The sequence below is a fragment of the Loktanella sp. SALINAS62 genome (genome assembly GCF_018263905.1).
GTDB lineage: Bacteria > Pseudomonadota > Alphaproteobacteria > Rhodobacterales > Rhodobacteraceae > Loktanella.
Genome location: NZ_JAAFZU010000001.1, coordinates 451,848 through 496,206 on the forward strand (window position 1 = coordinate 451,848; position 44,359 = coordinate 496,206).

The following is a 44,359-nucleotide window of genomic DNA, read 5'->3' on the forward strand; positions in this document are numbered from 1 at the left end:
CGTTCATCTCGTGCCGTTTTGTCAGCGCTGATTCCAGTTCGGTGATTGATCCGACATGGACACTGACCGCGCCCATCGATTCCGCGTGCTTGGCAAAATCGATGGCGCTGGGCGTGTCGTGGATCGTGTGGTCCAGCAGGTTGTTGAACTCTGCCCCGCCGGTGCCCATTTGCAGCCGGTTGATGCAGGCAAAGCCCCGATTGTCGGTCACCACGACGGTAAAGGCGATGCCCATCATCGCCGCCGTCGCCATTTCCGAATTGGCCATCATATAGGTGCCGTCACCGGTAAAGCAGACCACATCGCGGTCGGGCTGGGCCATCTTGATTCCCATCGCGCCCGCGATCTCGTATCCCATGCAGCTGAACCCGTATTCCATGTGATAGGACATCGGGCGCGTGGCCTTCCACAGCTTGTGCAGCTCGCCCGGCATGGTGCCGGCGGCGCACATCACTACGGTGTCGTCGGTCGCCGCCCGTTGCACGGCGCCGATCACCTGCATGTCGGTGGGCAGGCTGTTTCCATCGTCAGGTGCGGCGGTCAATGGATCGACCTGCGCGAACCAATCGGATTTTATGCCATCAGGCAACGCGGGGGCACGGTGGTCGCCCAGTTTCTTTGACAGCTCTTCCAGCCCCACGCGTGCATCGGCGAGCAGCGGCATTGCGCCGTGTTTCATCGCGTCATAGGCCGCGACATTCAGGCAGGCGATGCGGCGGTCAGGATGCGCGAACAGCCCCCATGACCCGGTCGTGAAATCCTGAAACCGCGTGCCGACGCCCAGCACCAGATCGGCCTGTGCACAGGTGTCGTTGGCGGGGGTGCCACCGGTGACGCCGATGGGGCCAAGGTTCAGCGGATGATCCCACGGCAGCGCCGATTTGCCTGCCTGTGTTTCGGTCACGGGAATGTTGTGCGCTTCGGCAAAGGCCCGCAGTGCGTCGGTTGCTGCGGAATAATGCACACCGCCGCCCGCGACGATGACCGGACGCTTGGCTGCACGGATCGCGTCAGCCATGTCAGACAGTTCATCCAGATCGGGGCGGATGCGGCGCTGCCGCCAGATCGTTTCGGCAAAAAAGCTTTCGGGCCAGTCGAACGCTTCGGCCTGCACGTCCTGACAGAACGACAGGCACACAGGCCCACAGTCCGCCGGGTCCGTCATCGTGCGGAAAGCGCGCGGCAGGGCCGTCAGCAACTGTTCAGGCCGCGTGATCCGGTCGAAATAACGCGTCACCGGTTTGAACGCGTCGTTCACTGTCACGGTGCCATCGTTGAAATCCTCGACCTGTTGCAGCACCGGATCGGGGCCACGGTTGGCGAACACGTCACCCGGCACCAGCAGCAGCGGCAGGCGGTTCACATGCGCAAGTGCCGCCGCCGTCACCATATTCGTGGCCCCCGGCCCGATGGATGACGTCACCATCATCGCGCGCTTGCGGCCAGATTGCTTGGCATAGGCGATGGCCGCATGCGCCATCGTCTGTTCATTGTGCCCGCGCCATGTGGGAAAATCATGCTTGGCGCCGTGCAGCGCCTCGCCCAGTCCGGCCACGTTGCCGTGCCCGAAAATCGCCCATGTGCCTGCGATAAAACGCTCACCGGTATCGGTCTTTTGCGCCGCGATATAGCGGACCATGGCCTGTGCTGCGGTCAGTCGGATCGTGTTGCTCATGCTGCGTCCTTTCGCGCGGTCTGCCGCGCCTTGTCCCATGTGTCGCACAGCCATGCGAACCGTTCGGCCATCTGGTCCACGGCCTGGGCGTCGGTCATATCGCCCGCCATCCATGCCCGTGCGGCATCGCCAAAGATCGTGCGCCCCACCGCGAACCCCTTGACCAGCGGCTGCCGTGCGGCCAGCGCAAAGCTTGCGGCAAGCTCTGTCTCTGGCGCGTCAAGGCCCAGAACGACGATCCCGCGCGTGCGCGGATCGTTGCGGGTGATGGCATCCACCGCATTGGCCCACGCGGCGTCCGTCTTGAACGGTTCCAGCTTCCACCAGTCGGGGTAGATACCTGCGTCATAGAACGTCTGGATCAAGGTGGCAGAGGTCATGTCGTCCACCGGCCCGACCTTTGACGGGATGATTTCCAGCAAAAATTCCAGACCCTGCCGCCGGGCGGCCGTGAACAGGCGTTTGACCCGTGCCGTTTGCATCCCGGCCGTCTTGTCGTCGTCGTCGGGGTGACAGAACACCAGCAGCTTGACCACGTTCTCGGACGCCCATTCGCGCAACTGGCCCAGATCGTCGCCCAGTTCGGGTTCAAATTCTATCGGGCGCGATCCCGGCAATTCTGTCGGACGCCCGATCCACAGGCCCGTGCCCGTGGCGCGGTGCAGCGCGCTGCGCCCGATCCGGTTGTCGCACAGAATACCGTAACCCGGCCGCCCGTTCTGTACCCGCAGCGCGGCATCCAGACAGAGGTTCTTAAATGCGGCACCTTTGGCCGGGGTGTAGCCGTCCATGTCTTCAATCTGGCTGCGGTGGTCAAAGGCAAAGGTCTTGACCGACGACCAGTCACCCGGACGCGTCGTCGCCCAATGCACCTGCTCCAGTTCCGCGTCGTGGCGCAGATCCGGGCGCGTCAGTCCGCGATCAAAGAAGAATTGCAGCTCTTCCCAACTGGGATAGGCGGGCGTGCAGCCATGGCGGCTGACGGCAAAGGCGCCGCAGGCATTGGCGTATTTCAATGCGGTTGGCCAATCCGCCCCGTCCAGCCAGCCCTTTAGCAGGCCGGACATGAAACCGTCGCCTGCCCCCAGCACGTTGAAAACCTCGATCGGGAAACCCGGTCCGGCCTGCCCGTCGTCCAGACTGTCGGGGATCGCGCCGGTGAACGCCACAGCCCCTGCCGCACCGCGTTTGCACACCAGCGTCGCACTGCTGACCGCGCGGACCGCGCGCAGGGCGGCGATGGTATCGGTGGTGCCGCCCGCGATATGGAATTCTTCTTCGGTGCCGACGATCAGATCGAACAGATGCAGCGTGCCTTGCAACTTGGCCGTGACGGCAGCGCTTTCGACAAAGCGGCTTTCGCCGTCGCCATGCCCCGCCACGCCCCACAGGTTCGGGCGGTAATCGATGTCGAGTGCTGTCTGCATGCCCGCGTCACGGGCGATGTCCAGCGCCTTGCGCGTCGCGGCTTCGACGCGCGGATTGCTTAGATGGGTGCCCGTCGCCACCACCGCGCGGGCGGACCGGATGAAACCTTCGTCGATGTCGGCATCGGTCAGGGCCATATCCGCACAATCGGCACGGTAAAAGATCAGTGGAAAACTGTCTTCGTCCCTGATCCCCAGCAGCACCAGCGCCGTCAGGCGTTCGGGATCGACCTTTACGCCGTCGGTGCTGACACCCTCGCGCGAGAGTTGTTCAAGGATGAATCGCCCCATGTGTTCATCACCGACACCGGTGATGACCGCCGACCGCAGCCCCAATCGCGCCGTCCCGCAGGCGATGTTGGTGGGGCTGCCGCCGATGTATTTATCGAACGACCGCATGTCCTCTAGCCGTCCGCCGACCTGCGCGCCGTAAAGGTCGACGGAACTGCGGCCAATGGTGATCAGGTCAAGCGATTTGGTCATGGATCAACCCGTGATTTCCGACAGTTTGACAACGCGGCCTTCGGCCACCGACTGCAGCGCCGCATCCGCCAGTGCAAGCGCCATCAGGCCATCGTGCCCGGTGGTCACCGTCGCGGTGCCGTTGGTCACCGCATCGACAAAAGACGCAATTTCGGCGGCATAGGCAGCAGTGTAGCGCGACATGAAAAAGTTCAGCAGCGGCGGTCTGGTATAGCCATCGGCGTTGGCGATTTCGATGTTGGCTTCGCGGTGGTTTTCGGCACGGACCGACCCTTTGGAACCGTGCACTTCGATCCTTTGATCGTAGCCATAGGTCGCGCGCCGGGTGTTGTTGATCGTGCATTGGCGGCCCGATGCGGTGGTCATAATCACGTTCAGGCTGTCGTAATCGCCCAGCTTTGCAATTTCGGGATCGGTCAGGACGGATGCGGCGGCCTGCACGCTATCGACCTCTTCACCCAGCAACCAACGGGCCACGTCGAAATCGTGGATCGTCATGTCGCGGAATATCCCGCCAGAACGTTTGATATAGTCGGCAGGCGGCGCACCGGGATCGCGGCTGATCAGCGTGACCATTTCCACATCACCGATCTTGCCGTCGTCGATGGCCTGCTTGAGCGCTTGGAAATCAGGATCAAAGCGGCGTTGAAAGCCGACCATCAGGGTGCCGTTTTCCGCCGCGACGGTTTTCAGGCAATCCTTGACCCGCGCCACTGACAGATCGACCGGCTTTTCACAAAACACCGCCTTGCCCGCGCGGACGAATTGTTCAATCAGGTCGGCGTGCGTGTCGGTGGGCGTGCAGATGACGACCGCGTCAACATCGTCGGATGCCGCAATTTCATCAATCGTGCGGATGTCGCAGCCATAGGCGTCGCGCACCGATACTGCCGCCGCGTTCACGGGGTCGGCGATCGCGGTCAGGGTCGCGCCGTCCACCGATGCAATGGCGCGGGCGTGGACCTGACCGATCCGTCCGGCCCCCAGCACCCCAAATCTTACCGTCATGTCGTTCTCCTGCTGTGTGTCATTCCGGGTATGCCCCGGCGACGTGTTGATCGAAATCCACCACCGATCCGGTCATCACACCGGACGAGGGGCTAAGCATGTAGCTGGCCAGTTCCGCGACATGGACGGGTTTGACCAGCATCCCGAACGGCTGCTTGGCCTCGGCCTTGGCCAGCCAGTCATCGCCGCCATCGTGATAGCGGCGCTGGATCATGTCCTCTCCGGGGGTGTCCATCCAGCCGCAGGCGATGCCATTGACCTGAATGCGATGCTGTCGCAAGGCCTGTGCCGCGTTGCGGGTGACATTGGCCAATGCGGCCTTTGATGCCGAATAGGGCGCCAGAAATGACTGCCCGCCGTGAATCACCATGGACAGTATATTGACGACCCGCGCCGGATGCCCTGCGTCAATTGCCAGTTGTGCCGTGCGCTGTATCGCAAAGAAAGGCGAACGCGCATTGGCGGTCATGATCTGATCCCAGCGATCCGGTGTGGTATCAAGGATCGACCCACGGTCGGTCATGGCGGCGGCGTTCACCAGCGCGTCCAGCCGCCCCATCGTGGTCGCGGCATCGTCCACCAATGCCATGACCGCGCCCGTGTCCGCCAGATCGACGGCGCGAAACGTCGCCCCGATCTCTGCGGCTGCCGCCTTGCCCTTGGCGATGTCACGGCCTGCGATAATGACGTTCGTGCAACCGTCCGCAATCAGTCTTTCGGCAATGGCGTGGCCAAGACCCTGCGTCCCGCCGATGACGAGCGCGTGTGTGTCATGATGATCTGCCATGGTTCAGGCCGCGTCCTCGAACCCGGCCTGCGTCCGGGCGCCTGTGATATAGGACACGACGTCTTCTCCTGTGATTTTTTCAGCCTTGATGTCGAGATCGGCACAGATGCGCCCGCGCCGGAACACCACGACCCGGTCCACCAGATCAAAGACCTGCCGCATGTTGTGGCTGACCAGGATCAACGGTTCGCCCGCTTCTTTCAGGGTGCGGATGATGTTTTCCACCTGTGCGGTTTCCTGCACACCCAGCGCAGCGGTCGGTTCGTCCATGATCGTCAGTTTGGAATGGAACGTCGCGGTGCGCGCAATGGCGACGCATTGCCGTTGACCGCCCGACATGTTGCGGATCGAATTCTTGATATTTGGAATTTTCACCGCCGTGCGTTCCAGACCTTCGAGCGTGGCCTGACGCATCGCTTTGTAATCCAGCACTCGGAACGGGCCCAGAAAATTCCATTTCGTAATTTCGCGCCCCAGAAACAGGTTGTCGGGCACATCCAGATCGTCGGCCAGCGCCAGCGTCTGGAACACCGTTTCGATCCCCGCTTCGCGGGCGTCCAGCGGGCCGTCGAACCGCACCGGTTTTCCGTCGAACAGGATTTCGCCACGGGTGCGGCTTTCGACACCGGTGATCTGGCGCACAAAGGTGGATTTGCCCGCCCCGTTGTCACCCATGATGGCGATATGTTCGCCCGGCCGCAGCTTGAAATTCGCACCTTCAAGCGCGTGAACGCCGCCATAGTGTTTTGTCAGGTCGCGCGTTTCCAGAATGTAGTCGTTCATTTTTGGCACTCCCCTAGCGCAAGCTCGACTGGCGTTGGCGATACTGGTCCAGCACCACGGCACCGATGATAATCGCACCCATCGCCATCAACTGATAAAAGGCATCCAGCTTGATGAATGTGAAACCGGACTGGATCACACCGAAAACCATCGCACCCAGCACCGTACCCAGGATCGATCCGCGCCCACCCCGCAGGCTGACGCCACCGATGACCGCCATGGCGATGGCGTATAGTTCATAAAATTGCCCCATCCCCGCCTGTGCCGTCAGGTTTTTGGAGCTGAGCACAATGGCGGCAAAGGCGGCCAGCATCGACGCGATCATATAGACCATGACCTTATGACGCTTGACGTTGATGCCGGACATGCGGGCCGCGTCTTCGTTCGATCCGATGGCATAGGTGTGTTTGCCATAAACCGTGAATTTCATGATCAACGCCAGCACGATCGCCAAGAGCGCGAACCACACGACGGGCATCATGCCTGACCCGATGGCCGCGAATTGATCGGACGGAAAGGACACAGGCTGACCCTTTGTCCACCACTGTGAAATGCCGCGACAGATCAGGAACATGCCCAGCGTCGCGATAAACGGCGGGATACCGGTGAATGCGATCAGACTGCCGTTTATGGCGCCGATGAATGCGCCGAACGCCAGGCCCACAAGGATCGGCGCGATAATGGGCAAATCGAATGCCCAGTCACCAAATACCGCCTTTGGGTTCAGTTGTCCGTTTACCAATTCGGTTTGCGCAAAGGACATCACGATCATCGCGGCAGCGCCCACAAGCGGCCCAGACGACAGGTCGATCCCGCCAGAAATAATGACCTGAGTGACACCCAGCGAAATGATCCCGATGATTGCGACCTGCAAAATCACGATCCTGATCCGGGCCATGTTCAAAATCGTTCCATCCCGCGTGGATTCGAAATCCAGCAACATGCTTTGGTTGTCCATGTACGGCAGGATCTGCCCCAGCGCTTCGAACCCCAGGATCAGTAGAACCAGTGCGATGAATACGTTTGCCTCATTCGGCCAGGTTCGTTTCGACGTGTCGTAACTTAGCCCGCCGATACCGTGCGATGTCTGATCTGCCATAATCCCCTCCGCGGCCCCGCCCGGCCCGATTGTCGTTCACGATCCGGGGCGATGCGCGCGGCACGCCGCCCCGGACGAATTGCAAGCCGTCAGACTTAGTTTTGGGTCATGTAGTTTGCCATGTTGTCAGGCGTGACCAGTTCGAACGGGATATAGACCTTCTGATCGACCGGTTCGCCTTTCGACAGGGCGATCGCGGCATCCAGTGCGCCCGTGCCCTGCCCGCCGGCGTTCTGGAACACAGTCACATCCAGATCGCCAGCCTGCATCGCGGCTAGTGCGTCCTGCGTGGCATCGACACCACCGACGACGACGGCGTCCATGCTGATGCCAGCGGATTTCATCGCCTGAATGGCACCCAATGCCATTTCATCGTTGTTGGCGATGACGGCATGGAATTCTTCACCCGACGCCAGCCAGTTCGTCATCAGGGAATTCGCCTGCTCACGCGACCAGTTGGCCGTCTGCTGATCGACCACTTCGATAAAGCTGCACATGTCGATGCCAAGGATGTCCTCGACGTCCTTTGTCCGCTGAACGGCGGCCTGGTTGGACAGCTCACCCATCAGCACATAGGCTTTTGCACCGTTGCCCAGACCTTGGGCGCGCAACATCTTGCAGACTTCGAATGTTTCCAACGTGCCGGATTCGATTTCGTTGGATGCGACGAAAGCCTGATTGTCGGGCAGCGTATCGACGTTGATCGGCTCGCGGTTCACGAACACCAGCGGCACACCGGCGTCAGATGCCGCATCGGTCATCGCCTGCGTGGCAGAGGTATCGACCGGGTTCACGATGATCGCGTCAACACCGGACGCCACAAAGTTATTGATCTGGTCAAGCTGACGCGCGACGTCGTTCTGCGCGTCTTCGATTTGGACATCTACGCCGTCCCGCTGACCGGCGGTTTCTTCAATGCCATTCCGCAGAACCGTCAAAAAGTTATCGTCGAACAGCGCCATGGAAACGCCGATGTTTTGTGCCATTGCGGTCGTCGACATCAGCGATGTCAGGCCCGCGGCGATAATGATCTTTTTCATTGTGTTCCTCCCGTTAGTGGTGCCCGGCCACACCGTTCTCCCGCCGGGGCCCCCGTTAGGGGACCATCACCCCTGCACCTCAGGCCGCTTTGGCCCGCAGTTGCGCGGAAATGAATTCGAATGAGCGTTTGATCTCTGCATACGGCTCTCGCATCGCGTGGGTCGCCGGAGAGAAGCATTCATAAGACACCGGCCCATCGTAGCCTGCGTTCAGCAATGCACGGATCTGGTCGATATTGCCCAAGCGGTCGTGTTCATCGACCAGCACCCGGTGTTCGTCTTCCATCTGATCGATGCCCAGATCGGGATCAACCACGCCTGAAATGTGGATGATGCCTGTGTATTCAGGAAACATCGGGCCGCCACCCGCCAGCGTGTGGTGGAACGTGTCATGCACCAGCTTGAAATGCGATTGCCCGTCGATCGCGGTGATGGTGTCGACCAGATCGGATTTGGACCGCAGCGACGACCGTTTGAACCCCAGCGGTTCAACCAATGCGGTCAGTCCCGCGTCTTGCAACATCGGCAGGATCGCCTTGAGCGCGACGCGCAGGTTCGCCTGACGTTCGCCATTGCCCAGCCCGGTCCCATCGTTGCGCGGGATCAGGCTGATGGTTTCCGCACCTGCAGCGACAGCCGTGTCGATCAGTTGCCGCACAGCGGCTTCGCGGTCCGCGTCCCAGCTGTTGAACGGATAAACCTGGCTTAGCCCGACCAGCCGTAACCCCTTGTCTGCTGCTATTCGCCCTGCGTCGGCGGCGTCCAGTCCGTCGAACAATGGGCGTGCGATGTCATTGCGCGCCTCGACCCCGACGCATCCCAGTCGTGCGGCCAGATCAAGCAGGTCAACAAAGGACAGGTGCGGCACCGTCATATGGTTCAACGCGGTCTGCATGGCTTCCTCCCCAGAAAACCGGACCACCCGCGATGGGTGGGTCATCTATTTCTGGGCAAACCTTGCGCCTGTGGATCAGATTCGGTCAATACAAAGGCTATCATTTCACGTCATTCATGACGCGTTATGACTGCCAGAAACGACGCATTTACGTCATAGTATTTCAGGGATCACGAGCCTTGGGTCCAGAAAATGCTGCGTGGATGCGCCCTGCGCCCCGCTGGCACGGGATTCGACCATCAGATCGACCAGCGTGCGACAGACATCGGCCAAGGGTGTAGAAATCACCATCGTCGCATAACCGTCGATCAGCGCGCTCCGGCTTTCGGCGGTCAGTTCGTTCACCACCAAGGCCACTTGCGGCGTGGCGTGGACCTCTCTTAATGCAGCAATCGCGCCTTCCATACCGCCGCCCGCCACATAGATGCCGCGCAGGTCGGGGTGGCGGTCGATCAGGTCCAGCGTCGCCTCATAGGTGACTTGCCGGGTTTCAAGGTTGACGAAGGTGTCCAGCACTGTGAATCCGCGGTCAGCCTCTCGCACCAGTGACCGAAAACCCACTTCGCGCAGATCGTGACCATGCCAGCGGTTGCCCCCGACAAAGATGGCAAGCGGACCGGGGGTGTGCACGGTTTTGGTGATGGTCCACGCCGCGACACGCCCGATTTTCAGGTTATTCAACCCTACATAGCCTTTGCGGATGCCTTGGGCGAAATCGTTCAATACCGAAACAACCATCACACCGCGATCTTTCAACCCCTGCACCACGGGGTCCAGACGTTTGTCGTTGACGGCGGTGCAGGCGATGGCGTCACAGGTGCGTCCCAGATCGGTCAGCAGCGCCGCAAATTCGTCAGGCGACTGCGACGACGAAAACCGCACATCGGCGCTGATCCGGAAATCGGTGCGTGCCCCGACCTCGACCGCGATCTGCTGGGCGAAATTACGGTAAAATTCCTGCGACTTTTTCAATAGCACAAAGCCAAGACGCAGTTCCGGCACGCTGCGGTTCAGCTTGTCCTGAATAAGCCCCTTGCCGTGATAGCCCAACCGATGCGCGGCGTCCGCGATCTTTTGCATGGTGTCGTCGCGCACCACGGTCCTGCCATTCAGCGCACGGTCCACCGTCGTGGGGCTGACACCCGCCGCACGGGCGACATCCTTGATCGTCGGTCTGTTCGCCATGCCGCGCACCCCATGATGCTTTCACGTCATCCTAGGCATCATTTCCCGTCATGGAAACCGTGCAATCGCATCAGTCAGTCAAAACCGATGGTTTTCAGGTAATCGCGGTTCGCACGCGCATCAGCGACGGGCGATCCCGCCAGCGTCGGGTCGCAGTCCTGTTCGACGGTGCACCAGCCTGTGTATCCGGTGTCACGCAGCAGATCGCGCACGGCTTTGAAATCGACCTCTCCGTCCGACAGGTTGCAAAAGATGCCCTGACCGCAGGCGTCATAGAACCCGGTGCGGTTTTCGATCACACGCGTTTTCACGACAGGGTCGGTCGATTTGAAATGAACATAGCTGATGCGGTCACGGTAGCGCGCCATGAATGCAACCGGATCAAACCCGGCGTATGTGCAATGGCCCGTATCAAGGCACAATTTCAGGGTATCGGGATCGGTTTCCAGCAGGATGCGTTCGACCTCTGCCTGGAAATCGACAAAGCCACCGGCATGGGGATGTAGCGACGGGATCAGGCCGAAATCGTCCCGTGCCATCCGCGCAACCGTCATGATCCGGTCGCGGAACGCCTGCCATTCGGCTGCATCCATCTGTTCCGCCTCATCGGCGCGCCCGGCTGTCGGGGCACGGCGGGCAGAGATGGAATCGATGATCACCAGATGTGCGGCGCCATGCGCCTGCAACGCGCGACAGGTCCGCAGCGCGCCGTCCATCACGTCATCCCACGCGGCAGGATCGTGGAACGGGCGAAACACGACCCCACCAATCAATGACAATCCGTTTTCGTCCAACGCCGCAGCCAGCGTGGCGGGATCTTCGGGCATGTAGCCGACCGGCCCCAGTTCGATGCCGGTATATCCGGCGGCGGCACAGTCCCGCAGTACGTGGCGCCAATCGGGATTGCGGGGATCGTTTGCAAATTCCACCCCCCAGGAACAGGGCGCGTTGCCGATGCGGATGGTCATGGTCTGTCCTTATACCTGTGTCACGTCGGTCCAGCGTCGGTCGCGCGCGGATGCGAATACGGCGTCGACCACTTCGGCCACGGCAAGCCCGTCGCGAAACGTGGGCCAAACTGGATTGCCTGTGTGGATCGCGGTCAGGAAATCCTTGGCTTCGATGATGATCTGGTCCTGATAACCGGTGCCATGCCCCGGCCCCTGACAAAACGGTTCATAGTCCGGATGCGCAGGACCCGTCAGAATCTTGCGGAAACCGCGCTCTGCCTCTGGCCCCTCGGCACGGTAAAGCCACAGGGCGTTCTGGTCTTCCTGATCGAAGCGGATCGCGCCTGCCGTGCCGTGAATTTCATACGCATAGCCCATCTTGCGTCCTGTCGCCGTGCGGCTGGAATAGATGTGGCCCAGCACGCCATTGGCAAAACGGCACATGATCTGCGCGTGATCGTCGTTCGTCACCTGCCCACCGGGGCGGTCGACGTGCAGCGTTTCGATTTCTGCCATGACGCTGGTGATCGGTCCCATCAGCGCAAGGGCTGCATTGATCGGATGCGGTGCCAGATCACCCATATTTCCGTTGCCCGTCCCGTCGCAGCGCCAGTTAAACGGTGTCCGAGGATCGGCCAGAAAATCCTCTGTATGTTCGCCGCGAAACCATGTGACGCGTCCAATCGCGCCATCGGCCAGCAACTGCCGTGCGAACTGGCTGGCGGGCGTGCGGATATAGTTGAAACCGACCATATTGGCGACGCCTGCCGCTTCTGCGTCAGCCACCATGGCGCGGGACTGGTCCAGCGTATCGGCCAGCGGCTTTTCACAAAACACAGGCTTGCCCAGCGCAAAGGCCGCAGCCGCGATGTCGCGGTGCGTGTCGGGGGGAGAGGCGATGATGATGGCGTCGACCCGCGGATCATCGACCAATGCACGCCAATCGCCCGTCCCACGGGCAAAGCCATAGGCCTGCCGGTAGCGTTCGGCGCTGGCGTCGGATGTGGCCGCAATCATTTCCAGCCGGGGACGCAGGGCCGTCTGAAACACCGCACCGACCGCCGACATGGCGACCGCGTGTGCCTTGCCCATATAGCCACCGCCGACGATTCCAATGCCAAATTCCGTCATGCGCCACCCCTCCCGCGTGCAATCCTGCGCCCAGCATTAGCTTGGCGTCGACCCTCGCACAACCAACGCCGCTAAACGACAAGGCTGTGACGTCCCTCTGGTGCGGCGTATTGGTCGATTTCCATGGCGATCAGGCGCACCAAATGGCGGGCATCCACCGCAACCTGCAGATCACCGCCGGGCGTCCGCAGCACCGCATCCGGCCAGTTGATGGCCATCCGATGTGTCATGGCACGCACGGCAGCAGGGTTGCTGAACATGTCCGGATTAATGGCAAAATCACACAGCAGGCGCTCAATCACCGCGCCGTGCAACCGGTCGTCAGCCGTCAGGGCATGGCCCCGCGTCGTCGGCAGCCGTCCCGCCCGAACCCGCGTCGCCCAATCGCCGGTGCGGGGCGCGTTCTGCGCATAGCCGCCGGGCAGCAGGGAAATCGACGATGCGCCCAGACCGATCAACACATCAGATGGATCGACGGTATAACCTTGGAAATTACGGCGCAGCGTGCCGGATTTTGCCGCCCGCACCATTGCATCACCGGGTCTGGCAAAGTGATCGAACCCGATGGGATCATATCCCGCTTTTTGCAAATGCGCCGACGCCCGTGCCGCCATCGCAAGCCGGGTTCTGGCCCCTGGCAGATCGGCATCGCGGATCATCGTCTGGCGGCGCGACGCCCAAGGCACATGCGCATAGCCATAAAGCGCGATCCGGTCGGGCGACAGTGTCGTGACGATATCCAGCGTTTCATCCAGTGTGGACACGGTCTGCCGCGGCAATCCATAGAGCAGATCAAGGTTTATTCCCCGAACGCCCCGCGCACGCAGACCGTCGATCGCGGCACGGGTCTGTGCGACGCTTTGCGGACGGCCAATGGCCGCCTGCACGTCACTGTGAAAGTCCTGCACCCCCAGCGACGCACGGGTTACTCCTGCCGCGGCCAGTGCATCCAGCCGTGGGTCGTCGATTTCGGTGGGATCGACCTCTACACTGATTTCCGCATCGGAACGGCGGGTAAACCGGCGGTCCAGCATGTCAAACAGCCGCCCCAGCAGATCGGGCGGCAGTAACGTGGGGGTGCCGCCGCCCAGATGGATCTGGCTGACCTGCACGTCATCCGGCAACAAAGCGCTGACCTGTGCAATTTCAGCGTCAAGCGTGTCCAGATAGGGTAAAAGCGGTGCATCGCTGCGGGTGCCTTGTGTGCGGCAGGCACAGAACCAGCACAACCGCCGGCAGAACGGAATATGCACGTAAAGAGATATCGACGCGCCCGGCGCGACCTGTTGCAGCCAGCCGGACGCCACGTCCGGTCCGATCCGGTCGGTAAATTGCGTAGCCGGGGGGTAGCTGGTGTAGCGGGGTGCCCTTGCGGCGTGATAGGGTTCAAGATGTGTCATGCGCCTGACGGTTGCAGCCCGCAGCCCGCCGCGCATTGATCAAGATCAAAAAACGCTGTCAGTCAGGACCAAAATCAGCCATGGCACCCCAATGACCCGGTATATTCCGAATTTCACCGCCTTTGGCGCACTTGCCTCGCAGGATTGTGCAAGCTGTCCGATCCGTCATCGGGCGGTCTGCGCCAAATGCGACGGCGCGGAAATGGATCATCTGGCAGACATGAAATCCTATCGCAGTTGGGAAGCAGGTGAGACCATCGCGCTTGAAGGCGACGTTCTGCCGTTTGTCGGGTCTGTCGTGCAGGGCTGCGCCACATTGACCCGGTCGCTTGAAGACGGCCGCGTGCAGATGGTCGGTCTGTTGATGCCATCCGATTTTGTCGGTCGCCCCGGTCGGACTGTTGCCCCGTATGAAGTCACCGCCGTGACCGACCTGACGCTATGCATGTTCGACCGCGAACGGTTTGAGACGCTGCTGAACGAAGCGCCGCATCTGGCGTCCCGGCTGGTTGAAATGTCACTGGATGAACTGGACGCCGCGCGGGACTGGATGCTGCTTTTGGGCCGCAAGACGGCACGCGAACGGGTCGCCACGCTGCTGGCGCTTGTGCTGCGCCGCGCCCCGACAGATGCCAACCCCCTGCGGGCCGACCTGCCGCTGGGCCGCGAAGCGATGGCATCCTATCTGGGTCTGACCATCGAAACGGTCAGCCGCCAGATTACGGCCCTGCGCCGTGACGGTGTGATCCGGCTGGATGGTGGCGGTCGCACGGTCCTGTGTGACGACTTTGCCGCACTGTTGACCGCCGCAGGCGACGACGAAGACGGTATTATGCCCAGCTGACGCGACAACGACGCGGACTTTGACACAGATCAAAGCGTCCGCGCGCCTGCCGTGCGATTTCCGACCCCGACTACAAGGGGAATCGGCATATGTTCGACTTGATCAAACTGATCGCACTGGCGCTTGTTGCGCTGATCGCGGCGATTGCGGCCAACTGGGCCCGCGACGCCGCTTACATGTTTCACGCCTTACTTATCATGGGGATCGCTGCCGGATTGTTCTTGTGGCAGCTTCGGACGATGCCGGTGCCCGGAGACCCGATCACACCCCGCACGGCACCCGGCACGTATATGGATGGCCCGGTCCGGTTCGGCGTAATCGCCACGGCGTTCTGGGGGATCGTGGGTTTTCTTGTCGGCACCTATATCGCTTTTCAACTGGCGTTCCCGGCACTGAACATCGAATGGGCACAACCCTACGCGAATTTTGGGCGATTGCGGCCGCTGCATACCTCTGCCGTGATCTTTGCATTTGGCGGCAACGCGCTGATCGCAACGTCGTTTTATATTGTACAGCGCACCTGTGCGGCGCGCCTGTGGGGCGGCAATGCCGCCTGGTTCGTGTTTTGGGGCTACAACCTGTTTATCGTGCTTGCCGCGACAGGCTACCTGCTGGGCGCGACCCAATCCAAGGAATACGCCGAGCCGGAGTGGTATATCGACATCTGGCTGACAATCGTCTGGGTCACCTATCTTTTTGTGTTCATGGGCACGATCCTGAACCGCAAGGAACGGCACATCTATGTCGCCAACTGGTTCTTTTTAAGCTTCATCGTCACGGTCGCCATGCTGCATGTGGTGAACAACCTGTCGATCCCGGTGTCGATCTGGGGATCGAAGTCCGTGCAGGTTTTCGCCGGCGTTCAGGATGCGATGACGCAGTGGTGGTATGGTCACAACGCGGTCGGGTTCTTTTTGACCGCAGGCTTTCTGGGCATGATGTACTATTTCGTGCCCAAGCAGGCAGGCCGCCCGATCTATAGCTACAAGCTGTCGATCATCCACTTCTGGGCGTTGATTTTTCTATATATCTGGGCGGGTCCGCACCATCTGCACTATACCGCGCTGCCGGACTGGGCGGCCACGCTGGGCATGGTGTTTTCGATCATCCTGTGGATGCCCAGCTGGGGTGGGATGATCAACGGCCTGATGACGCTGCAAGGCGCATGGGACAAGATCCGCACCGATCCGATCATCCGCATGTTTGTCGCCAGCCTCGCGTTTTACGGCATGTCGACATTCGAAGGACCGATGATGTCGATCCGGGCCGTCAACAGCCTGAGCCATTACACCGACTGGACCATCGGCCACGTACATAGCGGTGCATTGGGCTGGAACGGGCTGATTACATTCGGCGCGCTGTATTTCCTGACACCAAAGCTGTGGGGCCGCAAAGAGATGCATTCCATGTCCGCAATCAACCTGCACTTCTGGCTCGCGACCATCGGGATCGTTCTTTACGCGTCTTCGATGTGGGTGACCGGCATCATGGAAGGCCTGATGTGGCGCGAAGTCGATGCCAACGGTTTCCTGGTCAACAGCTTTGCCGACACCGTCGACGCCAAATTCCCGATGTACGTGGTCCGCGCACTTGGCGGCGGACTCTACCTGGCGGGCGGGCTGGTGATGGTCTGGAACATGTGGATGACGATCCGTGCCCCCCAGGCGCGCGTCGCCGTCGTCGCCACCCCTGCGGAGTAAATGAGATGAGTGAAGACCCAAAAAGCCCTGACTACGACCCAAAGCACGATCCAAAGGTCGTGACCGCAGGCGAGGCTGCAAAGAACGGGGGCGTTCCGAACGAACTGCCCCCCGAAACCCAGACCATCACGTTTCACCAGCGACTGGAACGCAACGCGACCCTGCTGCTAGCCGCATCGTTGGCGGTCGTGACGATCGGGGGTGCGGTCGAAATCGCACCCCTGTTCTGGCTGGAAAACACGATCGAAACCGTCGAAGGCATGCGGCCCTATTCACCTCTCGAACTGGTGGGCCGCGACATCTACGTCCGCGAGGGCTGTTATGTCTGCCACAGTCAGATGATCCGGCCAATGCGGGACGAAACGGAACGCTATGGGCATTATTCGCTGGCTGCGGAATCGATGTATGACCATCCGTTTCAATGGGGATCGAAACGCACCGGACCAGATCTGGCACGTGTCGGGGGCCGGTATTCCGACGAATGGCACGTCGATCACCTGACGGATCCCCAATCGGTCGTCCCTGAAAGCGTCATGCCGAAGTACGCTTTTCTGTCCGATACGCCGGTGACTGCGGATTATGTCACCGACCTGCTGGAAACCCACCGCTTTGTCGGTGTGCCCTATACCGATGACATGATCGCAGCGGCCAAGACGGACCTGCGCGTGCAGGTCGATCCGCTGGGCGACATCGACGGACTTCTGGAACGCTACCCCAGGGCGCAGGTCCGCAATTTCGACGGCCAACCCGCCCTGACAGAAATGGATGCGCTGATCGCGTATCTGCAGATGATGGGGACCTTGGTCGATTTCTCGACCTTTGTTCCCGACGACAGCCGCTGAGGTCCCGACATGGATACCTACTCATTTCTACGACAACTCGCTGACAGTTGGGTTCTGCTGTTCCTGACCCTGTTCTTTTTGGGGGTCATTGGTTGGGCCTTTCGCCCCGGCTCTCGCGGGCTTCACGACGACGCCGCTGCGGTTCCTTTCCGCAATGCCGACCCAACCGAAGGAGACCGCGATGACACCTGAAGCCGGACGTGAACAAATGACGCAACAAACGCCCGTCGGCACGGTGGCACACGCGGCAACACCAAAAGCCGACAGCAACCGCTGCACGAACGCCTGCCCCGGTTGCACCTGCGGCAACGCCCCCGATTTCATGAAAGGCGATGGCCATGCATGACGACAAACGGATTGATCCCGAAACCGGCACCGAAACCACAGGGCACAGCTGGGACGGCATCGAAGAGCTGAACACACCATTGCCACGCTGGTGGTTATGGACGTTTTACGCGACGATCGTCTGGGGCGTGGGTTATACGATCCTGTTCCCCGCCTGGCCGATGGTGTCCGGTGCGACCACCGGTCTGCTGGGCTATTCGACACGGGCAGAGGTCGCGGCTGACATCGCCCGCGTGGAACAGTCGAACGCCGCGCTGACCGATAGCCTGACCACGATTGATCTGGACGCGCTGGAACGGAACGAAGAACTGCACCGCTTTGCCGTGCAGGCCGGTCGGTCGGTGTTCGCTGCTAACTGTTCGCAATGTCATGGCGCAGGGGCGGCCGGTGTCGCGATATCGGGTTATCCGAACCTTTTGGACGATGACTGGCTTTGGGGCGGCACGCTCGAAGACATCGCATATACGGTCCGCCATGGCATCCGTAACGAAGAAGACTGGGATTCGCGCTATTCCGAAATGCCGGCCTTTGACTGGATGGAAACCGGCGAACTGGCGGCAACGGCGGATTTTGTCCGCAGCCTGTCCGGGCTGGACCATGACGCACAGGCCGCCGCAAGGGGTGCAGATCTGTTTGCAGATAATTGTAGCGCCTGCCACGGCGAATCCGGCCTTGGCGACCGCGAGGTCGGTGCGCCCAATCTGGCCGACGCAATCTGGCTGCGCGGCGGCACACAAGAAGACATCATCCAACAGATGATCGCCCCACGTCACGGCGTCATGCCACCATGGGGACAGCGGCTTGGCGAGGCAGAGGTGCGCGCGGTATCAGCCTATGTTCATGGGCTGGGCGGCGGCGAAAATCCCGTCGCTGATCCAATGTCAGACCCAGAGTCGGAAAACGCCGCCGATGTCCCCGACGCCAGCTTTCCAGCCGGGGCGACACAGACACCCACCGAAACCGGGGAACCGCCGGTCCAGCCAGCCGACTGAACCACGCACGAAAAACGCGCCTTTTGATTCAGGTCAACGCAGCCCCCGCCGCAACACTGTAGGCGGGGGTAATCGTATCAGGAAATGCATCCGACATGCCCACCGAAAGCCCCGCCCTTTTTGCAGCCCGCACCCCGATCTTTCCCCGCCGGGTCAGTGGAACGTTCCGCCGGCTGAAGTGGGCTGTCCTGATCGTCACATTGGGCATCTACTACATCACGCCGTGGCTGCGCTGGGATCGCGGCCCGAACCTACCCGATCAGGCTGTGTTGATCGACCTTGCCAACCGCCGCTTCTATTTCTTGTGGATCGAAATCTGGCCCCATGAATTCTATTTCGTGGCTGGCCTGCTGATCATGGCGGGGCTGGGCCTGTTCCTGTTCACGTCTGCCCTTGGCCGTGTCTGGTGCGGCTATACCTGTCCACAGACGGTCTGGACCGATCTGTTCCTGACCGTCGAACGCTGGATCGAAGGCGACCGCAACGCCCGCATCCGACTGCATGACGCCGGATGGAGCCTGCGGAAATGGCGGCTGCGCCTGACGAAATGGACCACGTGGCTGCTGATCAGCGTGGCGACGGGCGGGGCATGGGTGTTCTATTTTGCCGACGCCCCAACGCTGGCCCAAAACCTTGTGACGTTGAACGCGGCCCCCGTCGCCTATGCCACCATCGCAATCCTGACGGCGACGACATTCGTGTTCGGTGGGTTCATGCGTGAACAGGTCTGCATCTACATGTGTCCCTGGCCGCGTATTCAGGCCGCGATGATGGACCCCGGCACGCTGACGGTCGGCTACCGCGACTGGCGCGGCGAACCGCGCGGCAAGGGTGGGGTAAAACAGCGCCACATCGCAGCAGAGTCCGTCGGCGGCGGCGCAGTCACCGCACAATACGGCAGTGCCGTGGACAAGGATACAGCGGCACCCCGCCTGTCACGCAACGACGAGATTCTGGGCGATTGCATCGACTGCAATGCCTGCGTGGCGGTCTGCCCGATGGGAATCGACATTCGTGACGGGCAGCAAATGGAATGCATCACTTGCGCGCTGTGTATCGACGCCTGCGATACGGTCATGGCCAAGATCGGGCGCCCACGCGGGTTGATCGATTATCTGGCGCTGGACGACCAGCCACCGGTCCGGCCGGGTCAATCCGCAGATGTAGCAGCCTTTGCCGCAAATCCCGCGGGTCAGGTCACGGGCGCGCAGCGCCCGGACTGGACGCCCAAACCGATCTGGCGTCATATCTTTCGGCCCCGCACGATTTTCTACACGACTGCCTGGGCCGCCATCGGTGTGGGGCTTGTCGTCGCGCTGTTCATCAGACCGCAGATCGACATGACCGTCGCACCGGTCCGAAATCCAACATTCGTAACGCTGTCTGACGGCACGATCCGCAACACCTATGACGTCCGGTTGCGCAACAAACACGGCGAAACACGGGCCTTTGATCTGTCGGTCACGTCTGACAGCGCGCTTTCGCTGACACTGGAAGGTGACAGCGACACTGTCGTTGACGTGCCGGCAGATTCGACATGGTTCCAGCGCGTTTATGTCAGCGCACCGCCACAAGCCCCCGCCGCAGCGCGCGAACGCAGCGACATGCGAATCTGGGTCGAAGACGTCGTGTCAGGCGAACGCGCCTATGATGATACAATTTTCAACGGACGGGAGAGCGCGGATGTACGCACCGGAAACGCAGGATAGTGGCAAGCTGACAGGCTTGCACGTGTTGGCCATGTTCGTGGGCGGGTTTTCCATCATCATCACGGTCAACCTTGCCTTGGCATTCAACGCGGTTCGCACCTTTCCCGGCAAGGAGACGGAATCAAGCTATGTCGCGTCACAGCACTTTGACGCCGACCGTGCCGCCCAAGACGCATTGGGTTGGAACGTCGATACGACATTGGGAACCGATGTGCTGCGTCTGGCCATCACGGACACCACCGGGGCCGTCGTGAAACCGACGATTGTGTCGGCCACGCTGGGCCGCGCGACCACGGTTGCCAGCGACATGGTGCCCGTTTTCGCGTGGGACGGATTAGCCTGGACCGCGCCGATCAACGCCGGGCCGGGAAACTGGAACCTGCGGATTGAAATGCACGCGCCTGACGGGACACCGTTCCGGCGTCGTATCATATTGCGGGGCAACCAATGACCGTCACAGCCTGTGCAGGGTGCGTCGCCGTCCCGATGGATATCTCGCAGGTCGCGGACCGCGGCACGACCGTCCACCTGTCACTGCCGGGTATCCGTTGCGCTGGCTGTATCGCCGGGGTCGAACGCACGCTGTCGGCCCTGCCATCAGTCGTATCATCCCGCGTCAATCTGGGCGAAAAGCGCGTACGCGTCAGTCTGGCGCCGGGGTGTTCGCCCGACCCGGCAATCGAGGCCCTGACCGCCGCCGGCTATGAAGCGCACGAGCTGGACACCACCGCCCTGCGACCCATCGGTGATGACGAGGGCCGCAGCCTGCTGGCCCGCATCGCCGTTGCAGGCTTTGGCATGATGAATGTCATGGCGCTGTCGGTCGCCATCTGGTCGGGTGCAGGCGATGCCACGCTGGCCCTGTTCCACTGGATCGCAGCCGCGATCGCCCTGCCCGCCCTGGCCTATGCGGCCGCGCCGTTCTTTCGGTCGGCCATTGGCGCGCTGCGTGCGGGACGGGTCAACATGGATGTGCCGATCGCCATTGCCATATTGCTGGCGGCCAGCATGTCGCTGTACGAAACAATCGTCGCAACCGGCGGTCAGACATGGTTCGAAGCAGCCCTTTCGCTGACGTTCTTTTTGTTGACGGGCCGCTATCTGGAACATCGCGCACGCGCGTCAGCACGATCCGCCGCAGCTGAATTAACCGCGTTAGAGGTGTTTCGCGTGCAGCGCCTGACCGCGCAGGGCCGTGAACTGGTGGATGTGTCCAGCATTTTACCGGGGGACCAGATCGCACTTGCCGCAGGCGCACGCGCACCGGTCGACGGGCTGTCGGAAACCACCGCGCTTCTTGATCGGTCGGCGCTGACAGGCGAATCGGACCCCGCCACCATTGCTGCCGGGGATGCCATCTGCGCCGGGGAAGTCGTGCTTGCCCGTCCCCTGATCCTGCGCGCGACGGCCCGCGCAGAAGACAGCACATTGCGGCGGCTGGCCGCCCTTGTGGAAATCGCGGAAACCGGGCGGCACCGCTATAGCGGGTTGGCAGACCGTGCGGCACGGCTTTATGCGCCGGTGGTCCACGGATTGGCAGCACTGGCGTTTGCGGGCTGGTGGGGCATGACTGGCGATCTGCACCTTGCAATTTCAGTTGCCACTGCAACCCTGATCATCACCTGTCCCTGCGCATTGGCACTGGCGATCCCCGCTGTGACAGCGGCGATGACCGGGCGGCTGTTCAAACGGGGTGTTTTGCTGAAATCGTCCACCGCCCTTGAACGGCTGGCAGAGATTGACACCGTTGTTCTGGATAAGACCGGGACGCTGACGACAGGTGTGGCACGGCTGCCGGATCTGGACCCGGATGCCGGGTCGGTGGCGTTGGCACTGGCGCAGGCATCGGACCATCCCACGTCACGCGCCCTGTGCAACGCGCTGTCGGGGCACACACCCGCACGGCTGACCGATTTGCAGGAAATTTCAGGCGACGGCATGCAGGGCGTTTGGAACGGTGCAATCGTCCGGCTGGGCAAAGGCGACACAGATCCGGTGTTGGACCTGCCGGACCGCCGCATCACACTGCCCTTTCAAGAAGAATTACGCCCCGGGGCACGGGATCTGGTCGATGATCTGCGGCGGCAAGGCTTGAAGGTCGAGATGCTGACAGGGGATACATCCGAAAGGGCGCAACACCTGTCGGCCCGGCTGGGGATCGACAGCTACCACGCCAACGTCCGTCCAGAGGGCAAGGCCGACCTGCTGCAATCCATGGCCGCCCGTGGCGCGCATGTGCTGATGGTCGGGGACGGGTTGAACGATACGGGGGCACTTGCATCCGCCCATGCGTCGCTTGCGCCGTCGCGCGCGCTGGATGCCGCGCGCGTCGCGGCAGACGGCGTGATGCTGGCTGACGATCTGACCGTCGTCGCGGAATCGCTGGCACTCGCCCGGCTGGCGCGTCGCAGAATTCGGCAAAACCTGCTGGTGGCGACCATATACAACATCGTGGCGATCCCCTTTGCCGTGGCCGGGTTTGCCACACCACTGATGGCCGCGACCGTGATGTCGTCGTCGTCGATCATTGTTGTCCTGAACGCGGTGCGCAAATGAACATCCTGATCGTGTTGATCCCGGTTTCCATCTGCCTTGGCGCAGTGGGCCTTGCCGCGTGCCTTTGGACCCTGCGGTTCGGGCAGTATGAAGACCTTGAAGGCGACGCTGCGCGCATCCTGCTTGACGACGATACCGCGCCTTAATCGCAGTCGGAATTATCCATGACATCCTCTGGCAGTTGGGTGCTGCACAGGTCCCCTGCTTGCAGATCGGTGTCGTCAAGAATGGCACCTTCGAACACTGCACCCCGCAGATCGGCACCAGCAAAACTGACGCCAGTCAGCCGGGTCCCGACAAAGCTTGCCCCACGCAGGCCTGCCCCCTCGAAACTGACCCCCGTCAGAACCGCGCCATCGAACACCGCGATCCCCATCGACGCCCCGTCAAACGCGATGTCGGACAATTCCGCGTCGGTGAAATTGATCCCCATCAGCATGTCACCGGCAAAGTCCTGATCCGTGATAACGCAGTCCTCACAATCGCCAAGCGTACGAACGTTGTCGATATCAAGTTCGACCTGCTGGGCATTGGACACGGTGGCAAAGCAAAGCAGCAGCGACGCCGCAGCAACGCGTTTTACGAATGGGCGGCATGAATTTGTCATCACTGGATACTTTTCTATGAGATGCGATCTGGCCACGATCATACGCTGGTCACAAGCCATATTGTATAGGCCGCGTAAGAGGCCAGAAAAAGTCCGCCTGTCATTCGTCCGATGCGTTGGCGTAGCACGACCGCAGCGATCAAGGCCAGCGTCGCGCCCGTCATGACCCATATGTCCAGCGTTGCGATCTGCGACGGAACGGTGATCGGACGGACCAGCGCCGTCACCCCCAGAATGCCAAGGATGTTGTAGATATTCGACCCGATCACGTTGCCGAACGCGATCCCCGCTTCCCGGCGCAGGGCCGCCATGACCGAGGTCACCAATTCAGGAAGGGATGTTCCGACGGCTACGATGGTCAGCCCGACGACGGTTTCCGCCATACCCCATGCCAGCGCCAGCGCCACGGCTGCATCGACGGCGATCCGCGCCCCCACGATGGTAATTACAATACCGCCGACCGCCAGTGCCAGCGCGATCCACAACGAACCCGTGACAGGCGGTATATCCGTGTCCATGGTCGCAGTCTGTTGGGCCGTGCTGGAACGGTCCGTCAGATAGGCGGTCACAAGATAGGCAATCAGACCTGCGATCAGGATAAAACCCATCCAGCGATCCAGCGATCCGTACAAAACGGCAAAAATGCTGAGCAATGTCGCCCCGACCAGCGCCGCGCCATCGCGCCCGAAACTTGACCGCGTGACGGCGATTGGCGCGATGATAGCAGCCACACCAAGGATCAGCAGGATGTTGGCGATATTCGATCCCACAACGTTGCCGACAGCAATCCCGGCGCGATCGTCGAATGCGGCCTGCAGGCTGGTCACAAGTTCCGGTGTCGAGGTGCCGAACCCAACCAGCGTCAGGCCGATCAGCAGCGGCGACACGCCAAGGCGGCCCGCAACGGACACGGCACCGCGTACCAGCGCTTCGCCTCCCGCCACCAGAAGGACGAACCCGAAGGCCAGTTGAAGAAGGATCATCGGAAACCTGCCAAAAAGAAACGGCGCCTGCATACCATACGCAGCCGTAATGCGAGCGCGATATAGGAAGCCGCGGACGCAGGTTACAAGGTGTCACCTTGCAAATCGCCGCGAAACATTTGTTACCACCGACGACGTTACCCGGCTTTTGTCACATCGCCCCCTTTTGGTCCGGCACCTGCGGATTTTGGGTCAGCGCGGTCCATGCGTCGAATTGCGACAGAAAGACGCGTCCGTTCAGATGATCCAGAAAATGCGAGGTTTTCAAACGATCTATGACCGGGCCTTTGACCTCTGACAGATGCAGGCCGATACCCATGTCATGCAGCCTGTGATTGATCGCCTCCAGGCTTTCCAACGCGGAATAATCGACCTCGTTCACGGCTGAAAACATCAAGATGACGTGCTTGATCTCGCAGCCATCAACGACACGCGACTGGACCAGATCCTCTAGAAAGCGCGCATTGACGAAATACAGGCTTTCGTCGACCCGCAGCGTCACAACCGTGGCGGTGGTTGTGACATCATGGCGGTTTATGTTGCGAAAATGATGGCTGCCGGGGACCAGTCCGACCTCTGCCACGTGGGGGCGGGATGTCTTGTACAGGTGCAGCAGGATCGACAGAGCCACACCGCTTGCAACGCCGACTTCGACACCCAATCCTAGCGTCAGCACGATGGTCGCCAGTACGGCGGCAAAGTCACCGCGATGATAGTCCCAAGTCTTTTTGAGAATCGAAAAATCGACAAGGCTTAGCACCGCGACGATGATCGTCGCCGCCAGTGTCGCATTGGGCAGAAAATACACCAATGGCGTCAGGAACACTGCCGCGATTGCCAAACCCATTGCGGTATAGATTCCAGCGGCAGGCGTATGCGATCCCGCATCGAAATTGACGACGGATCGTGAAAATCCACCCGTCACGGGAAATCCGCCGGTGAACGCCGCACCCAGATTGGCCGCACCCAGACCGATCAGCTCTTGGTTGGGGTCGATCTTTTGCCGCTTCTTCGCGGCAAGGGTTTGTGCGACGGAAATGCTTTCGACAAAACCAATGACGGAAATCAGGATTGCCGGGACCAGCAGCGCGCCCAGCAGATCAGGCGACAGGCCCGGCAGGGTCAGCGGCGGCAGGCTTTGCGGCACATCCCCGACGATTTTGACGCCCTTGTTGGCCAGATCGAAAAACCAGACCGACAGGGTCGTCACCACAACAGCGGCCACCGGCCCGGCCTTTGTCAGGATATCCGCCATCACCGGCGGCAGACCCGTTTTGTTCAGCAGCGGCCTCAGGTTCTTGCGGGTCCAAAATAAAAAGCTGGTGGCCGCCCCCCCGATCACCACGGTGATCCAGTTGATCTGGTCCAGATTGGCAACCAGTGACCCCAACATTTCCGGCAGTGTGTGGCCCCCCGCTGTGATGCCAAGGATGTGTTTCAACTGGCTTGTCGCAATCAGGATGCCCGTCGCGGTAATGAAACCCGCGATGACAGGATGGCTTAGGAAATTTGCCAAAAATCCAAGGCGGAACACGCCCAGCAAAACCAGAAAGCCGCCCGACAGGAATGCCAGCGTCAGGGCCGCAATCGCATAACCCGCCGTGCCCTGTTCCGCCACCTGCCCGATGGCAGACGCGGTCAGCAGGGACACCACAGCGACCGGACCGACCGCCAGCGCGCGGCTGGTGCCGAATATCGCATACAGGATGATCGGCGCGATTGACGCATAGATCCCCGCCTCTGCCGGAAGGCCCGCAAGCAGGGCATAGGCCAGCGACTGCGGGATCAGCATGATCGTCACGATGACCGCCGCAACCATGTCGTTGGACAGGGCAGTGCGGTCATAGCGGCGCCCCCAGTCGAGGATCGGCAGATACTGTTGAAACGATGGCATTTGGTCTTGTCCTGATCAAATTTCGGTCAGCGTGGACCACGCTGACCGTTGGACTGTCTGTTTCGGCAACATGGCAGTCCGCAGCTATTTGGTGTGCGCTGTCATTTTATGCGGTTTGGCCACACTATCCGGCAGCGGACTGTGACCCGCAATGTGCAGTGACCACAGGGTCGCAGAACGCATCCCACTGCGGCAATAAGCCAAAGCCGGCCCGGGCAGATCGTTCAATGCCTGACCAAAGGCTGCCACATCCGCGTCGGTAACCACGCCAGTGTCGACCGGGACATAGGCAATGTGTAACCCAGCGGCGTGCGCCGCCTGCGCGATTTCCGCAAAACCGGGCTGATCTGCGCCCTCACCGTCGGGACGGTTGACGATGACCGCGCGAAACCCTGCCGCCTTTATCGCGGGGATATCGCTGGCCGTAATCTGTGGCGACACCGACAGGCTGTCGCTGACTTTTCTGATATCCATGGCGTTCCCCACAATCACAGTGCGTTGACTGGCACTTTGAGCATGGGCCGACCGCTTGCATCGGTCGGCACCTCGCCCGCGCGCATGTTGATCTGCAGCGATGGAATGATCAGTTTCGGCATGGCCAACTGGGCATCGCGTTCGGTGCGGAACGTGACGAAATCCTCTTTCGTCTTGCCGCCGCCGACATGGATGTTTTCAGCCTTTTCTTCCCTGATCGTGGTTTCCCACGCGATCTCGCGGTCGCCCGGCGCATAGTCGTGGCACATGAACAGGCGCATGTCGTCCGGCAGGCTAAGCACCTTCATGATGGAATCGTACAGAACGCCAGCATCCCCGCCGGGGAAATCGGCACGCGCCGACCCGGCATCGGGCATGAACAGCGTATCGCCCACAAAGGCCGCATTCCCCATCACATGCACCATACAGGCGGGCGTATGGCCTGGGGTGAACATGGCGAATGCCTGCATGTTGCCGACCATGTAGGTATCGCCGTCCTTGAACAACGCGTCGAACTGCGACCCGTCGCGCTGGAATTCAGTACCTTCGTTGAACACTTTGCCAAAGGTGTCCTGCACGATCAGGATGCCTTCACCAACGCCGATCTTGCCGCCCAGCTCTTGCTGCAAATAGGGTGCGGCGCTCAGATGGTCGGCGTGGACATGGGTTTCGATGATCCATTCCAGCGACAGCCCACGTTCGCGGATGCGGGCAATCATCTTGTCCGCGCTGTCGTGCGTGATCCGGCCCGCGGCATAATCAAGATCCATGACACTATCGACGATGGCGCATGCGTTCGATGTCGGGTCCTTGACGATGTAGCTGATCGTGTTGGTGGGCGCATCAAAGATGGCTTCGACATCAGGGATGAGGTCCATGGTGACGGGATATTGTGTCATGTCATGTGTCCTTTGCGTATCAGGCGGCCAGCAGCCGCGGTTCTGTCGCCCGCAATGACACATGCGGGCCGACGATTGGTCATGGGTCTTCGTTGGCGCGGGTCAGGCCGTTTTGGCGGTCAGCCGCGCTGGCAGGAACAGGCGCCGCACGTAAAAGCCGCCCGTCACAGCAACCAGAAACAGCGCCACTTCCCAGCGGCCCGTGCCCAGCGCGGGAATCGCGGCACCCGGGCAAAACCCGGCGATGCCCCAGCCCACGCCAAACAATGCGGACCCACCGATTAGCTTCTTGTCGATGATCCGGCTGTTCGGCTGTGTGAAGGTGCCGCCGAACAACGGCACATCACGCCGCCAGACCAGACGGTAGCCGGCAAAGGTGACGATCACCGCACCGCCCATCACAAAGGCAAGGCTGGGGTCCCAACTGCCCGCAAGGTCGAAAAAGTTGAACACCTTGGCCGGGTTCATCATTCCGGAAATCGCGATACCGATCCCAAATACGAGGCCGGTCAGGCCAGCATAAATCAATTTCATCAGATCACACTCCGAACACGTGGCGAGACAGGTAAACAGTGACCGCTGCCGTCACCATGAATGTGGGAACGGCCACGATAGACCGCAGAGACAGGCGCGATAGTCCACACACGCCGTGGCCCGACGTGCACCCCGATCCAAGGCTTGCGCCCAAACCGACGATGACGCCGCCGACCACGATCATCAGCGGACTGACAGGCACATCCAGATCCGGCATCCGGCCCGTCGCCACAAAGATCAGACCGGGCGCCAGCACCATGCCCACGACCATGGCCACACGCCATGACAGTTCATCGCGGCCTTCGGCAAACACGATCCCCGACATGATACCGGTCGCCCCAAGGATCCGCCCAAGGCCCAGCATCAAAAGAACTGCACCCAGACCGATCAAAGCACCGCCCCCAAGGGATGCAAATGGCGTAAATACGGTTTCCATCTTAGCCCGCCTTGCAAGTATTGATGCCCAACATCGCATAAAGCGGGCAGCTGCGCATGGCCGCAGTGGCCAGCATCACAATGCCGATCACGGCGGCAGCGATCTGGATCAACACGGCGTCAAACAGGGGCAGGCCACTGAAAAACGCAAGATAAAGCAACACGATGCCCAAAGCAGCGCGCAGGATGCGGTCGATTGTTCCAACATTGGCGGTCATGGTTTTGTCCTTGGATTGCATTTGATATCCAAGACATAGGCAGCACAGCGGGCTGCATCAGTGATATTGTCACCGAACGCCGATTTTCATGCACCGGGTCAATCGCTTTGGGACAGCGCGCGCAACGCAGGTTTATCCGCAAGGGTGATCCTGCCACGTGACTGGGCGATCAGACCGCGTTTCTGGAAATCATGCAAAACACGCGAAATGACTTCGCGGGCGGTGCCCAGTTCGCTGGCGATCTGCTGGTGGGTTGCAGCGATTTCCTTGTCACCGCCCGCCAGAACCAACAGACGTTCGGCCAATCGCACATCGATACGGCCAAATGCGACATCATCGACCACGCGCAACAAATCGATCAATCGCCGCGAATAGGCGGCAAAGACAAACGACCGGAATGCAGGTTCCTCTGCGACCAAGCGGTCAAAGGACAGTTTTGGTAACACCACCACCGTGATATCGGTTTCTGCGATGCCTTCGGCGTTGTATGCCTCTTCCGCAAGCATGCAGGCCGTGGTCAGAACACAGCTTTCGCCCGCATCGACGCGGTACAGCACGATGTCTCGGCCATTTCCAGAGGTTTGCGATACGCGGATCGTGCCGTCGTACAGAAAGATCAGGCTGTCGGGGACCTTGTCAGGGCCAAAGACAACGTAGTTTCGTGGATGATGCCGGATCTGGGCCACGGCCCGCAGTCTGTCCCGTACAGCACGCGGCAGGGCGCGCGTTCCGTCGAACCGATCTGTCCAGTCAGCCGCCAGCATCACGTGATCCACCCTTGGGGTCCGGAAAGCGTCAGGCACCGACGCCCGGCATTTCCCCCGTTGAACCATCGTGAGGCTGGCAAGGCAAGATCGGTCTTATGCGCCGATATTCAGGCGCCGACGATCTTGCCGCCGTTCGGGTGCAGTGTCTGGCCCGTGAAATAGCTGCCGTCACTGGACGCAAGGAACAGGAACGCTGTAGCGATTTCCCACGGCTGTCCGGCCCGCCCCATCGGAGAGCCCGATCCGAAATCTTCGACCATTTCCGCAGGCATTGATCCGGGAATGAACGGGGTCCAGACAGGTCCGGGTGCCACGGCGTTGACGCGGATTCCCTTGTCCACAAGGTTCGATGCCATTGACCGCGTAAACGCCAGTGACGCCCCGCGCGACGTGGAATAGGCGATCAGGCTGCTGTTGCCCTTGAACGCATTCACAGACGTGGTGTTGACGATCGCCGCACCCTGTTTCAGGTGCGGCAAGGCGGCTTGCGTGCAAAAGAAATAGGACATGACGTTGCTGTCCATCACACGGCGCAGACGTTCCTCTGACAGGTCGGTCAGCGGATCGTCGATCCACTGCATCGCGGCGTTGTTGATCAGAATGTCCAGCTGCCCGAAATGGTCGACCGTCTGTTTGATTGCGTCGTCGGCGTGGGTCTTTACACCCAGATCACCGGGGATCAGCAGTGCCTCTGACCCTTCTTCTTCGACCAGACGCTTCGTTTCTTCTGCGTCCTTGTCTTCGTCCAGATAGGCGATAGCGACCTTTGCGCCTTCACGCGCGAACAGCACCGACACCGCGCGTCCGATGCCGCTGTCGCCGCCAGTCACAAAAGCAACCTTGCCCTTCAGTTTACCTACGCCGGGATGTCGCGGCATGTAATCGGGCGCCGGGTCCATCTTGTATTCGTCGGCTGGCATGCTGTCTTGCTCTTGGGGCGGGATGTCTGGGGCGTTGGCCATTCTGGCCTCCTTGTGATGTCGGAAAGATTTGCCCGAACAACACGCATCCGGGCCACCTGTTCCATCACTTTGCGCCGCTGTGCCCTTTGTTAATCCGCGAACTGGTCCCGCAGCACGTGTGCGGCATTGGCCAGCAGTGCAAGGTCGATTCCGACAGCCGTGAACGCCACCCCGGCATCGATATAACCTTGGGCCACGGGTGGATTCAGCGACATGACCCCGACCGGCACACCGATTTTGGCCAGCCGCGCGATGATGTCCTGTATCGCAGCGACAACATCGGGGTGCGCGGGCTGCCCCGGATATCCCATGCTGGCGCTCAGGTCCGATGGCCCGATGAACACCGCGTCGACCCCATCGACGTTTGCGATTTGTTCAAGGTTTTCCATGCCCCTGACGCTTTCGACCTGCACCACAAGACACAGTTCCGTTTCCGCCTGCGCAAAGTAATTTTCCACCCGGCTGTAGCGGCTGGCGCGGGTCATGCCCGCCATGCCGCGAATGCCGCGCGGACCGTAACGCATGGCATCGACGGCAGACTGTGCTTCTTGCGCGGTTTCGACATAGGGCACCAGCAAAGTCTGGGCACCCATGTCCAGCAGGCGCTTGAACAGGATCGGATCGTTCGCCGCGGGCCGCACGATGGCGGATACCTGCGGATACTGCCCAATCGCCTGCAATGCCGGCAGCACCTCGACCGTTTCGATGGCGGCATGTTCGCAATCCACCAGCACCCAATCGAACCCGGCACCGGCCAGCATTTCCGCCACCGTATTCCCACCAAGGGAGTTCCAGACCCCCAGTTGATGGCGCCCGTCGCGCAAGGCAGCCTTGAACAGATTGGTCGGATTCTGCATTCTACTCTCCCCATTTGGGGGCAGGCTAGCGCAAGCCAGAAAGAAGCAAAAGCCGGATACGCTGCTGCCAGCCTAGCGTGCGCGCGGGTCCAGAAGTTTTGTCAAAACGCTATCCGATGTGACCTGCCCGATAATCGCGCCGTCCTGCATCACCCCGATGGGCGCATCGGTCTTGCGGACCTGTTCCATGACGGACCGGACGCTTTCGTCTGCCCCAACACTTGCCTGTGGTGTCCCGACCGTTGGTTCCATGACGTCACGGGCGCACAACACACCCAACGGATTCATATGTTCGACAAAATCCGCGACATATTCATCGGCAGGGTCGGAATAGATTTCCTGCGGCGTGCCTTCTTGCACGATCCGTCCCCCCTGCATGATGGCGATGCGGTCGCCCAGCTTGAACGCTTCGTCCAGATCGTGGCTGACAAAGATGATGGTTTTCTTCAGCCGCTGCTGCAATTCGATCAGTTCGTCCTGCAACCGCGTCCGGATCAGCGGGTCAAGTGCTGAAAACGGTTCATCCATCAACAGGATCGGCGCATCGGTGGCAAAGGCGCGGGCCAGACCGACACGCTGCTGCATGCCGCCTGACAGCTCTCCGACCTTGCGTTCCGCCCAGTCAGACAAACCGACCATTTCAAGCTGGCGATCAACGTGGTCGGCGCGGGTCGTGCGATCCATCCCACCCAGTTCCAGCCCCAGCCCGACATTTTCACGCACCGACCGCCATGGCAGCAGGCCGAATTGCTGGAACACCATGGAAATGGTCGTCAGCCGTAGGCGCCGCAGCGTTTTCTTGTCGGCCTGCGTGATGGACGACATACCGTCCCCGTCCTTGATCTGGACATCGCCGCGAACGACCTTGTTCAGACCGTTGACCGCACGCAGCAACGTGGATTTTCCCGATCCCGACAGACCCATCAGAACCAGCAATTCGCCTTCCTTGACGGTCAGGTTGCAGTTGTGGACACCCAGAATCTGCCCCGTGGCTTCCTGAATTTCGGATCGTGTCTGCCCCGCGTCCATCAGCGGCAATGCATCCTTTGGTTTATCGCCAAAGACAATGGAGACGTTATCGAAAACAAGCGCATTCATCAGCGTTTCACCCTTAGCATCCGGTCCAGCATGATCGCCACGACGACGATGACGAACCCGCTTTCAAATCCTAGCGACGTGTTCACCTGATTAAGCGCACGCACCACCGGCACCCCCAGCCCGTCAGCCCCGACAAGGGCCGCCACCACAACCATCGACAACGACAGCATGATCGTCTGGTTCAGCCCCGCCATGATCTGCGGAATGGCGTAGGGCAATTCGACTTTCCACAAGACTTGCCGTCCGGTCGCTCCAAACGCTTGTGCCGCTTCCAGCAGGGGTTGCGGTGTATTCGAAATACCAAGGTGTGTCAGACGGATGGGTGCCGGCAGGACAAAGATGACGGTTGCGAACAATCCGGGCACCATGCCGATCCCAAAAAAGACGATAGCAGGAATAAGATAAACGAATGTGGGCAACGTCTGCATCAGGTCCAGAATGGGTCGCAGGGTTGCATATAGTTTCGGACGGTGCGCCGCCGCGATACCGATGGGCACACCAATGGCCATGCAAACCACGCAGGCGGATAACACCAGCGTCAGGCTTTCGGTCATTTCTTCCCAGTAGTCCTGATTAAGGACGAACATGAACCCCAGCGCGATGAACAGGCAGACCTGCCATGACCGTTGCAGTATCCACGTCAAGCCCACGAAAAAGGCGATGACCACCCATTCGGGCGGACCTTGCAGCAGCACCAAAATGCCGTCGATCATGCCTTCGCTACCGATCGCAATCGCGTCAAAGACGCCCTGCCCGACCTTTTGCAACCAGTCAAACGCGGCAGCCGCCGCATCCCCTACGGGTATCTTATTGTCCTGAAGCCACTCCAAGGCGTGCTCTCCTTTGCGTCGGTCCGGTGTGACGGGCGCGCCGGGATGGCGCGCCCGTCGGTTGCGCGATTACAGGCCCAGTGCCTGCTGAACAGCGGGCAGACCCGGCTCGCCTGCCACGGTCGTGACGCCGTCCAGCCATCCGTCAAGGATGTCAGCGTTGTCGCTCAGCCATGCACGCACAGCCTCGTTCGCATCCATGCCGTCATCAAGGATCATGCCCATGATGGAGTTTTCCATCTCCAGCGTGAAATCCATCTGCTGAATCAAGGCGCCGGCATTCGGGCAATCTTCTACGAAACCGGCGCGCGTCACGGTGTAAACCGAACCTTCACCGCCAAAGAAGTCTTCGCCACCCTGCAAATACTGAATGTCAAAGTTGGCGTTCATCGGGTGCGGTGCCCAACCCAGGAAAACGATCGGTTCTTCCCGGTCAACGGCGCGGCGCACCTGGCTGAGCATGCCCTGCTCAGAACTTTCGCGGAGTTCGAAGCCAGTCAGATTGTGTTCGCCCTGTTCGATCAGATCGATCAGATAGGTGTTGCCTTCGTTGCCCGGCTCGATCCCGTAGATCGTCTGTTCCAGTTCTTCGGAAAAGTTGGCCAGATCGTCATAAGACTGCAAACCGGCCTCATAGGCATAGGTCGGAACGGCAAGGTTGTAGATCGTGCCGGTCAGGTTTTCGTTGACGCTTACGATCGTGCCTTCGTCCAGATAGGGCTGAATCGCGGCGGTCTGCGTCGGCATCCAGTTGCCCAGAAACACATCCACATCGCCACTGGCCAGCGACGCGAATGTCACCGGCACGGACAGAACGCGCACGTTCACGTCATAGCCCAGCGCGGTCAGCACTTCTTCGGCGGCGGCGGTGGTGGTGGTGATATCGGTCCAGCCGACATCGGAAAAGCTGACGCTGTCGCATTGTGTCTGCGCATAAGCAGCCGTTGTCAAAAGCGTCGACGCCGCGAGCGTGGCCGCTGTTGTCTTGAAGTTCGTCATTTGATCATTCTCCCAGTTGCGTTTATTGATTGACGAGTCAATTAAGCATCACCTACGTCAGGGATGCAAACACTTAAGAGATGCAATGCCTCGGATCGGAATGGAACCCATTAGACGCGCCGCGCTTGTCGATGCCACGATCGCAGAGGTCGGGTACAAAGGCACGTTGGACGTCACCGTCGCACAGATCGCCCGCCGCGCGGGCGTGTCCAGCGCCTTGGCGCACCATTATTTTGGCGGCAAGGCACAGCTATTCAGCGCCGCCATGCGAACCATCCTGAAACGCTACGGTGATTCGGTCAGACGCGCACAGGCTGCGGCCGACACACCGCACGAACGGCTTGCCGCCATCATCAACGCAAGCTTTGCCGCCGAAAATTTCCATCGTGATGCTGTGGCGGCATGGATGAATTTCTACGTGCAGGCCCGCGTATCGGACGAGGTGCGACGCCTGCTGGACATCTATCAGGGGCGTCTTCGGTCCAATCTGCAACACGACTTGCGCCTTATCATCGGTGACCGCGCGCCACCTGTGGCAGACACGATCGCGGCCTTGATCGATGGAATCTACATCCGCGCCGCCCTGACCACCAAGGTCATCGACGGCGCAGAGGCTGCACAGCGCACCCTTTCGACCCTAAACCTGCTTTTGGAGAAATCATGACCGCCCCAAACATCCTGATCCTGATGGTCGACCAGTTGAACGGAACCTTGTTTCCGGATGGTCCGGCGGATTTCCTTCATATGCCGCACATGAAAAAACTGGCCGCGCGATCGGTCCGCTTCCGCAACGCCTATACCGGGTCTCCGTTATGCGCGCCGGGTCGCGGTGCCTTTATGTCCGGCGCACTGCCGTCACGCACCGGCATCTATGACAATGCTGCCGAATTCCGGTCTGCCCTGCCGACCTATGCCCATTTTCTGCGCCGCGCGGGCTATCAGACCTGTCTGTCGGGCAAAATGCACTTTGTCGGTCCCGATCAGTTGCACGGTTTCGAGGAACGTCTGACCACCGATGTCTATCCCGCTGATTTCGGCTGGACCCCCGATTATCGCAAGCCGGGCGAACGGATCGACTGGTGGTATCACAACATGGGGTCCGTCACCGGTGCAGGCGTGGCGGAAATCACCAACCAGCTCGAATACGATGACGAAGTCGCCTATCACGCGACGCGCAAGATTTATGACTATGCGCGTGGCAAGGACGACCGCCCGTGGTCCATGACCGTCAGCTTCACCCACCCGCACGACCCTTATGTCGCGCGTCGCAAATACTGGGATCTTTACGAAGATTGCGAACATCTGCTGCCGCAGGTGCCCGCCATGGACTACGAAGACCACGACCCCCATTCAAAGCGCATCTTTGATGCCAACAACTGGCGCGAATTCGACATCACCGACGATGATATCCGCCGGTCACGCCGCGCCTATTTCGCCAACCTGTCCTATCTGGACGACAAGATCGGTGAAATCCTGCACGCGCTTGAAACGACGCGACAAGAAGCGATCATCCTGTTCGTGTCGGATCACGGCGACATGCTGGGCGAACGCGGTCTTTGGTTCAAGATGAGCTTTTATGAAGGGTCGGCGCGGGTGCCACTGATGATTGCGGCCCCCGGTCTGGATGCGGGCCGGGTCGACGTGCCCGTATCGACCATGGATATCACGCCGACCCTGTGCGAACTGGCGGGCATTTCGATGGAAGACATCATGCCGTGGACCGACGGCCAAAGCCTGATCCCCACGGCAAAGGGTGAACCGCGCAGTACCCCCGTCCGGATCGAATACGCCGCCGAAGCATCCGACGCGCCATTGGTTTGTCTGCGGCAGGGGCAATTCAAATATACCCGCTGCATGCTGGACCCTGAACAGCTGTTTGATCTGGACGCAGACCCGTTGGAATTGACGAATCTAGCCAACGATCCGGGTCACGCCGATACCATGGATACATTTCGGCAGATGGCGAACGACACATGGGATCTGGAAAAATTCGACCGCGAAGTACGCGAAAGCCAAGCGCGCCGCTGGGTCGTCTACGAGGCACTGCGCAAGGGCGGTTACTATCCGTGGGATTACCAACCGCTGCAACGCGCATCCGAACGGTACATGCGAAACCACATGGACCTGAACGTTCTTGAAGAAAACCAACGCTTTCCAAGGGGTGAATGATATGCGCGCACAACCCACCGCCAGCCATTATATCGACGGTGCCTATGTGGACGACACCACGGGCGACAGCTTTGACAGCCTTTATGGCTATACCGGCGAGACAATCGCCACCTTGCACGACGCGACGCCTGACCTGATCGACCGTGCGCTGGCCTCTGCCGCGCGGGCACAGGTCGCTTGGGCCGCGTTGCCCGGTGTCGAACGGGGTCGCGTGCTGCGCCGCGCAGCCGACATCATGCGCGAACGCAACCGTGAACTTTCTGAACTGGAAACGCTGGATACCGGCAAACCCTTGCAGGAAACGCTGGTCGCGGACGCCACCAGCGGGGCCGATGCGCTGGAATATTTTGGCGGGATCGCTGCCAGCATCGGCGGCGAACACGTGCAATTGGGCGACGATTTTTTCTATACCCGGCGCGAGCCACTGGGGGTGTGTGTCGGCATCGGTGCGTGGAACTATCCAATTCAGATCGCCTGCTGGAAAGCCGCGCCTGCCTTGGCCTGCGGCAACGCGATGGTGTTCAAACCGTCCGAAACCACACCGCTGTCCGCGCTGAAACTGGCGGAAATCCTGACAGAGGCGGGCGCACCGCCCGGCCTGTTCAACGTCGTGCAGGGGCGCGGCGCTGTCGGGGCCGCATTGATCGACGATCCGCGCACCGCCAAGGTATCGCTGACCGGATCGGTCCCAACGGGTCGCAAGGTGTATGCAAGTGCGGCCGAAGGCATGCGCCATGTCACCATGGAACTGGGTGGCAAATCCCCGATCCTGATCTTTGACGACGCCGATCTGGATGCCGCCGTGTCCGGTGCGATCAACGGCAATTTCTATTCCTCTGGCCAGATCTGTTCGAATGGCACGCGCGTTTTTGTGCAGCGCGACCTGTTGGACCCGTTCCTGACCCGGCTGTCCGAACGTCTGAACGGCGTCGTAATGGGCGACCCACTGGACGAGACGACGAATTTTGGCCCGATGACAACCGAACGCCAGATGCAGATCGTGCTGGACTACATCGAAAAGGCCAAGGCCGAAGGCGCGCGCCTGATCGCTGGCGGCGCGCGGGCGGACCGCGACGGCTGGTTCATCGCGCCCACGGTCTTTGCCGACGTCACAGACGACATGACCATCGCCCAGGAAGAAATCTTTGGCCCCGTCATGTCCGTCCTGACATTCGATACCGAAGCAGAGGCTGTCACCCGCGCCAATGCCACGCCGTTCGGTTTGTCAGCCGGTGTGTTCACCCGCGATCTGGCGCGCGGTCACCGCGTTGCGGCCCGGTTGCAAGCGGGCACCGCATGGATCAACACCTACAACCTGACCCCCGTCGAAATGCCGTTCGGCGGCGTCAAGATGTCGGGCATCGGCCGCGAAAACTCGCGCGAGGCCATCGCCCACTGGACGCAGGTCAAAAGCGTTTATGTCGGCGCTGGCACCGTCGAAGCACCCTACTGAACGGAATTGACTGATATGAACGCTGATTACGTCATCGTGGGGGCAGGCTCTGCCGGGTGCGCGATCGCCTACCGTCTGGCTGAGGCTGGAAAATCCGTGATCGTCATCGAACATGGCGGATCGGACGCCGGGCCTTTTATCCAGATGCCCGGCGCACTGAGCTATCCGATGAACATGCCGCGGTACGACTGGGGCTATTTCAGCGCGCCCGAACCGAACCTGAACGACCGCCGGATGGCCGTGCCGCGCGGCAAGGTGATCGGCGGATCGTCGTCGATCAACGGGATGGTCTACGTACGCGGCCACGCCCGCGACTATGATACATGGGACGAAATGGGCGCCACAGGCTGGAGCTATGCTGACGTCCTGCCCTACTTCAAGCGCATGGAAAACTGGCACCACGCAGGCCACGGCGGCGACGAAAGCTGGCGCGGCACCAAGGGACCGCTGAACGTCACGCGCGGGCTGCGTGACAACCCGCTGGTGTCTGCCTTTGTCGAAGCAGGCCGCGAAATCGGGTACGAGGTAACGCCCGACTACAACGGCGAAAAGCAAGAAGGCTTTGGCCCGATGGAAGCGACGATCTGGCGGGGCCGCCGCTGGTCTGCTGCCCGCGCCTATCTGCGGCCTGCGCTGAAGAAACCGAACTGCAGTCTGATCCGCGCGTTGGCTGAACGGATCGTCATGACCGATGGTCGCGCCACCGGCGTGCAGGTCAAACGGCGTGGGCGCACCGAAATCATCACCGCCAACCGCGAGGTTATTCTGGCGGCGTCATCGCTCAATTCACCCAAGCTGCTGATGCTGTCGGGCATCGGCCCGGCGGATCATCTGCGCGAACACGGGATCGACGTGATCGCCGACCGTCCCGGCGTCGGCAGCAACCTGCAGGACCATCTAGAGGTTTATATCCAGATGGCGTCCAGCAAGCCCATCACGCTGTTCCGTTACTGGAACCTGCTCGGCAAGGCCTATGTCGGCGCACGCTGGCTGTTCACCGGCGCTGGACCCGGCGCATCGAACCAATTCGAAAGCGCGGCCTTTATCCGGTCCCGCCCCGGCATCGAATACCCCGACATCCAGTATCATTTCCTGCCGCTTGCCGTGCGTTACGATGGCAAAGTCGCAGCCGAAGGCCACGGATTTCAGGCGCATGTCGGACCCATGCGGTCAAAATCCCGCGGCACGGTGCGGCTGGCTACAGCGGACCCGAACAAGGCGCCCGACATCCGTTTCAATTATATGAGCCATCCTGACGATTGGACGGAATTCCGCGCCGCCGTCCGCCACACACGCGAGATTTTCGGCGCTTCCGCCTTTGCTCTATATATCAAGCACGAAATCCAGCCCGGCGCAGACGTCATCACGGACGAACAGATCGACGCGTTTATCACAGACCATGCAGAAAGCGCCTACCACCCCTGCGGCACCTGCCGGATGGGCCGCGCTGACGACAAGGATGCCGTTGTCGATCCACAAGGACGCGTGATCGGTGTGGACGGGCTGCGGGTCTGCGACAGTTCGATCTTTCCCCAGATCACCAACGGCAATTTGAACGGACCATCGATCATGGTGGGCGAAAAGATGTCCGATCACATCCTTGGATTAGACCCGTTGCCACGCGAAAACGTGCAACCTTGGATACATCCAAGCTGGGCCACATCACAGCGATGACTGCCCACCCCCGGCTGATGCGGTCGGGGGCGCAGCAACGGGTGGCGGCTGCCTGATGCGGCCCATTGCCAACCGCCCAGATTACCGGACGATCCGGGCGTCCGGGTCGTGACCATCCATTGCTGGCTTTGTAGCCCCGTCCGTTTCACCGCACGTGTGGTAAAGATAGGTCGGATCAAATCCCGCCAGTTGCCTTAGACCATCACGATCATGCAACTTGACGCGCCCGTCGCGGATCGTACACAACCCGGACTCGCGCAGTTCCTTGACCACGCGACTGACATGAACCGTCGAAATGCCGGTCACATCGGACAGGTCGGCCTGTGTCATCGGCAATGAAATGCTATCGGCAGGATCAGCGGTGCAAGCGTGCATCCGCATATCCATTTCGCAAATGAAATCCGCCATCGCCGCCACAGCACGCAAGCGCCCGCTGCGATAGATCCAGTGCCGATGAATTGCGGCATCGATCATGGTCAAACGCCACAGCGCCCGTCCCTCTTGCGGGCTTTCCGAAATAATCTCTTTCAGGACCTGATGCGGGAACAGGGCGACTGTCGCTTCGGTCAGTGTGGCGATATCGTGATCCAGATACCCCAGCGGCAACCCATGAAGATCGACAAAATCCCCAGGCACCTGCATCGATACCATAAGCCGCTGTGATTTGGTGTCGCCCGCTGAACCAACATATCGCGCCAGAATACCCTGCAGCAGCAAAGCACTATGATCCATGTCTTGACCGGTGCGGCTGAATATCTCTCTGGCGGCAATGGTTCGGGTGCCGATACAGGCCGCACGCAGCTTTTGCCACAGATCACGGTCCAGCTGGCGCACCATACCGCGCCTGTCCGCGTCAGACAGACCTTGCCTGTCGATCAGGTCCGGTTGCACGGACGTCGGTGCTGGATCATCTCTCTGCTCGTGGTCTTGCTGGGGTGTCATATCCTTTTCCCAAATCATGCAGATGACATGCGACAAATCGCCTGCCTTGAACGGGAAAACACACAGATCGTCGTCATGTTCCGTATTGGGTTTTAGGCGTGGTCTGTCGGTTTTCAGCTAGCGCGCGATTGCGTGGTCAGCCGGTCCCGCACGGCATTGCTGTCAGCCCTTGGCACCATCTTATGTCCAGATGGTCGCCATCTTTAAATGATCGTTCATATGCGACGTCATCGCGGTCCAGTTCGAACCGGCACCCCTGATGTCGGGCCGGACGGCAGATATCAAATTTGCGATATCCGTTGCCTTCTCATCCTGTATCCAAGACTCTTACGGATCGCTATAAAACAGACATTCATAATTTTACGTCGAGAAATATTAAGGAGACATTTGATGACTGCAATCAAAACGCTGATCGTCGGTGGATTGACGGGGGCGCTCATGGCGTCCGTTGCAACGGCGCAATCCATCGTAACTACCGACGATGGGCTGTGGCGCTATCTTGAAAGCAACGAAATCGTCGAAATCGTCGAAATCCCCGATTGGCCCGATGTGCGGGACCGTGTGCTGGCCGATTGGCAGCCCGCTGGACTTATCGCATTGCCAATAGAACAACTGGCCCCAATCGGTGCACCCGATATGCCCGCGAATTACCGTGCGACCGGGTCGGCCGCCGAAGTGTTGCATCTGGAATCACAACCACAGAACCCGCAGGTGCGTGCGTTTCTGGCGCAATTATTTTCCGACATCGGCCTGTCCGATCTGGACGAATTCAATGACGGCGCGCGCATAGAGGTTGTGACCATCCTGCCCGACCTGTTCGAAATCACGGTGATGTTTTTATCGCAACAAGACGCCCCGCGCGAACAGCCGTCCACAGGCAACGATAGTTCATTGGCAGCCGACCTGACAGACGCACTGCGTGCGACTGGCAAGCTGGACGAAGACCTGCCGGGTCTTGGGGTCACCAATCCATTTCTGTACGTCAATGCCCCGTTGGGCGACGTCAGTGACATCGTCGAACGGACGCTGCAGGCCCGCGACGTCCCCGTACAGGCCACACCGATGCCAGACGGTGGCACCCAGTTCTTTGGTCTGACAGAGGTGTCTGCCGTCATGGTCATGGTGAACGAAGTGGATTCAGAAACAACACAGGTCACGCTGATGGCAGAATAAGCGCCCCCTACGCTTAGCCCGCCGCACCAAGATCACGGCACAATGAAAAAAGGCCCCTGCGTTTCCGCAGGGGCCTTTTGTGTTGATTGTGCAACCGAGTCTTACAGACCGGTGCTGACGTCGATCGTGTTGCCTTCTTCAAGCGTCACATAAGCCTTTTTGACGTCCTTGCGGGTGCCCAGCGAACCGCGGAAGCGTTTCACTTTGCCCTTGGTGATCGTCGTGTTCACGGCCTTGACCTTTACACCGAACAGGGCTTCGACAGCCTGTTTGATCTGCGGCTTGTTGGCGTCGATGGACACTTCGAAGACAACACCGTTGTTTTCGGATGCCAGCGTTGCTTTTTCCGTGATGATCGGCTTACGGATCACGTCGTAATGTTCTGCCTTGGCGCTCATTTCAAACGGGCCTCCAGTGCTTCGATACCGGCCTTGGTGATGACCAGCGTATCGCTTTTCAGGATGTCATAGACGTTGGCACCCTGGCAGGGCAGCACGTCCACGTTTGCAAGGTTCTGTGCTGCACGGCTGAAATCGGCGTTCACTTCGGAACCGTCGATGATCAGCGCGCGCTTCCAGCCACGTTCGGACACATGCTTGGACAGCGTCGACGTCTTGGCGTTTTCGATCGCCAGAACATCGATGATGACCAGTTCGCCCGCAGCCTGCTTGGCGGACAGCGCATGACGCAGACCCAGCTTGCGGAACTTCTTGGTCAGCTCGTGGGCGTGGCTGCGCGGGGTCGGACCCTTGTAGACACCACCGTGGCGGAAGATCGGCGCGCCCTTGGACCCGTGACGTGCGCCACCGGTGCCTTTTTGGCGGTAGATCTTCTTGGTCGAATAGGAAACGTCCGAACGACCCAGCGTTGCGTGCGTACCCTGCTGGGCCTTGTTGCGCTGCCAGCGCACGACACGGTGCAGGATGTCCTTGCGGGGCTCCAGACCAAAGATGGCGTCGTCCAGGTCCACGGACCCTGCAGATGCGCCGTCAAGTTTGATTGCATCAGCTTTCATTTTTGTCACCACCCTCAGCAGCGTTTGTTTCGTCGGTGCTGGACGCATCATTCGCCAGATCGGCTTCTGCCGCTTCCAACGCTTCCTGCTCTGCCTTTGCTGCGGCTTCTGCTGCTGCTGCTTCCGCTGCTGCGGCTTCTGCGGCGGCTTCATCTGCCAGACGCTTGGCTTCTTCATCCAGCGACTTCAGGCCAGCGGGATAGATCACGCCTTCGGGCGTCGGCTTCTTCACCGCGTCCTTGATCGTGACCCAGCCACCCTTGGAGCCGGGAACAGCGCCCTTGACCATGATCAGGCCACGGTCGGCATCGGTGCGAACGACCTGCAGGTTCTGCGTAGTCACGCGGGCAGAACCCATGTGGCCAGCCATCTTCTTGCCTTTGAAGATCTTGCCCGGGTCCTGACACTGACCGACGGAACCGTGCGAACGGTGCGACACGGACACACCGTGCGTCGCACGCAGACCACCAAAGTTGTGGCGCTTCATCGCACCGGCAAAACCTTTACCGATCGAAGTGCCACAGACGTCAACGAACTGGCCTTCGAAGTAGTGGTTGGCAGTGATTGTTTCGCCGACGTTGATCATGTTTTCTGCGGCAACGCGGAATTCAGCGACCTTGCGCTTGGGTTCCACATTGGCGGCAGAAAAATGACCGCGCATCGCTTGGCTGACGCGCTTGACCTTGGCCGTGCCGGCGCCCAGCTGGACGGCGGTATAGCCGTGCTTGTCAGCGGTGCGCTGCGATACGACCTGCAGGTTGTCGAGTGCAAGAACGGTCACCGGGATCTGGCGGCCATCTTCCATGAACAGGCGGGTCATGCCCACCTTTTTCGCGATAAGTCCTGTACGGAGCATGGTGTTCACTCCCTTACACGCTGATCTGCACGTCCACGCCAGCGGCGAGGTCGAGCTTCATCAAGGCATCCACAGTCTGCGGCGTCGGATCGACGATATCCAGCAGGCGCTTGTGCGTGCGGATCTCGAACTGGTCGCGCGACTTCTTGTCGATGTGCGGGCCACGCAGAACGGTGAATTTTTCAATCTTGTTGGGCAGCGGGATCGGGCCACGCACGGACGCACCGGTGCGCTTTGCGGTCGAAACGATCTCTGCTGTGGAGGCGTCGAGGACGCGGTAGTCAAACGCCTTCAGGCGAATGCGGATGTTCTGGCTGGCTGCCATGTGACATCACCCCTTGTTGCAGGGTCTTAACGGAGAGGAAGATACAGGCTCATCCCGCACCCTCGTCGCGTCTTGTGGTCCAACAGAAAAGGGCGCGTCGAATCGCGCCCAGGCTGGATTGGGGTGCTATATGCCGTGATGTGAACGAGAGCAAGGCTGAAGTCGCCGGATGATCAGTGGCCCATGGATCAGACGCGATAAGCTTTCACCGCGTCACATTGGCAGCGCTGTGCGGCTGCGGGCCACCCCCCTTTGAGCAAAAAGGCCGCTTCCTTTTGGGAAGCGGCCTTTTGTGTTGTCAGCGTGTCTGGGGCGTGGCCTGAGCCAGGCCCTAGGCAAGCAGT

General features: G+C 60.5%; 46 protein-coding genes (1 of these 46 running past the window's edge). 15 read left to right on the top strand and 31 right to left on the bottom strand.

Annotated elements, in window-relative coordinates; translation table 11 throughout:
• The 12 genes from iolD to hemN form a co-directional block, all read right to left on the bottom strand.
• Positions 1-1,675, bottom strand: the 5' portion of a protein-coding gene (gene iolD / locus GZH79_RS02230) for a 3D-(3,5/4)-trihydroxycyclohexane-1,2-dione acylhydrolase (decyclizing) (RefSeq protein WP_211641499.1). 158 nt of this gene lie to the left of the window's left edge; the window shows 1,675 of its 1,833 coding nt (coding positions 1-1,675); it begins with the start codon at positions 1,673-1,675; the stop codon falls past the left edge of the window.
• The gene (gene iolC, locus GZH79_RS02235) at positions 1,672-3,585 is read right to left on the bottom strand and encodes a 5-dehydro-2-deoxygluconokinase (protein ID WP_211641500.1); all 1,914 of its coding nucleotides are present in this window, start codon (positions 3,583-3,585) and stop codon (positions 1,672-1,674) included. Before iolC ends, iolD begins: the two co-directional genes overlap by 4 nt.
• A 3-nt stretch (positions 3,586-3,588) precedes the next feature.
• Entirely contained in the window at positions 3,589-4,593 is a 1,005-nt protein-coding gene (gene iolG / locus GZH79_RS02240) for an inositol 2-dehydrogenase (RefSeq protein ID WP_211641501.1), read from the bottom strand.
• A gap of 19 nt (positions 4,594-4,612) precedes the next feature.
• The gene (locus GZH79_RS02245) at positions 4,613-5,380 is read right to left on the bottom strand and encodes an SDR family oxidoreductase (RefSeq protein ID WP_211641502.1); all 768 of its coding nucleotides are present in this window, start codon (positions 5,378-5,380) and stop codon (positions 4,613-4,615) included.
• Between the two features lie 3 nt (positions 5,381-5,383).
• The gene (locus tag GZH79_RS02250; protein ID WP_211641503.1) at positions 5,384-6,163 is read right to left on the bottom strand and encodes an ATP-binding cassette domain-containing protein; all 780 of its coding nucleotides are present in this window, start codon (positions 6,161-6,163) and stop codon (positions 5,384-5,386) included.
• Positions 6,164-6,176: 13 nt separating this feature from the next.
• The gene (locus tag GZH79_RS02255; RefSeq protein ID WP_211641504.1) at positions 6,177-7,262 is read right to left on the bottom strand and encodes an ABC transporter permease; all 1,086 of its coding nucleotides are present in this window, start codon (positions 7,260-7,262) and stop codon (positions 6,177-6,179) included.
• A 95-nt stretch (positions 7,263-7,357) separates the two neighbouring features.
• Entirely contained in the window at positions 7,358-8,302 is a 945-nt protein-coding gene (locus GZH79_RS02260; RefSeq protein ID WP_211641505.1) for a sugar ABC transporter substrate-binding protein, read from the bottom strand.
• 79 nt (positions 8,303-8,381) lie between these two features.
• Positions 8,382-9,197, bottom strand: a complete 816-nt coding sequence (locus GZH79_RS02265; protein WP_211641506.1) for a TIM barrel protein — start codon at positions 9,195-9,197, stop codon at positions 8,382-8,384.
• Between the two features lie 153 nt (positions 9,198-9,350).
• On the bottom strand, positions 9,351-10,382 hold the full coding sequence (locus GZH79_RS02270; protein WP_211641507.1) for a LacI family DNA-binding transcriptional regulator: 1,032 nt from the start codon (positions 10,380-10,382) through the stop codon (positions 9,351-9,353).
• Between the two features lie 74 nt (positions 10,383-10,456).
• On the bottom strand, positions 10,457-11,350 hold the full coding sequence (locus GZH79_RS02275; RefSeq protein ID WP_211641508.1) for a TIM barrel protein: 894 nt from the start codon (positions 11,348-11,350) through the stop codon (positions 10,457-10,459).
• 9 nt (positions 11,351-11,359) lie between these two features.
• Positions 11,360-12,463 carry a Gfo/Idh/MocA family oxidoreductase gene (locus tag GZH79_RS02280; protein WP_211641509.1) on the bottom strand — a complete coding sequence of 368 codons (1,104 nt, stop codon included), beginning with the start codon at positions 12,461-12,463 and terminating at the stop codon, positions 11,360-11,362.
• A 71-nt stretch (positions 12,464-12,534) separates the two neighbouring features.
• Positions 12,535-13,863, bottom strand: coding sequence for an oxygen-independent coproporphyrinogen III oxidase (gene hemN, locus GZH79_RS02285; RefSeq protein ID WP_211641510.1), 1,329 nt, complete (start codon positions 13,861-13,863; stop codon positions 12,535-12,537).
• Positions 13,864-13,954: 91 nt separating this feature from the next.
• Here hemN and fnrL point away from each other — a divergent pair, with 91 nt between their 5' ends.
• The 10 genes from fnrL to ccoS all read left to right on the top strand — a co-directional run bounded on the left by fnrL (position 13,955) and on the right by ccoS (position 22,997).
• Positions 13,955-14,707: a transcriptional regulator FnrL gene (fnrL, locus tag GZH79_RS02290; RefSeq protein WP_211641511.1), complete on the top strand. Its 753-nt coding sequence runs from the start codon at positions 13,955-13,957 to the stop codon at positions 14,705-14,707.
• A gap of 89 nt (positions 14,708-14,796) precedes the next feature.
• A complete protein-coding gene (gene ccoN, locus GZH79_RS02295; RefSeq protein WP_211641512.1) occupies positions 14,797-16,407 on the top strand; it encodes a cytochrome-c oxidase, cbb3-type subunit I in 1,611 nt (536 codons plus the stop codon).
• A 5-nt stretch (positions 16,408-16,412) separates the two neighbouring features.
• Positions 16,413-17,249 (top strand): cytochrome-c oxidase, cbb3-type subunit II, encoded by an 837-nt coding sequence (ccoO, locus tag GZH79_RS02300; RefSeq protein ID WP_211641513.1) that lies wholly within the window; start codon positions 16,413-16,415, stop codon positions 17,247-17,249.
• Between the two features lie 9 nt (positions 17,250-17,258).
• Positions 17,259-17,441, top strand: coding sequence for a cbb3-type cytochrome c oxidase subunit 3 (locus GZH79_RS02305; RefSeq protein WP_211641514.1), 183 nt, complete (start codon positions 17,259-17,261; stop codon positions 17,439-17,441).
• A complete protein-coding gene (locus tag GZH79_RS02310; protein ID WP_211641515.1) occupies positions 17,431-17,595 on the top strand; it encodes a hypothetical protein in 165 nt (54 codons plus the stop codon). The genes GZH79_RS02305 and GZH79_RS02310 overlap by 11 nt, the downstream gene beginning before the upstream one ends.
• Positions 17,588-18,586, top strand: a complete 999-nt coding sequence (gene ccoP / locus GZH79_RS02315; protein ID WP_211641516.1) for a cytochrome-c oxidase, cbb3-type subunit III — start codon at positions 17,588-17,590, stop codon at positions 18,584-18,586. Before GZH79_RS02310 ends, ccoP begins: the two co-directional genes overlap by 8 nt.
• Positions 18,587-18,681: 95 nt before the next feature.
• Positions 18,682-20,295, top strand: coding sequence for a cytochrome c oxidase accessory protein CcoG (gene ccoG / locus GZH79_RS02320; protein WP_211641517.1), 1,614 nt, complete (start codon positions 18,682-18,684; stop codon positions 20,293-20,295).
• Positions 20,270-20,746, top strand: a complete 477-nt coding sequence (locus GZH79_RS02325) for a FixH family protein (RefSeq protein ID WP_211641518.1) — start codon at positions 20,270-20,272, stop codon at positions 20,744-20,746. The genes ccoG and GZH79_RS02325 overlap by 26 nt, the downstream gene beginning before the upstream one ends.
• Positions 20,743-22,851 carry a heavy metal translocating P-type ATPase gene (locus GZH79_RS02330; RefSeq protein WP_211641519.1) on the top strand — a complete coding sequence of 703 codons (2,109 nt, stop codon included), beginning with the start codon at positions 20,743-20,745 and terminating at the stop codon, positions 22,849-22,851. Before GZH79_RS02325 ends, GZH79_RS02330 begins: the two co-directional genes overlap by 4 nt.
• Positions 22,848-22,997, top strand: coding sequence for a cbb3-type cytochrome oxidase assembly protein CcoS (gene ccoS / locus GZH79_RS02335; protein ID WP_211641520.1), 150 nt, complete (start codon positions 22,848-22,850; stop codon positions 22,995-22,997). The genes GZH79_RS02330 and ccoS overlap by 4 nt, the downstream gene beginning before the upstream one ends.
• Here the strand turns inward: ccoS and GZH79_RS02340 are convergent.
• The 14 genes from GZH79_RS02340 to choX form a co-directional block, all read right to left on the bottom strand.
• The gene (locus GZH79_RS02340) at positions 22,994-23,458 is read right to left on the bottom strand and encodes a pentapeptide repeat-containing protein (RefSeq protein WP_211641521.1); all 465 of its coding nucleotides are present in this window, start codon (positions 23,456-23,458) and stop codon (positions 22,994-22,996) included. The two genes, ccoS and GZH79_RS02340, sit on opposite strands and share 4 nt — an antisense overlap.
• A 38-nt stretch (positions 23,459-23,496) precedes the next feature.
• A complete protein-coding gene (locus GZH79_RS02345) occupies positions 23,497-24,441 on the bottom strand; it encodes a calcium/sodium antiporter (RefSeq protein ID WP_211641522.1) in 945 nt (314 codons plus the stop codon).
• A gap of 151 nt (positions 24,442-24,592) precedes the next feature.
• Entirely contained in the window at positions 24,593-26,335 is a 1,743-nt protein-coding gene (gene sulP, locus GZH79_RS02350; protein WP_211641523.1) for a sulfate permease, read from the bottom strand.
• 84 nt (positions 26,336-26,419) lie between these two features.
• Entirely contained in the window at positions 26,420-26,809 is a 390-nt protein-coding gene (locus GZH79_RS02355) for a TIGR01244 family sulfur transferase (protein ID WP_211641524.1), read from the bottom strand.
• A 14-nt stretch (positions 26,810-26,823) separates the two neighbouring features.
• On the bottom strand, positions 26,824-27,708 hold the full coding sequence (locus GZH79_RS02360) for an MBL fold metallo-hydrolase (RefSeq protein ID WP_211641525.1): 885 nt from the start codon (positions 27,706-27,708) through the stop codon (positions 26,824-26,826).
• A 102-nt stretch (positions 27,709-27,810) separates the two neighbouring features.
• Positions 27,811-28,242 carry a DUF6691 family protein gene (locus GZH79_RS02365; protein WP_211641526.1) on the bottom strand — a complete coding sequence of 144 codons (432 nt, stop codon included), beginning with the start codon at positions 28,240-28,242 and terminating at the stop codon, positions 27,811-27,813.
• A 4-nt stretch (positions 28,243-28,246) separates the two neighbouring features.
• Positions 28,247-28,678: a YeeE/YedE thiosulfate transporter family protein gene (locus tag GZH79_RS02370; RefSeq protein WP_211641527.1), complete on the bottom strand. Its 432-nt coding sequence runs from the start codon at positions 28,676-28,678 to the stop codon at positions 28,247-28,249.
• Position 28,679: 1 nt separating this feature from the next.
• On the bottom strand, positions 28,680-28,895 hold the full coding sequence (locus GZH79_RS02375; protein ID WP_211641528.1) for a DUF2892 domain-containing protein: 216 nt from the start codon (positions 28,893-28,895) through the stop codon (positions 28,680-28,682).
• A gap of 98 nt (positions 28,896-28,993) precedes the next feature.
• Positions 28,994-29,659 (bottom strand): Crp/Fnr family transcriptional regulator, encoded by a 666-nt coding sequence (locus GZH79_RS02380; RefSeq protein ID WP_211641583.1) that lies wholly within the window; start codon positions 29,657-29,659, stop codon positions 28,994-28,996.
• 110 nt (positions 29,660-29,769) lie between these two features.
• Entirely contained in the window at positions 29,770-30,624 is an 855-nt protein-coding gene (locus tag GZH79_RS02385) for an SDR family oxidoreductase (protein WP_211641529.1), read from the bottom strand.
• An 89-nt stretch (positions 30,625-30,713) separates the two neighbouring features.
• On the bottom strand, positions 30,714-31,481 hold the full coding sequence (locus GZH79_RS02390; protein WP_211641530.1) for an aldolase/citrate lyase family protein: 768 nt from the start codon (positions 31,479-31,481) through the stop codon (positions 30,714-30,716).
• A 72-nt stretch (positions 31,482-31,553) separates the two neighbouring features.
• Positions 31,554-32,579, bottom strand: coding sequence for a choline ABC transporter ATP-binding protein (choV, locus tag GZH79_RS02395; protein ID WP_211641531.1), 1,026 nt, complete (start codon positions 32,577-32,579; stop codon positions 31,554-31,556).
• A complete protein-coding gene (choW, locus tag GZH79_RS02400; protein ID WP_211641532.1) occupies positions 32,579-33,409 on the bottom strand; it encodes a choline ABC transporter permease subunit in 831 nt (276 codons plus the stop codon). The genes choV and choW overlap by 1 nt, the downstream gene beginning before the upstream one ends.
• Positions 33,410-33,478: 69 nt before the next feature.
• Entirely contained in the window at positions 33,479-34,408 is a 930-nt protein-coding gene (gene choX / locus GZH79_RS02405; protein ID WP_211641533.1) for a choline ABC transporter substrate-binding protein, read from the bottom strand.
• A gap of 85 nt (positions 34,409-34,493) precedes the next feature.
• Here choX and betI point away from each other — a divergent pair, with 85 nt between their 5' ends.
• From betI to betA, 4 genes are read left to right on the top strand one after another with little or no spacing between them, the layout of a single operon-like run.
• The gene (betI, locus tag GZH79_RS02410; protein ID WP_211641534.1) at positions 34,494-35,072 is read left to right on the top strand and encodes a transcriptional regulator BetI; all 579 of its coding nucleotides are present in this window, start codon (positions 34,494-34,496) and stop codon (positions 35,070-35,072) included.
• Positions 35,069-36,577: a choline-sulfatase gene (gene betC / locus GZH79_RS02415; protein ID WP_211641535.1), complete on the top strand. Its 1,509-nt coding sequence runs from the start codon at positions 35,069-35,071 to the stop codon at positions 36,575-36,577. Before betI ends, betC begins: the two co-directional genes overlap by 4 nt.
• A gap of 1 nt (position 36,578) precedes the next feature.
• Positions 36,579-38,030: a betaine-aldehyde dehydrogenase gene (gene betB, locus GZH79_RS02420; RefSeq protein WP_211641536.1), complete on the top strand. Its 1,452-nt coding sequence runs from the start codon at positions 36,579-36,581 to the stop codon at positions 38,028-38,030.
• Between the two features lie 15 nt (positions 38,031-38,045).
• Positions 38,046-39,704, top strand: coding sequence for a choline dehydrogenase (betA, locus tag GZH79_RS02425; protein ID WP_211641537.1), 1,659 nt, complete (start codon positions 38,046-38,048; stop codon positions 39,702-39,704).
• An 81-nt stretch (positions 39,705-39,785) separates the two neighbouring features.
• Here the strand turns inward: betA and GZH79_RS02430 are convergent, their stop codons facing one another.
• On the bottom strand, positions 39,786-40,646 hold the full coding sequence (locus GZH79_RS02430; protein WP_211641538.1) for a Crp/Fnr family transcriptional regulator: 861 nt from the start codon (positions 40,644-40,646) through the stop codon (positions 39,786-39,788).
• Positions 40,647-41,036: 390 nt separating this feature from the next.
• On the opposite strand from GZH79_RS02430, the gene GZH79_RS02435 reads away from it, so the two are divergent.
• Entirely contained in the window at positions 41,037-41,819 is a 783-nt protein-coding gene (locus tag GZH79_RS02435) for a hypothetical protein (protein WP_211641539.1), read from the top strand.
• 101 nt (positions 41,820-41,920) lie between these two features.
• Here the strand turns inward: GZH79_RS02435 and GZH79_RS02440 are convergent, their stop codons facing one another.
• The 4 genes from GZH79_RS02440 to rpsJ are packed head-to-tail and all read right to left on the bottom strand — an operon-like array spanning position 41,921 to position 44,015.
• Positions 41,921-42,217 (bottom strand): 50S ribosomal protein L23, encoded by a 297-nt coding sequence (locus GZH79_RS02440; RefSeq protein WP_211641540.1) that lies wholly within the window; start codon positions 42,215-42,217, stop codon positions 41,921-41,923.
• Complete coding sequence (gene rplD, locus GZH79_RS02445; RefSeq protein ID WP_211641541.1) at positions 42,214-42,834, bottom strand: 50S ribosomal protein L4; 621 nt, start codon at positions 42,832-42,834, stop codon at positions 42,214-42,216. The genes GZH79_RS02440 and rplD overlap by 4 nt, the downstream gene beginning before the upstream one ends.
• Positions 42,824-43,690, bottom strand: a complete 867-nt coding sequence (gene rplC / locus GZH79_RS02450) for a 50S ribosomal protein L3 (RefSeq protein ID WP_211641542.1) — start codon at positions 43,688-43,690, stop codon at positions 42,824-42,826. The genes rplD and rplC overlap by 11 nt, the downstream gene beginning before the upstream one ends.
• 13 nt (positions 43,691-43,703) lie before the next feature.
• On the bottom strand, positions 43,704-44,015 hold the full coding sequence (rpsJ, locus tag GZH79_RS02455; RefSeq protein WP_056032218.1) for a 30S ribosomal protein S10: 312 nt from the start codon (positions 44,013-44,015) through the stop codon (positions 43,704-43,706).
• Positions 44,016-44,359: the final 344 nt, after the last annotated feature.

Bases quoted from the DNA above. Each gene is read 5' to 3' on its own strand.
- GZH79_RS02435 (WP_211641539.1), top strand. From the start codon at position 41,037: ATGACTGCAATCAAAACGCTGATCGTCGGTGGATTGACGGGGGCGCTC.
- iolC (WP_211641500.1), bottom strand. From the start codon at position 3,585: ATGACCAAATCGCTTGACCTGATCACCATTGGCCGCAGTTCCGTCGAC.
- sulP (WP_211641523.1), bottom strand. From the start codon at position 26,335: ATGCCATCGTTTCAACAGTATCTGCCGATCCTCGACTGGGGGCGCCGC.
- GZH79_RS02260 (WP_211641505.1), bottom strand. From the start codon at position 8,302: ATGAAAAAGATCATTATCGCCGCGGGCCTGACATCGCTGATGTCGACG.
- iolG (WP_211641501.1), bottom strand. From the start codon at position 4,593: ATGACGGTAAGATTTGGGGTGCTGGGGGCCGGACGGATCGGTCAGGTC.
- GZH79_RS02375 (WP_211641528.1), bottom strand. From the start codon at position 28,895: ATGACCGCCAATGTTGGAACAATCGACCGCATCCTGCGCGCTGCTTTG.
- GZH79_RS02330 (WP_211641519.1), top strand. From the start codon at position 20,743: ATGACCGTCACAGCCTGTGCAGGGTGCGTCGCCGTCCCGATGGATATC.
- choX (WP_211641533.1), bottom strand. From the start codon at position 34,408: ATGACGAACTTCAAGACAACAGCGGCCACGCTCGCGGCGTCGACGCTT.
- ccoS (WP_211641520.1), top strand. From the start codon at position 22,848: ATGAACATCCTGATCGTGTTGATCCCGGTTTCCATCTGCCTTGGCGCA.
- GZH79_RS02245 (WP_211641502.1), bottom strand. From the start codon at position 5,380: ATGGCAGATCATCATGACACACACGCGCTCGTCATCGGCGGGACGCAG.
- GZH79_RS02305 (WP_211641514.1), top strand. From the start codon at position 17,259: ATGGATACCTACTCATTTCTACGACAACTCGCTGACAGTTGGGTTCTG.
- betC (WP_211641535.1), top strand. From the start codon at position 35,069: ATGACCGCCCCAAACATCCTGATCCTGATGGTCGACCAGTTGAACGGA.
- hemN (WP_211641510.1), bottom strand. From the start codon at position 13,863: ATGACACATCTTGAACCCTATCACGCCGCAAGGGCACCCCGCTACACC.
- GZH79_RS02355 (WP_211641524.1), bottom strand. From the start codon at position 26,809: ATGGATATCAGAAAAGTCAGCGACAGCCTGTCGGTGTCGCCACAGATT.
- GZH79_RS02270 (WP_211641507.1), bottom strand. From the start codon at position 10,382: ATGGCGAACAGACCGACGATCAAGGATGTCGCCCGTGCGGCGGGTGTC.
- GZH79_RS02250 (WP_211641503.1), bottom strand. From the start codon at position 6,163: ATGAACGACTACATTCTGGAAACGCGCGACCTGACAAAACACTATGGC.
- GZH79_RS02340 (WP_211641521.1), bottom strand. From the start codon at position 23,458: ATGACAAATTCATGCCGCCCATTCGTAAAACGCGTTGCTGCGGCGTCG.
- rpsJ (WP_056032218.1), bottom strand. From the start codon at position 44,015: ATGGCAGCCAGCCAGAACATCCGCATTCGCCTGAAGGCGTTTGACTAC.
- GZH79_RS02255 (WP_211641504.1), bottom strand. From the start codon at position 7,262: ATGGCAGATCAGACATCGCACGGTATCGGCGGGCTAAGTTACGACACG.
- GZH79_RS02265 (WP_211641506.1), bottom strand. From the start codon at position 9,197: ATGCAGACCGCGTTGAACCATATGACGGTGCCGCACCTGTCCTTTGTT.
- GZH79_RS02275 (WP_211641508.1), bottom strand. From the start codon at position 11,350: ATGACCATCCGCATCGGCAACGCGCCCTGTTCCTGGGGGGTGGAATTT.
- GZH79_RS02440 (WP_211641540.1), bottom strand. From the start codon at position 42,217: ATGAGCGCCAAGGCAGAACATTACGACGTGATCCGTAAGCCGATCATC.
- GZH79_RS02430 (WP_211641538.1), bottom strand. From the start codon at position 40,646: ATGACACCCCAGCAAGACCACGAGCAGAGAGATGATCCAGCACCGACG.
- betB (WP_211641536.1), top strand. From the start codon at position 36,579: ATGCGCGCACAACCCACCGCCAGCCATTATATCGACGGTGCCTATGTG.
- GZH79_RS02325 (WP_211641518.1), top strand. From the start codon at position 20,270: ATGTACGCACCGGAAACGCAGGATAGTGGCAAGCTGACAGGCTTGCAC.
- GZH79_RS02370 (WP_211641527.1), bottom strand. From the start codon at position 28,678: ATGGAAACCGTATTTACGCCATTTGCATCCCTTGGGGGCGGTGCTTTG.
- GZH79_RS02345 (WP_211641522.1), bottom strand. From the start codon at position 24,441: ATGATCCTTCTTCAACTGGCCTTCGGGTTCGTCCTTCTGGTGGCGGGA.
- betA (WP_211641537.1), top strand. From the start codon at position 38,046: ATGAACGCTGATTACGTCATCGTGGGGGCAGGCTCTGCCGGGTGCGCG.
- GZH79_RS02280 (WP_211641509.1), bottom strand. From the start codon at position 12,463: ATGACGGAATTTGGCATTGGAATCGTCGGCGGTGGCTATATGGGCAAG.
- GZH79_RS02390 (WP_211641530.1), bottom strand. From the start codon at position 31,481: ATGCAGAATCCGACCAATCTGTTCAAGGCTGCCTTGCGCGACGGGCGC.
- GZH79_RS02310 (WP_211641515.1), top strand. From the start codon at position 17,431: ATGACACCTGAAGCCGGACGTGAACAAATGACGCAACAAACGCCCGTC.
- fnrL (WP_211641511.1), top strand. From the start codon at position 13,955: ATGACCCGGTATATTCCGAATTTCACCGCCTTTGGCGCACTTGCCTCG.
- GZH79_RS02365 (WP_211641526.1), bottom strand. From the start codon at position 28,242: ATGAAATTGATTTATGCTGGCCTGACCGGCCTCGTATTTGGGATCGGT.
- ccoP (WP_211641516.1), top strand. From the start codon at position 17,588: ATGCATGACGACAAACGGATTGATCCCGAAACCGGCACCGAAACCACA.
- ccoO (WP_211641513.1), top strand. From the start codon at position 16,413: ATGAGTGAAGACCCAAAAAGCCCTGACTACGACCCAAAGCACGATCCA.
- rplC (WP_211641542.1), bottom strand. From the start codon at position 43,690: ATGCTCCGTACAGGACTTATCGCGAAAAAGGTGGGCATGACCCGCCTG.
- choV (WP_211641531.1), bottom strand. From the start codon at position 32,579: ATGAATGCGCTTGTTTTCGATAACGTCTCCATTGTCTTTGGCGATAAA.
- ccoN (WP_211641512.1), top strand. From the start codon at position 14,797: ATGTTCGACTTGATCAAACTGATCGCACTGGCGCTTGTTGCGCTGATC.
- ccoG (WP_211641517.1), top strand. From the start codon at position 18,682: ATGCCCACCGAAAGCCCCGCCCTTTTTGCAGCCCGCACCCCGATCTTT.
- GZH79_RS02380 (WP_211641583.1), bottom strand. From the start codon at position 29,659: ATGCTGGCGGCTGACTGGACAGATCGGTTCGACGGAACGCGCGCCCTG.
- betI (WP_211641534.1), top strand. From the start codon at position 34,494: ATGCCTCGGATCGGAATGGAACCCATTAGACGCGCCGCGCTTGTCGAT.
- rplD (WP_211641541.1), bottom strand. From the start codon at position 42,834: ATGAAAGCTGATGCAATCAAACTTGACGGCGCATCTGCAGGGTCCGTG.
- GZH79_RS02385 (WP_211641529.1), bottom strand. From the start codon at position 30,624: ATGGCCAACGCCCCAGACATCCCGCCCCAAGAGCAAGACAGCATGCCA.
- GZH79_RS02360 (WP_211641525.1), bottom strand. From the start codon at position 27,708: ATGACACAATATCCCGTCACCATGGACCTCATCCCTGATGTCGAAGCC.